Genomic DNA, 57,671 nt, shown 5'->3' with positions numbered 1-57,671 from the left:
CGGCCCGGCCGTGGCGGCGGCGACGCTGACGCTGGAACTGGGCATCGACCTGGGCAGCCTGGAGCGGGTCATGCAGCTCGGCGCGCCTTACTCCTGCGCCAGCTTCGTGCAGCGGCTGGGCCGTTCCGGTCGCCGCGAAGGCTCGGTGGCGGAGATGATGTTCGTCTGCGCGGAAGAGGACGACGAGGAAGCGCAGCTTCCGGCGCGCATGCCGTGGACGCTGCTGCGGGCGATCGCCGTCTGCGAGCTGTACGTCAAGGAGAAGTGGATCGAGCCGCAGGTCGTCCGGCAGCTGCCGCTCGGCCTGCTGTACCATCAGACGATGAGCGTGCTGCGCAGCTTCGGCGAAGCCGAAGCGGGCGAACTGGCGCGCGCGGTGCTGACGCTGCCTCCTTTTGCCAACTTCACGACCGATCAGTACCGCGAACTGCTGGAGTATCTGCTTGCGACCGACCATATCGAGCAGACGGAGGACGGCAGCCTGATCGTCGGCCTGATGGGCGAACGGGTATCCGGCCATTACCGCTTCTACGCCGTGTTCAAGGACGAAGAGGAGCATTCCGTCTACGACGGCTCGGAGGAGATCGGCTCCATCACGACCGTGCCGCCGGCGGGCTACTGCTTCTCGCTTGCGGGCCGTCTGTGGAAAGTCGACGAGGTGGACAACCGGCATAAAGCCGTCTACGTCAAGCACGCCAAAGGCAAAGTGGATACGCTCTGGCTCGGCGCGGGCGGCGACATGCACACGCGGATTCTGCGCAAGATGCGCGACATTCTGCGGGAAAACACGCTGTATCCGTATCTCGCGCCGAACGCCGCCGCTCGGCTGGAACGCGCCCGCCGCCTGTCCCGCGAGACGGGCTTGACCGAACGGCTCGTGCTGCCGGCGGGCGGCGATTCGATGTTCATCATGCCGTGGGTCGGCAGCCGGGAATTCCGGACGCTGGAGCGGCTGCTGAAGAACCATCTGTCGCAGCAGCTGTCGCTGCGTTCGATCGTGCCGATGGAGCCGCATTACATGGTCGTCGCCGGCCGCACGGACGCGGACGAGCTGCAGCATCTGATTCTGTCGGAGACGGAGCGGATGGAAGATCCGCTGTCGCTGCTCGACGAATTCGAAGCGCCTTATCTCGGCAAGTACGACGAGTTCACGCCGCCGAGCCTGATCCGCGCCGCCTTCGCGGCGGACGGGCTGGATCTGGACGGGCTGCGGCGGGGACTGCGGATGCAGGATTTGTAGGTTCGGGAGTTTTTGGGAAAAAGGAAGAGCCCCGCCGGCTAGCCGACCTACGACAGCAAGAGCCCGGACAGAAGTCCGGGCTCTTTTCGCTTATGTATGCTTCCTGCCGGCCGTTTCTTATTCGCCGCTTCGTCCGGACTCCGACTGCCACGCCAACGCCCTTTTTTCCAACTCGCTGACAAAAGCTTTTTTCGCCGGGCTGTAGCCGCTCGTCTCCGCGTGCTCCGACGCCAGCCGCTCCTTGAGCGCGCTGTAAGCTTCGGCCTCGTCCGGGTGGATACGCAGATAATCCCGAAGTACCAGATGGCGGGCGATCTGCGGATGGTTGTCTTCGTACACATGAATGTGATGAGTCCGATCTGCTCCGCCTTTGCGGAAAAGCCGCCGACCCGGGATGCCCCAATCGCCGGCCGCCTCGTATCCGAGCGCGGTCATTTTTTCGTTGTAGGCGTCGATGCTGCCGATGTCCCGGACGAGCATCATCATGTCGATGACGGGCTTGGCTTTCATGCCGGGAACGGACGTGCTGCCGAAATGCTCGAACCGAACGATCTCGCCGCCGAACACGGTTCGCAAAAAATCGGCTTCTTCCTCGAAACGCCGGACCCAGTCCGGATCGTACGTCGATAAACGAACCTGCATGCCGAAGGCCTCCTTTTCTTGCTGCGGTTACAGCTATTCGATGGGCGATGCATGGGCTCCTGCCGGATGAGGCAAAATAAAAATGACATACTTTCCGGGCAGGGAGCGTCTAATACAAAAAGAGAACGGAGGGGGAGGCATGTTGGCAGACGGAATAACGGCGGCAAAACGGGAAAAGGACGCGGCGGAAGCGGCAGGCGAGAGGGAGCGGACGGACCGCTCGGGAGCGGCCCGTGACCCCGGGTCCGACGGAGAGCGGCGAATCGCCGAATGGTTCGAATTGTATTACGACGAGGTTTATCAATATTTGTTTTTCATGCTGGGCGAAAGGCGGGGGGAAGCGGAGGACGTGCTGCAGGAAGTGTTCATCAAGGCGTACCGTAATCTGCATGCGTTCGGGGATCGGTCTTCGCCGAAGACGTGGTTGATCTCCATCGCGCGCAACGCGGCGGCCGACGTCATGAGGCGCAGGCGTCCGGCTTTTGCGGAGCGATTTGTACGCAAGGAACGGGCCGCGCCTCCGGCGGACGAACCGGAGCATGCGCTGCTGGAGGAAGAGCGGCGGACGAAGGTGCTGGAGCTGATGAACGCGCTGAAGCCGGCTCAGCGGGAAGTGATCTTTTTTCTGTACCAAAAAGAGCTGAGCGTCAAAGAAACGGCGGAGCTGCTGGACTGCAAAGAAGCGAAAATCAGAACGATCCGGCATCGCGCACTGCGCCTTCTGCGCAAACGGAGCGAATACGAGCGGCTGATCGGAAAGGGGATCGACGATGAATAAGGAGACAAGAACAGCAGCGAAAAAGCCGGGCGGCGGCTTAATCGATATGCCGAAGTTGGATGAAAGCCGCAAAGAAGAGATTCGCGCAGGTATTTTGACGGAGATCCGTTCCTGGAAAAGGATGCCTGACGCTCGGCCGGAACCTATCGCGCGCAAACAGCGCGGATTCGCTGCCGGAGCGGCGCTGGGGGCGGGCGGCGTGCTGCTGATCGTACTGGTTCTTGTTCTGGCGCGTCCGTTGTGGCTCGGGAATGCGCTTGATCCGGCAGGTTCTTCCGTGCCGGTGCAAGGCGGGCCGGAGCAAACGGCCGTACCGCCTGTGCCGCCCGAAATACCGTCCGAAATACCGCCCGAAATACCGTCCGAATCACTGCCCGGCGCTTCCGACGATCCCGATCTGCCGGCTGCCGGGCATCGCCTGCCGACGACCGATCCGGCTTATGAACCGCCGCAGGGAGTTGCCGATACGGTAATGGGGCTGACGTATGACGAGTTTTTGGAACGTTGGGAAGCGGGCGCCGCCGGAGAAGCGGAACCGAGATTGTCTTTGTACGAAAGCTCGGCGGAGCTGAAAAACAGTCTCCCGGGATTAAATGAAACGCGTCAGGGATTCGGGAAACTCGGCAACAGCTACACGGCTTGGACCAATTACGACGACAATCAGCTGCGCGAACTGTCTTTCAGTCTGGGGACGTTCATCGAAGGGCAACCTCAAGCAAAGCCGGAAGTCGAAGTCGTTCGCTATCTGACGACGGTGCTGCAGCCGGATCTCACCGATGCGCAGCGCGACGCTCTGCTGGCGGATCTCGGTCTGCCGGAATTGCAGGGAGAACAATACTCGATGGAGCATATCGGCGGCGGACTGCGCTACACGGCGATGCACGGAGACGACCGGTTGTTTCTCGTCGTGGAGTTTTTGCGCAAAGGACAAAATGAGGATGAACTCGGAAAATGGCAGGATTCTCTGCTGGATACGGTTCGATAAAAGCAAGGTTCAAAAATCGATATTCAGCGTTTTTTGTTCTTTAATGTTCGTGAATAGGCGGTAAATAACAAAGAAAAAAGAGCGTATTTGTTTTATTTGCGAAAATAAGCGAATATTATTGCTGCGTTCAGGTTGACGATTCTCTCGCGATCGGTTATGATGGTTTTTGTTGAAAGGCGAACAATACAACAATTAACCATATAATCATTCGTATATTCCCGAAGATAAGGTTCGGGAGTCTCTACCAGGGAACCGTAAAGTCCCGGCTACGGATAGGATGCTTTTCGCATACCTGCCGGCAGCCGGGCTTTTTTGCGCGCCTGAGGCTTTGTCCGCCGCCGCGCCGATCCGATCGGATGTCGAAAATTCGAAGCACGGTATGCGCCCATCAGAGGAGGAGACTACAGATCATGACCGATTCCATCATGCTTGAACCCAACGAACTGAACGCCGAAAGTTCCAATAAATACGACTGCATCATCGTGGGCGCGGGCCCCGCGGGCATTTTCGCCAGCTACGAACTGACGCGCCAGGCGCCGGACTGGAAAGTGCTGCTGGTCGACAAAGGCCACGACATCTACAAGCGCCGCTGCCCGATTCTGGAGAACAAGATCCAGTTCTGTCCGCCTGCCGCGGGACGCAAAGAGTTCGCGGGCTGCCTGCCGGCCTGCTCGATCACGGCGGGCTTCGGCGGCGCGGGCGCGTACAGCGACGGCAAGTTCAACATCACGACGGAGTTCGGCGGGTGGATGACGGATTATCTGGCTCCTTCGCAGGTGCTGGAGCTGATCGAGTACGTGGACAGCATTAACCTGGAGCACGGCGCGACGGAATCGATCACCGACCCGACGACCGACACGATCCGCGACATCGAGCAGAACGCGTACGCGGCCGGCCTCAAGCTGCTGCGCGCCCAGGTCCGCCATCTCGGCACGGAGCAGAACCTGGAGATTCTGAAGTCGATCTTCGAGTATCTGAAGCCGCGCGTCGAGATGAAATACAAAGCGGAAGTGGACGATCTGATCACGGCAAAAGAAGGCGGAGAGCATACGGTTACGGGCATTCGTCTGAAAAACGGGGAAGAGTACCATGCGCCGCGCGTCATGATCGCTCCGGGCCGCGACGGTTCGGCCTGGCTGGCGGACGTATTCAAAAAGCGCCGCCTGAAGCTGACCAACAACCAGGTCGACGTGGGCGTGCGCGTGGAAACGTCGGATGTCGTCATGCGTCAGATCAACGAGCATCTGTACGAAGGCAAATTCGTGTTCAATACGTCGGTCGGCACGAGAGTCCGCACGTTCTGCAGCAACCCGTCGGGCCACGTCGTCGTGGAGAACCACAGCGGAGTCATGGCGGCGAACGGCCACTCGTACAAAGACCCGGCGCTCGGTTCGCGGAACACGAACTTCGCGCTGCTCGTCTCGCATAAATTCACGGAGCCGTTCGACAAGCCGAACGAATACGCCCGCGAGATCTGCCAGCGCGCGAACGACCTGTCCAGCGGCGGCGTTATCGTGCAGAAGTACGGCGACATTCTGCGCGGCCGCCGTTCCACGGCGGAACGCATCCGCGAAGGCTTCCTGGAGCCGACGCTCAAGGAAGCGGTGCCGGGCGATCTGGGCCTCGTGCTGCCGTACAACACGATGAAGAGCCTGATCGAGATGGTCGAAGCGCTGGAGAAGGTCACGCCGGGCATCGCGTCCGAGCATACGCTGTTCTACGGCGTGGAAGCGAAATTCTACTCCGCCCGTCCGAAGCTGGACGAGACGCTGGAGACGGAGATCCGCGGCCTCTACTGCGGCGGAGACGGCGCGGGCATCACGCGCGGCCTGGCGCAGGCCGGAGCGGCGGGCGTGCATATCGCGCGCGGCATGGTGAAGAAAGCGGCGGCCGGAAAGACGGCGGCGGAGCGGACGCTGGTGTAGACCGTCCGCAGCCCATATTCGAAAAAACTCCTTCGTCATATCCGGTCAACCGACCGGATCGCGAAGGAGTTTTTTTGAAGTGATCGCTATGGCGGCGATTGAGCGAGCGTTTTAAGCGTCTTAAGTGCGGCTTGGAAGTGTGAACGGCTAGGGAATCCTTATCACGCTATCGAAACGATTGCGTCCGTTATCCGCGATTAAGGAATCGTACTCACGTTATTCGGGTGAGGCGGCGGCTTTTTTTGTCGAATTCGGCCGAATAGCGTGCTTACGGTTCATTAGATTTCCAAAAGGGGCTAAAATGCCTTAATAGCGCTTGGACGATTCGTTAGAATTTGGTTCGGCTTATACCGAGCCTTTATTCCTGCTTCGGCAGAAAGCGATCTCGCCTTGTTCGTCGTCTCCGCCGCGCTCTCTTCGTGCCGATTTTCGTTCAGGCTTCGATTCAGTCCCCCTCCAGCTCTTTCCCCCGCACCGCCACCCAATGCCCCGGCGATACTTCGACCAGTTCTGAGTCTTCCAGCCCGTACTTGTCTTCGCCGCGGTCTTCTTCCAGCAGCGTGCGCTTTTTTTTCGATTCGATCGCCGGGTCCGGGACCGGAATCGCCGCCAGCAGCGACTTGGTGTAAGGATGCTGCGGGCTGCGGTACAATTCCTCGCTTTCGGCCAGTTCGACGATTTTGCCGGAATACATGACCGCGACCCGGTCGCTGATATGCTTGACCATCGACAGGTCGTGCGCGATGAACAGATAGGTCAGGCCGAGCTTTTGCTGGAGATCTTCCAGCAGCGTCACGATCTGCGATTGGATCGAGACGTCGAGCGCGGACAGCGGCTCGTCGCAGACGATGAACTTCGGTTCGACCGCGAGCGCCCGAGCGATGCCGATCCGCTGGCGCTGGCCGCCGGAGAACTCGTGCGGATAACGCAGCGCGAACGCCGGATCGAGCCCCACCATTTCAAGCAGCTCTTCGACGCGCGCCCGCCGCTGGACGGGATTCCGCGACAGGCCGTGCACGTCCATCGCTTCGCCGATAATATCGAGGATCTTCAGCCGCGGATTGAGCGAGGCATACGGGTCCTGGAAGATCATCTGCATTTCGCGGCGCATGAGTTTCATCTCTTTCGGCGACAGCCGGTTAACGGCCATGCCGCGGTACAGCACGTCGCCGCCCGTCGGTTCATGCAGGCGAAGAATGGCGCGGCCCGTCGTGGACTTTCCGCTGCCCGATTCGCCGACCATGCCCAGCGTTTCGCCTTCGCGGATAAAGAAGCTGATGTCGTTGACGGCTTTCAGCGTGCGGCCTTTGCCGAGATTGAAGTGCTGGCGCAGCGACCGGACTTCGAGCAGCGGACGGGCTTCCGGGTCCGCACGGAACCCGCCGTCCGGCGCCGCGCCGCTTCGCGCCGCGTCCGCCTCGCCGCCGCGTCCGACGTTCGCTTGTCCGGCTCCCGTCTCCGTGTCCGCGCCGCTTCGCCCGCGCTTCGGCTTCTTCGGCTGGTCGAGCCGCGGCAGCGCGTTCAGCAGCTTCTTCGTATACGGATGCCGCGGCCGGGCGAAAATGTCTTCCGTGCGGCCTTCTTCCACGATCTCGCCGCTTTTCATGACGACGACCCGGTCGCACATGCCGGCCACGACGCCGAGATCGTGGGTGATCAGGACGATGGCGGTACCGAGCTTCTCCTGCATCTGCTTCATGACGTTCAGAATCTGCGCCTGAATGGTCACGTCGAGCGCGGTTGTCGGTTCGTCGGCGATCAAGAGCGACGGACGGCAGGCCAGCGCGATGGCGATCATCGCCCGCTGGCGCATGCCGCCGGAAAACTCGTGCGGATACTGGTCGAAGCGCGTTTCCGGATCGCGGATGCCGACCAGCTTCAGCATTTCGACGGCCTCGCCGCGGGCTTCGCGCTTGGACATTTTGCGGTGTTTGCGCAGCGTTTCGGCGATCTGCTCGCCGATGCGCAGCGTCGGGTTGAGCGAAGTCATCGGATCCTGAAAAATCATGCCGATATCGCGTCCGCGGATCTGCTCCATTTCTTTTCTCGTTTTCTTTGCCAGGTTCTGTCCCAAGAAGACGACCTCTCCGCTTCTCACGCGCGCGGAAGCTTCGGGCAGCAGGCGCATGATCGCCCGCGCGGTCACGCTTTTGCCGCTGCCCGATTCCCCCACGATGCCCAGCGTTTCCCCTTTGTTCAATTCGAAGCTGACGCCGCGAACGGCTTCCGTTTCCGTTTCGCGAGCCGAAAACGACACGCGCAGATTAGTGACTTGCAGCAGTTTTTCCATTATCGCAGGCCCCCGTTATGTAAGTTGGCTAAAATCATGTTCCAAAAATGTTTTCGCGATGTCTTGACTTTCCAGAAGCATGAACCCTAAAATACGATTTATAAAGTCGAGTATATCAATCGGAATTAACGATTATTAACGAATTATACATTCGCTACGTTTTGGGAGGCAAGGTATTTATGGAAACGGCTGAAAAAAGGGTTCGTTCGTCCTGGCATGAACCGATCGGACGGCTGTACCGCAAAATGCTGGGCATTCCCGGCTATCGTTTCTGGCTGCTGCTGCTCGGAGCCCCCGTCAATCTGATCGTGCTTGTCGTGTGGCTCGCCCGTAGGGGCGGAGGAGGATACGCGGAGCTGCAGGCTTCGGCGCTGCGGGAACTGCGCGAATCCGGCCTGGAACGCGAACTGAAGCGGGAATTCGCCAGTCAGTTGGAAGAGAAACGACGCTTCTTCGGTCAGGAACCGGATGCCCGGGAGACGGAGCGAGAGGTGGACCGGAGAGCGGAGGAGAGGCTGTGGGTCCGCGCCGGCGAGATCGCGGCCGAGCGCGCGCGCGGCGGCGGCGTTGCGAGAAACGATTACGCCGCGGCGTTCGAATCCCTGATTTCGAATCCGCTGTTCGCGGCCGCTGCGGCCGTGATCGGATTCCCGATGGCGATCCTGATGCTGCTGTACGCGAATCCGTATTCCAAATACATATTCGAGCGTCTGCTGATGACGCTCTTCGTGGTGGTAGGGGTCGCCGCGCTCGTATTCACCATCCTGCATCTCTCGCCGATGGACCCGGCGGCCAATATCCTCGGGCAGACGGCTACGCCCGACCAGATCGAATCGTTTAACCGGATTTACGGGCTCGATCGTCCGTATCTTGCACAGCTCTGGGACAATGTTCGCGGCATCCTGACGCTCGACCTCGGCAAATCGTTCGCGGGCAACGAAGACGTGGCCTCGACCATCCTGCGCAAGTTTCCGGTCACGCTTCTGCTGGCGTCGTTTGCGCTTCTGCTGGCGCTGCTGATTGCGCTGCCGATCGGCATCCTGTCGGCCGCGCGCCGCAATTCGTGGCTCGACTACAGCTTTATGTTCATTGCTCTGATCGGCCTGTCGATTCCGAATTTCTGGCAGGGTCTGGTGTTCATTCTCGGGTTCTCGATCAAGTTGGGCTGGCTGCCGGCGACCTACACGCCGGGCAGCCTGCCTTCATTCATCATGCCGGTGATCGTGCTCGGTACCGGATTGACGGCGGCGGTGGCCCGGATGACCCGCTCCTCGACGCTGGAAGTCATGAACGAAGATTATATCCTGACCGCCAAAGCCAAAGGGCTGGGCCGGAGCACGGTGCTGATGAAGCATACGGTGCGCAACGCGCTTATTCCGATCGTGACCGTGGTGGGTCTGCAGTTCGGCGGCATGCTGGGCGGAGCGGCGATCACGGAAAAAGTGTTCAACATCAGCGGACTCGGCAGCTACATCGTCGACAAGCAGTTCGTGCCGGACATTCCGGCGGTCATGGGCGGGGTCGTGTACACGGCGATCGTCATCTCGATCGTCAATGTCGTCATAGACGTACTGTACGCGTTCATCGATCCGAGAATCCGGACCAAGATGAAGCGGTATTAGAGAAAAGGAGGGGCATGCGACATGTCCGAATTATCGGTTACCGAACCTTCGGCCGCGGGTTCTTCTTCCGCGTCGGGACTCGATGCGGGGATAGGAGGCGGGGCGCGTACATCGTCCGAGTACGCGCAGGCCGGCTTTGCCTGGATCGCGTCCCTGCTGCTGACGCTGATTCTGCTGGCGAACGCGTTCGATTACGGAACGGGAGCGGTCAAGCCGGCCGTGCTGGGGGCCGCCGGCGCCTACGCGTTTTTCACGCTCGTGCAGATCGTCATCGCGCTGCTGATCCGAAGAGACCTGCGCGCGGTCGGTCATATCCGCGGCGGAACGCGCGCGCTCGGCTGGGTGCAGCTGCTCAGCCTGGCGAGCGGCAACGTATTTGCCGCGGCGGCGGCGTTCCAATTGATCAAGAAGGTCAAAACGCCCGAATACATATTTGCCGGATATATGCTGATGACTCAGATCGGCGTTATCGCGATTTCGGCGCTTAATCTGTTCAAGCCTTACGTGGCGGACACGTTCCCGCTCGGCATGCTGGTGCTGCTGATCGTGGCGGGCTTCCAGTTCGCCTCGCTGCTCCTGATCGCCGCCTTCGTCAAGTGCGGAGCCGTACCCGGCTGGATGGTCTGGATCGCGCTGGCGCTGATCCTGACGGCGGCCGCGGGCAATTTGTTCGCGCTGCTGCTCGGCATCGTGCTGCTGGCGAAGATCCGCAGCCAGAAGTCGCCGGCTTCCCCGCGCTGGGAAGACGCGATCGACCGGCTCTCGCGCGGCACCACGTCGATGCTGGGAATGTTCTTCGTCTTCTTCCTGTTTTCGCTGTCGGTATGCAGCCTGTTCACGTTCGATTACGGCATGGCCGTCGAGAACAATTACGGGGCGATTCTGCAGACGCCGAGTCTGGCCTATCCGCTGGGTACCGACAACTTCGGCCGCGACCTGTTCTCCCGCATCGTATTCGGCGCGCGGATTTCGCTGATCGTCGGCGCGGTATCCACGCTGATCCCGTTCGTCGTCGGAGGAATCCTGGGCGCGGTATCGGGCTACTACGGGCGGCGCACGGATAATATCATCATGCGGGCGCTGGATATCCTGTATTCGATTCCCGGCATTCTGCTGGCGATCGCGATTATCGCGGCGTTCGGCGCGAATACGGTCAACCTGATTCTGGCGCTCAGCGTGGGAGCCATTCCCACCTATGCCCGAACGATGCGGGCCAACGTGATGATGGTGTCCACGTACGAGTTCGTCGACGCGGCGAGAGCGTTCGGTTCCGGCAATCTGTCGATCATTTTCAAGCATATCGTGCCGAATTCGATGGCTCCGATGATCGTCAAAGCGACGCTGACCATCGGCACGGCCGTCATTTCCACCAGCAGTCTCAGCTATTTGGGCCTGGGCGTGGAACCGCATATTCCCGAATGGGGCAACATTCTGAAACTCGGCAGTGCCTACCTGGAAACGAATTCCTATCTGGCGATCTATCCGGGGCTGGCGATCATCGCGCTCGTCTTGTCGTTCAATTTCCTGGGCGACGGACTGCGGGATGCGCTCGATCCGAAGCTGGATTAGCGGTCCTTCCGGGTCCGGCTGACGGCTTTCGGACTCAAATATACAGTTTCCAACTATGGAGGGGGAGAAAAACATGCGTCAATCTTATCGATTCACCAAAACGCTGACCGTACTGCTGCTGGCTTTGCTTCTGGTGCTGACAGGATGCACGTCGGTCAAGACCAAATCCGACACGGCCGCTCCGGCCGCCGAAACCAAGGACGGCGGCGAACAGAAAGCCGCGGACACGACTGCGGCTTCTCTGGTAGACATCGAGCTGCTGGCCATGACGTCCAGCGAGTCGGACGTCAACATCATCCGCGATCAGCTCACCAAAAACGGCTTTAACGTCAAGATGAACCTGCAGCCGGATTACGGCAGCTTCAAAGCGCAGCAGGAAGCCGGCAACTACGACGTGGCCCTGTCCAGCTGGACGACCGTAACCGGCAACCCGGATTATGCCGTACGCTCCTTGTTCAAGACGGGCGGCGACTACAGCATCATGTCCGATCCGGAGATCGACAAGCTGATCGACAAGGCCGCGACGCAGTCGCCGGAAGATTATACCGCCACCTACAAAGAACTCGAGCAGAAGCTCGTGTTCGATAAGGCCTACATCGCGCCGCTCTACATCTCGCTGAAGAGCCAGGCGATCAACAAAGACATTCTGAACCCGGAATCCGTACGTCTGTCCAAATCCCGCGCCCTGGCCTGGGAAGACATCGAGTTCAAGGATGCCGCCAAAAACAAAACCGAGCCGCTCGTGCTGACGCAGAGCGCGTCCACGCTGACGTCGCTCGACCCGATCAAAGGCAACGACGGTTCGATCAATACGATCAACACCAATATGTACGTGCGCCTGATCAACCTCACGGATGACGACAAGATCACTTCCGACGGCTCGCTGTCGCGCAATTTCGGCATCGCCGACGACAACTCGGAATACTACTTCATCCTGCGCGACGATATCGACTTCGCGAAGGTCGAGAACGGCAAAGCCGTCGACACCGGCGAGCGCGTAGGCGCCGACGACGTTATCTTCTCGCTTGACCGCGCGAAGAACAAAGACTCCGTGCCGGATCACCGCACGTACTCGCTGCACGAGCACATCAAGACGGTCGAAGCGGTCTCCGACCTGTCGCAGCTCGACTCGGTCAAAGCGTCCGGCGGCGGCACGATCCGCGAAGCGTTGGAAAAAGGCCTCGACGCGCCGATCTCCGAGCTGGTGGCGGACAAGAAGCAGGCCGACAATGCAGCCGGCAAATATCAGGTCGTGAAGCTGACGACGACCGAGCCTTTCCCGCAGGTACTGAACTATTTGGGGCACCAATCCGCGGGCATCGTGTCGAAAAAGCAGGTCGAGAGCATCAATACGTACGACGTGGCGAAATTCGACGTCACGAAAGACATCCCTTACGGCGACCAAAACACCGTCACGGAAGGCGCTTCGTACAACAACACGCTGTATGCCAGCGGTCCGTATATTCTGACCACCAAGAACGACTATGAAGCCAAATTCGTGAAGAACCCGGCCTATATGCCGGGCACGGACAACGAACCGAATATCTCGAACATCAACGTCCGCTTCATCGCGGACGCGGACAGCGCCCTCGCGGCTCTGCGCAGCGGCGAAATCTACTCGTACTACGGCGTGCCGGAAACGAAGTTCTCGGTCGTCAAAGGCGATGCCAAGCTGCAGCTGCAAACGATCGAAAGCAACGGCGTCTCCTATCTGCTGTTCAACACGTCGGAGAACCGTCCGGTCGGCAAGAGCGCCGACCTGCGCAAAGCGGTGCTGTACTCCATCAACCAGGACGAGATCCTGCAGTTCTACGAAGGCAACAAGATCAAGGCGGCTTCCACGGTCAGCCCGCTCGTCGATACGGGCAACGAGCTGACGGCCGATCCGGCCAAGGTCAAGGAATTCCTGGCGGCTTACGCGGCTTCGAAGTAAGCCTTGACCTGACGATAACCGTCTAAAAGGCGGCCGATCGGCGTAACCGAAAAGAGCTCTTCCCGTTCGGAAGAGCGTCAACATGTCGAGAAACCCGGCGATCCTTGCGGAATGCCGGGTTTCTTTTGCGCAGAGAGCCCGCTTCCGGGCTAATGCGGCCGAGGGAACGAGAATTCCGCGGGAGTTAGAATGCTGCGGAAGGAATTTCGCTCGCCTCCGGATTCTAACGAATCCTAGGCACGCTATGGGCTTGTTTTTCACGGTTTGAACGGTTTAAAGAATCCTCGTCACGCTATTCGATTCTGATTACGCTTGAACGGACGATATGCCGCCGCTTAGCGATATTCCGATTCGTTAGTCTTTTAAAAAGCTTCAAAATCGCGCTATAACGCTATCGCGGTTCGTTAGAATTCGGATAAAAGCGGGCTGCGGCCTTAAAGTTTATCGGATGGCGTTTGCGCGAGAAAAGGCACGCTCCCCTTGAAAGCCGCGCCGACGAGGTTCATAATCGTAAGCAAAAAAAGGGGGCGGGAATATGTCGATTTCCATCCAAACCGAACGCCTGATTCTGCGCGACGCCGTGCCCGAAGACTGGGCGGCCATACACGAATACGCGTCCGATCCACAGGTGGTGCGGCATTCCATCTGGGGGCCGAATACGGAGGAGCAGACGAAAGAGTACGTGGCGCAGCTGATCGAAATGCAGCGGGAGATGCCGCGCATGAGCTTCGAACTGGTCGACGCGTTAAAAGAAACCGGAGAGCTGATCGGAGGCTGCGGCATTCACGCGGCAGGATTTAACGCGGAGATCGGCTACACGTTCAATCCCCGTTTTTGGGGGAGCGGATATGCGTCGGAAGCGGCTTTCGCGCTGCTGCGGTTCGGATTCGAAGAGCTGGGCGTCCATCGGATCTATGCCACCTGCCGGCCGGACAACGAAGCCTCTGCCAAAGTAATGCAGCGGATCGGGATGAAGCGGGAAGGCCGGATGCGGGAGCACCTGTACTTCAAAGGCGCGTTCCACGACTCCGAACTGTATTCGATTCTGCGGCATGAACTATAGCGTTTGCAAAAAAGCGTTTCTCGAATGAAGCTTTCGGCAAAATACTCGGCATAAACGTAAGGCGTACGAAACGAAGCCCGGCAGAAATACTGCCGGGCTTCGGGTATGAGTTCAGGTGTTATAGGGAACGGCCGTCCGGGCCCGCTTGCTGCCGCTGCCGACAGAAGAACGGGGTTCCCCGGATTTCGAACTTATGTTACTGTTCCGGATCGATATGCGCCGAGTCGACGTATCGGCCGCTGTCCGGGACGGCCAGCCGGTCGAAGTCGCTGCTGAGGCGCTCCAATCCTTCGGTCAGTTCCGTTCCGGCCATCGGTTCGCCGTGCCCCGTTACGGCCGAAGCCGGACGCAGGGCCGCCAGTCGGGCGACCGAGGTGCGGGCCGCTTCCCAGTTGGGCGTGAAATAAGTCGGCGGCCCGTGAATTTCGCGCCGCTGGGTCAGCACGGCCAATGCGGATTCCTGCTTGACCGTGATAAAAGCGTCGCCCGCTATCAGCGTGCCGTCCATACTGCGGAACAGCGACACATGTCCCTCGGAATGGCCGGGCGTATGCAGCCAGCGCCATTCCGGCAGGAACGGCACGCTTCCGTCGGCCGGCAGCGCGCGGACGCTCGAGCCGATGTCGATGCCTTTGTTCGGATAGAGCGGAGCGGATGCCGCCATCAGGCCGCCGCCGACGGTCGGGTCGCCGGGCGGATAATCGGCTTTGCCCGTCAGGAAGGGCAGCTCCAGTTCATGGGCGTAGACGGGCACGTCGGGAAACAGGGCGATCAGCTCCTGAATGGAGCCGGTGTGATCGAAATGGCCGTGCGTCAGCAGGATCGCCTGAGGCTTCTCGGTGCCGAAACGCTCTCTCGCCGCCTTCAAAATTTTGGACTCGGAGCCGGGCATGCCGGCATCGACGAGGATCCATCGGCCGCTTCCGGGCATGCCGACCATGACAACGTTGGAAATCATCGTGCGCAGATAGGTGACGTCTTCGGGCAGCCGTCCTTCGGGACGGCTCGCATCGGGGGAACCGGAATTCGGATAGCCTTGCATAACTGCTGCACCTCCGTAATGTGGGTTGAATATCCATACAGCGGATAGACGATTTGCCTTGATTTACCCTTAACGGAGAGCGCTGACACAGTGGGAGAAAAGGCATTCCGCACAGTTTTCCGACAAACGGGAGAGAAGTTGAGCCCGATTCCGGGAGCGTGCTATGATGGGCGCAAAAGAACGAGCGCAGGGAGGGAAAAGGATGAAGCGGCATGACAAGGAGCGGCCGAACAAGGCGTCCGCGGGCCGTCGTTTCGCTGTTTGGCTGATCGTTCTGGCCGTCGCGGCGGTCTTGATCCGGCTGGCGCTGGCCTCCCGCTACGGCGGCTTCATGAGCGACCAGGAGCTGTTCGTGGACTGGATGCGGCAGGTACGGCAGCGGGGGCTGGGGACCGTCTACATAGAAGGAAGCAATATCAATTACCCGCCGCTGTTCCTGCTGATCATGGAGGCATACCGCTCCGCCGCCGGACTGTTCGGCATCGTGCCGGCGGCGGGCGAGCTGTCGTTCAAAGGCGTGCTGATCGCGCTGGATCTGGCGGCGTTCGGCGCCGCCGTCCTGCTGACGCGTTCCTCGGGCCGCACGGCAGGGCGGCTGTTCGTGCTGGCGCTGCTGGCGCTGAATCCGGCGCTGATCTTCGGCAGCGCCGTCTGGGGCCAGGTCGACATGCTGCACAGTCTGCTTATGGCCGCGTCGCTCCTGCTGCTGCCCGGTTCGCCGCCGGCCGCCGGCGCGCTGTTCGCGCTGGCGCTGCTGAGCAAATTCCAGGCGGTCACGCTGCTGGCCGTGTTCGGCATCTATTTCCTTCGCCTGCTGCTGCGGCGCGAATTCCGTCCGCCGGCGCTGTTCGCGGCCGGATTCGCCGGAGTCACGGGCGCCTGCGCCGCTTTCTTCGCTTGGTCGGGCGGCCTGCAGGCGATGCTGAAGGGAGCTTACCTCAGCGCCGTCGGCATGTATCCGCAGGTCACGATGAACGCGATGAACGTCTGGTACTATTTCATCGGCACGCCGCCGACGACGCCGGACACGACGAAAGTGCTGGGCTTTCTGTCGCTGCGAACGGCCGGCTTTCTGCTGCTCGCGCTGTGCGTGGTTTACGCGGCCGCCTGCTTGTGGCGCAGCCGCATGGATGCCGCGGCGCTGCTCAAATCGGCGGCGCTGGTCAACTTCGCCTTTTTCATGCTGCCGACCGAAATTCACGAACGCTACAGCGTGCCCGCTCTGGTGCTGGCCGTGTTCGTCTGCCTGTACGACCGCCGTTGGCGCCTGCCCGCCGTTCTTCTCAGCCTGAGCGTGACCGCGAATCTCTGGATGGTCCAGGCGGAACGGATCGGCGTGTACCCGGGGCTGGCCGTCGTGTACGTCAATGTGGCGCTGCTGCTGTGGATGCTGCTGGCGCTGGGCCGGGAAATGCGGGCAGGGCGCTCCTCCGATACGGCGGACAGGAACGCGAAGGGACGCCGCAAAGCCCGAGCCCCGGGGATCGGATGAAGCGAAGCGGGCTTTTTGACGCAAAAAGACCGGCCTCTCCCGGGGGGGAAGGCCGGCTGCTGCGCGGAATGTGATTTATTCGGTTTACAGCGGCGGATTGGCGTGGCATTTGCGGCAGACGGGGAAATAGCGGTCGTTGCCCCCGATCTGGATCTGCTCGCCGGTATACAGCGGTTTGCGGTTTTCGTCGACCCGCAGCGCCATCGTCGCTTTGCGCTCGCAGAACCAGCAGATCGTTTTCATCTCCTCGATTTTGTCCGCGTACAGAAGCATGTACTGGCTGCCTTCGAACAGCTCGTTGCGGAAATCGTTTTTGAGGCCGAAGCCCATGACGGGGATGTTCAGTTCGTCCACGATGCGCGTCATCTGCAGCACCTGCTCCTTCGTCACGAACTGCACTTCGTCGAACAGCACGCAGCTGATCTTTTTTCCCTGGTAGTTCTTGACTTCGTCGTACAGATTCGTGCTCGGATAGACCGGAATCGCTTCGCGCTTCATGCCGATCCGGGAAGACACATGGCCCACCTCGTCGCGGTCGTCGATGCCGGAAGTGAAGATCAGGACGTTCTTGTTCTGTTCTTCGTAGTTATGGGCGACCTTCAGGATCTCGATCGATTTCCCGCTGTTCATCGCCCCGTATTTGAAAAAGAGTTGCGCCATCGTATTCTCTCCTTAGCTCTGAAGTCCGACCTCCATTGTAGCAGGAATGCCGCGGCGGGAAAAAGGAATTTTCAAACGTTTTTTCTTGAAGCGACGAGGAAGAGGGCGATCGTTCGGAGGTACCCCCCGGGTGTATAAGCGTGCAAAACGAAAAGCCCGGACAAGGTCCCGACGCCCGCGAATCCCGCGGCCGCTTCGAATTCGCGCGCCGCGTTCACCGGAGCGTCAACTTTTTCGAAAAAAATATTCCCGGCCTCTTTACATACCCTATGGGGGTATATTAGAATGGAGAAGAATCAAGGACAGCCGAATGTACCGGCAACGAAGGGAGCGAACCTATGGCGATTCGGAAAAACGCGGAGACGGCTCCGGCGCAGGAACACTGCGGACTGCCCGGCGAAGACGGCAAACTGCCGAGAAAAAGCCATCACTCCGAGGAAACGAAAAACAACCTTGTTTCCCGCCTGAACCGCATCGAAGGCCAGATTCGCGGCATCAAAGGCATGATCGAGAAGGATACTTACTGCGACGACGTGCTGAACCAGATCGCTGCCGCCCAGTCCGCATTGAACAGCGTCGGCAAGCTCCTGCTCGAAGGCCATATGCGCAGCTGCGTGATCGAGCGGATCGAAGCGGGCGAGACCGAAGTGATCGATGAACTGTTGATTACGGTTAACAAGTTAATGAAGTGACTTTAAATAATCCGATCGCCGAGGAGGAATCATCCATGCAAACTACTACTCTCAACGTCTTGGGAATGTCCTGCAACCACTGCGTCAAAGCCGTCGAAGGGGCGGTCAAGGAAGCCGGAGCCGAGGGCAAAGTCGATCTGGGCGCCAAAACGGTAGACGTGTCGTACGACGAAGCGGCCGTCAGCTTGGACGCGATCAAAGCGGCCATCGAAGATCAAGGTTACGACGTACTCTAAAAAAAGTTCAAAAGCCCGGAAGGCGCCTAATCCGCTTCGACCGGGTTTTTCTTTATCGCTACATATACCCCGTAGGGGTATTAAAAGGAGGTTATCGACATGCAAACGCAAAGCGAAACGTCTTCCGAAGCTTCGTCGCCGGCGGAACGCGGACGCACGCAGCAGGCGACGCTGCAGATCGGCGGCATGACGTGCGCGGCCTGCGCGAACCGAATCGAAAAAGGGCTGAACCGGATGCCCGGCATCGCCGGAGCGAACGTGAATCTGGCGCTGGAGAAAGCTTCGGTCGACTATAATCCGAAAGAGACCGGCCTGGCGGAGATCGAGCGCAAGATCGAATCGCTCGGCTACACCACGGTGAAGGAGGCGTCGGACTTCGACATTTCCGGCATGACGTGCGCCGCCTGCTCGGCTCGAATCGAGAAGGGATTGAACCGGATGCCCGGCGTGCTTGGCGCCAGCGTGAACCTGGCGCTGGAAACGGCGCATGTCGAATATTCGCCGGGGGCGATCGAGCCGGGCGATATCATGCGCAAAGTGCAGCAGCTCGGCTACGAAGCCAAGCTGAAGCAGGACGGCGGCGAGCGCGATCGGGGCGGCGAGGAACGCAAGCGCGTGATCAAGCTGGCCGCAGCGGCGCTGCTGTCGCTGCCGCTGCTGTGGGCGATGGCGGGACATTTCTCGTTCACTTCGTTCCTGTACGTGCCGCCGCTGTTCGCGAACCCGTGGTTCCAACTGCTGCTCGCGACGCCGGTGCAGCTGATCATCGGCTGGCAGTTCTACGTCGGCGCGTATAAAGCGCTGCGCAATGGCAGCGCCAATATGGACGTGCTGGTCGCGCTCGGCACGTCGGCCGCCTACTTCTACAGCCTGTACCTGACGATCGGCTGGGCGGCGGACGGCGGATCGGGAAGCGCGATGGCCGGCATGGAAGGTATGGCCGGACACGGCATGCCGGAGCTGTACTTCGAGACTAGCGCGGTGCTGATCACGCTGATTCTCGTCGGCAAATGGTTCGAAGCGCGTGCCAAAGGCCGCTCTTCGGAAGCGATCCGCAGTCTGATGGGGCTGCAGGCCAAGACGGCGATCGTCTTAAGGGACGGGGCCGAGACGGAAGTGCCCGTCTCGGACGTCGTGCCCGGCGATATCGTCCGGGTGCGACCGGGCGAGAAGATTCCCGTCGACGGCGTCGTGACCGAAGGACGCTCCTCCGTCGACGAATCGATGCTGACCGGCGAGAGCCTGCCGATCGACAAGGAACCGGGGGCGTCGGTCACCGGCGCGACGATCAACAAAAACGGCTCGCTGCTGATGAAGGCGACGAGAGTCGGCCGCGATACGGCGCTGGCGCAGATCGTGCGCGTCGTCGAAGAGGCGCAGGGTTCCAAGGCGCCGATCCAGCGGATGGCCGACGTGATCTCCGGCATCTTCGTGCCTATCGTGGTCGGCATCGCCGCCGTGACCTTCCTGATCTGGTATTTTGCCGTGCAGCCGGGGGCCTTCTCCGAAGCGCTGGAGAAAGCGATCGCCGTACTCGTCATCGCCTGTCCGTGCGCGCTCGGGCTGGCGACGCCGACTTCGATCATGGCCGGCTCCGGCCGGGCGGCGGAGTTCGGCATCCTGTTCAAAGGCGGAGAGCATCTGGAAGCCGCGCAGCAGGTCGATACGGTACTGCTCGATAAGACCGGCACGGTGACCAAAGGCAAGCCGGAGCTGACGGACGTCATCGTTTACGGCGAAGGGCGAGGCGAGAACGAACTGCTGGCGCTGGTCGCCGCGGCGGAAAACGCCTCGGAGCATCCGCTGGCCGAAGCGCTCGTGCGAGGAGCCGGCGAACGCGGCACCGAGCTGCCGGCTGCGGAGCGGTTCGAGTCGCTGCCGGGCTACGGCATTTCCGCCGTCGTCGGCGGCGAGGAAGTGCTCGTCGGCACGCGCCGGCTGCTCGGGGAACGGGGCATCGACGCGTCCGCGGCGATCCCGGACATGGAGCGTCTGGAAAGCGAAGGCAAGACGGCGATGCTCGTCGCCGTCTCCGGTCGAACGGCCGGCGTGGTCGCGGTCGCGGATACGCTGAAAGAATCGTCGCCGGAAGCGATCCGCCGGCTGCGAGCCATGGGCCTGCGCGTCGTGATGATTACCGGCGACAATGCGGCGACGGCGCGCGCCATCGCGCGGCAGGCCGGCATCGACGCGGCCGACGTGCTGGCCGAGGTGCTGCCCGAGGGCAAGGCGGCCGAAGTCAAGAAGCTGCAGGAAGCCGGCCGCAAAGTCGCCATGGTCGGCGACGGCATCAACGACGCGCCGGCGCTGGCGACGGCCGATACGGGCATGGCGATCGGCACGGGGACCGACGTGGCGATGGAAGCCGCGGATATTACGCTGATGCGCGGCGACCTGAACGGCATCGCCGACGCCGTCGAAATGAGCCGGCGCACGATGCGCAATATTCGCCAGAACCTGTTCTGGGCGCTGGCTTACAACGTGATCGGCATCCCGATCGCCGCGCTGGGCTTCTTGGCTCCGTGGTTGGCGGGCGCCGCCATGGCGTTCAGCTCCGTCTCGGTCGTGCTGAACGCGCTGCGGCTGCAGCGGGTGAAGCTGTAAGCTTGGCGTTTGCGGCATTCGCAAGGGAAGCGCATATCCGAAATTCTCGATCCGCACGGAGGGGCCTCGAGCCTCTGCGTGCGGATTTTTCGCATGCGGGAAACGACCGGCCGAAGCGCAGGAATTTTTCGATGAATTTTCGGAATTGCGAGTCGTTTGCCCAATTCGCGCGTATATAGCCACAAGACAAATGATATCGGTTGCAAAAAGTTAAGCGCGAACGGGCGGCCGATACTCGAGGAGGGCTTGCGATGAGCGGAACAAGAAGATCACGCAAAAAAATTCCGGCGTTGGCCGCCATGGCGCTGATGACGGCGCTGACGGGTTCGGTTCTGCCGGCGGAGCGCGCTTCGGCGGCTCCCTCCGGCAGCGAGACGCCCAAAAGCGGCCGCGAAGCGAAGGCTTCGCCGAACGGATCGAAGCAGCGCCGTTCCGCGGAAAGGTTCGCCGCAGACGGATCCGCGGACCCTGCCGCTCCGATTCCGGCTTCGGCCGCGTACGGAGAACCGCCGTCCCTGCCGACGGCTTCCGCCGCTTCTTCCGATTTCGCCAAGCTTACGGCAAAAGGAAACGTGCAGGGGATGTGGCGGTATATCGACGCCCATGCGGCTTCCGCCTCCCCGGCTTCCGTGACCGTCTGGCTGCACCGCCTCGAAGCGGTTCAATTCAAGCGGCTTGCTCCGCTCGAAGAATCGCTGAGCGGCTCCGAAGTCCAAGCGGCGCTGATGAACGCCGATCTGTTCGCCGAAGACGGAAGCTGGAAGCGCGGCGTCCGCACCGGCCTGCCGCAGGCCGACGCCCTGCTGCGGGAGCTGGAGACGGACGGTTACGTGCTGGATACGACGGAGGGGTATTATTTTCCGAAGATCGATTACGAACGTTATTTGAAATACGCGGATGACGTCGGCCGGCGTTATGCCGATTACTTGACGATTCGCGCCGACGAAACGAGAAGCGAGCTGACCAAGGACGCGGGCCTGATCGTGAGCTGGGAAGAACTGCTGGACCGGGCCGAACGCCAACGCCTCTACTTGGAGCGCTATCCGTCGTCTCCGGAGTCGGACACGGTGGGGCAGATGTACGCGCAGTCGCTGTATATCGTGCTCTACGGAACGGATAACGTGCCGCTGTTCGATTTCCGAACCGGAGAGATCGATCCCGATGCCCGCGCCGCTTACAAGCGGAAGGCGGCCGAAGGCGGACCGTCGTCGTTCGCGAAAATGCTGCGAGGTTACGTGCGTCTTCTGGAACAGGGCGGAGGCAAGCTGACGCGGCAGGCGGAAGCGTTTCGCGAAGCGCGCAATCCCTGGAAGGAATAACACGTTAGCGGCGGAAAGAACGCCGTCCGAATTTGTCCGAAATGTGTCCGACCGCTCGAATTCTTCCATTTTTTTCAAGATAAGCTGAGTCAAAATTTTGAGGCAACGTTAAATATACAAAAAGCTCGACCGATATGTAGGATAAGATGACGCGAAGGGAGAGAAGAGAATGAGCAGAAGCCGCCGAGGAATCCAACAACATTTGCCGTTTACGGCCGCCTTCGCGCTTATTCAGGTGCTGCGCGATCCCGGGACCGCTCCCGCGGGAAAGGAATCCGATTCGGACCGCCGCCGCTGCGCTCCCCGAGGATCGGCCTGGATGCCGCCTTCCGCGGAAGAAATGGCGTATCCGCATCCATCCGAACCTTTTTGCTCGGATTTTATGAATGCGCTTTCCGGCGATTCGCTGCCGGAACAAGGCACGGTGCCTAACCGCAGAAGATGCGGAAAGTGAGAAAGCTTCGGCGTAGAGCCGGAGCTTTTTTTGCGTGCGCCGGCTTTTTGCCGTCCCATGCCATAACCCTTCCGATTCCTCCTCGCTTGCGCGCGCCGAATCGGAGTTTCATAATAGAAAGGAAACGGATCGGCCGCCATGTGCGCAAGATCCGGCAAACCCAACGAAACTCCGTACAGAAAGAAGGATTACCGATGAACGAGACCATTTCCCTGTTGATGAATCACCGCTCCGTGCGCAAATATACCGACCGCCCCGTCACCGCGGAGCAGCTTGAAACGATCGTGGCCGCCGGACAGATGGCTTCCAGCTCCAGCAACGTCCAGGCGTACACCGTCGTGGCCGCGACCGAACCGGACCTGAAAGACAAGCTGGCCGCCTATGCCGGCGATCAGGCGTATATCCGGGAATGCCCGGTGTTCCTCGTCTGGTGCGCGGATCTCTCCCGATTGAAAAAAGCGGCCGAAACGCATGCGCCGGATGCGCGTTCTTACGAAGGCGCGGTCGAGAATTTTATCGTCGCGACCGTGGACGTGGCGCTGGCTTCGCAGAACGCGGCCGTGGCCGCCGAGTCTCTCGGATTGGGTATTGTCTACATCGGCGGCATCCGCAACGATATCGAAGGCGTCTCCGAGACGCTGGGACTGCCCGACCATGTCTATCCGGTATTCGGCATGTGCGTCGGTTATCCCGATCCGCAGCACGGAGCGGGTCTGCGGCCGCGCCTTCCGCAGGAAGCGGTGCTGCATATGAACGGCTACCGCCCGGAGCAAAACGAGCGCGGCGTACAGGCGTACGACGAGACGATGGTCCGGTATATCAGCGAACGCACGGGAGGACAGCGCACTTCGTCATGGTCGGAGCAGATGGCCGCCAAGCTGACGGCGCCTTCGCGCATGCAGCTGCGCGCTTTCCTCGAGGAAAAAGGCTTCAACAAAGAGTAATTCGAAAGAAACGATACGGCCCGGCCGGCGCCCCGCTTCATGGGGGAGAAGCGGCCTGGCAAAGGGGTGCAGGATGCTCGAGTCCATCAAACAATTCATCCGCGCCTGGCGCGATTATCCGCTTCGTCCCGGAGAGACGGTCGGCGGCCGTTACGAAATCGCCGAGTGGCTCGGCATGGGCAGTTACGGCTTGAGCTACCGCTGCATCGATCGCCGGGACGGAAGCGAGGTGGCGCTGAAGCAGGCCAAGCCGAGCCGGCGCCGCCTGGCCGGTCTGCTGCTGTCCCGGGAACGGGACGCGCTGCTGGCGATGGACCATCCGTGCATTCCCCGCTGCCGAGACTTTTTCGCGGATCGGCGCTGCCAATGGCTCGCGGCCGATTATGTGCGGGGACGGACGCTGGAAGACCTGATCTTCGAAGAAGGGCGGGTGTTCGGCGAAGCCGACTGCCTGAGCTGGGCGCTGGAGCTGCTGGACCGCGTCGGGCATGCGCACGCGCGCGGTTACGTCCATCTGGATATCCGCATTCCGAATGTGATGATGGACGGCAGCGCCATTTATCTGATCGACTTCGGCCTGGCCCGCCGGATCGGCGAAGACGAGGTACTGGCGCCGGACGGGACTCCGCTGACCGGACGGATGCCCGCCCGGATCGTGTCGGATCTGGAAGATACCGGCCATCTGCTGCTGTACATGCTGTATTCCGGCTATACGCCGCCGGGCGATTCGCGCGGCGCGGACGAAGCGGAAGCGGAGAGGGTCCGCGCCGGGCGCGCGGCCGATTCGGGGGAAGCGGAAAAGAGCATGCCGGAGGAGTCCGTTCCTGCCGGCGCCTCCTGGGAGGAAGAGCTGGAGCTGTCCGCGCCCACCTCGGCGCTGCTGCGCCGGCTGCTGAGGCTGGACGCGCCTTTCGCGGATGCGGAAGAAGCGGCCGACGCGATTCGCGGAAGCCTGCGGGAACTGGGAGCGGCAGGAAGCCGGAACGGAACGTGAACCGGCTCGCCCGTGCCGCCGCAGTGCTGCCGCCGCAGTGCGACAATTCTGCTTTTCGCGACGGGCGGAGTTCGGACCCGGCCGTGCTCGGGCTTCTCGGCCGGGTCCCGGCGAAGCGGGATGCCCCGAGCAAAACAGGCCGTTCCCTTCGTCTCGTGACGAGGAGAACGGCCTGTTCGGGCTGCCGGCGTATGAGCTGCCGCAGCTGCGGATCAACTGGAGCTTCCCGATCTTCTTTTATAATAAGAATGACCGTGGCGTCCGTGTCCGCCGTGCCGGCGATCGGAAGACGAAGAACGCGAATATCTCGGACGGTCGCTGCTGGAGCCGTAGCGGCGGCGGCTTCGATGATCGCTGCTGGACCCGTGCTTGTGACTGGATTGGGAGGCGGAGTGAACGATCTTATCGACAATTTTTTTGAACATGAACGATTCCTCCTTGAATGAGATAGCCGATTCGCGCGGGCTTGCCCGGCGATGAAAGACATACGGCCGATTCGCTCCGGAGTTTCAATTCGAATCGGAAGCGAATCGTCGGAGTGTCTTCGTTAAGAGTTACCCGCGCGAGCGTCCGAAGAACATTAGAATCCTCTGAGAAAGCGCTCCGAAAAAAATAACCGCCGGATGATCGCTTCCGTCGTGCGGTTTACAGATGCGGCTTTCCCCCGTTACACTGGTCTAAGCAAGCTGACGCCATATCGAAAACGGCTTTGCCGAAGCTGCCGCAGCTGCGGCAGGCCGCTCGGGAAGCAGAGACTCTGGGAGGGTTCATCATGCAAAAAACGCAGGAAATTAACGAAGCCCGCGATTACATCGCCGGCAGAACGGAGCACAAGCCGACGATCGGCCTCATTCTGGGATCGGGCCTGGGCACGCTCGCCGACGAGATCGAGAACGCCGTGGTGATTCCGTACTCCGAAATTCCGTACTTCGCGAAGTCGGAAGCGATCGGGCATGCCAACGAATTGGTGATCGGAGAGCTGAAAGGCAAGACGGTCGTGGCCATGAAAGGACGTTTCCATTATTACGAAGGCTATTCGCTGAAGGAAGTCACCTTCCCCGTGCGTGTGATGAAGGCGCTGGGCGTGGAGACGGTCATCGTGACGAACGCCTGCGGCGCCGTCAATACGGGCTTCGAGCCGGGCGATCTGATGCTGATTACCGATCACCTCAACCTGGTGGGCGACAACCCGCTGATCGGGCCGAACAACAGCGAGCTGGGCGTCCGCTTCCCGGACGTGTCGCAGGTCTATGACCGCGAACTGCGCGGCCTGGCCGAGCAGGTGGCGAAGGAGCAGGGCACGACGCTGCGGCAGGGCGTATACGCCTGGTGGAGCGGCCCGGCTTACGAGACGCCTGCCGAGATCCGCATGATCCGCACGCTCGGCGGCGACGCCGTCGGGATGTCGACCGTGCCGGAGACGATCGTGGCCGTGCACGGCGGCATGAAGGTGCTCGGCATCTCCTGCCTGACCAACATGGCCTGCGGCATCCTCGATCAACCGCTCAGCCACGACGAAGTGATCGAAGTGGCGGCGCGGGTGAGAGAGAAGTTCGTCGGACTGGTGAAAGGCGTATTGGAAAAAGCCTGAGCCGGAGCGGACCGGGACGAACCGGATCGGAGCGGACCGAACCGAACCGGGAGAACTCGCGTACGGCGAAAGCCTAAGCCGGAACGGCCCGGGAAATCGTGTGTACGGCGAAAGCCGCGTTAAAGGTAAGGCCGTTGACGCTGCAAGCGGCGATGGCGCGCGAGAGCGGGCAGGGCGTAAGGAGGCTGCGGGGTGCGGCGAGAATGTACTCTTTTTCGAATAAGGCCATAAACGGACTTATTTATCCGCTGTCGCTGCTTCTAATAAAATAAGTCCATAAATCCGCTTATTTCAGCCGAAAATCCGATCCGATCGTCAAATGACGCGTTTTAAGGGGAGATTTGGACTTATTTTGCCGAAAACTTCGAGAATCCGGAAGATAGAGGGATATTTGCTCTTATTCGTTTTCAGTCATACGTAAGAGGCGGGATGATCCGGCGAAACGTCGTCGCCCGACGAAGCGTGCCCGCAGGTTGCCCGCCTGATCCGCGGAATGTCTCGCCATCGCTTCATGCCGCAATCCGGTCCGCCGGTTTAACCTTCGATCCTCTGAGGATCGAAGGTTTTTTTATGCGCAAAAAGTCAATTGCCTATCCGGCCGCAGTTACGCGAATGAAATATCCTTCTGCCGTAGGATGAACCTTCCATCCCAAATTTGATCAGGCGGTTCGGGATTCGAGCCGACAAACGTTCTGATCTTCGACGAGCCGACATCGGGGTGGAATGCGGAGAATGCGCAGCGGTTCTGGGATGTCGTATCGCGGGGAGGCGGCAGCGCGACCGTAATTGTCACGACGCACCAACCGGAGTAGACGCGGCATGCCGATCTGGTGCTTGTCTCCCATGAAGGCAAGTTGAAAGAAGCCGGCTCGCCTAGCGAGCTGTCGGAGCAGAAAGGGCGCTATTTCGGTTTGGTGAAAGAGTCGCAGAGAGACCGCGACCGACCATGACGGGCTTTGGCGTAGAAGCGAACAAGCCGAAGCAGCAAAAAAGCACCGGATACAGGCGAACGGCCTGCGCCGGTGCAGTTCGGGTCAAAAGAAGACGGGGCGAATCGACGGCGTTCAGAGCTTAGTTCGGCATGAAGTCAACCGTAGAAACGTTCGGCGTTCGCCAGCATTTTCTTCCGGGCTTCGTCTTCGTCCAGGCCGCGCAGCGACGCCCATTCGCGGCAGACGTCGGCGGTCATGGACGGGTGGGTGGCCCGGCCCGCGAACGGGCCTTCGAACGGCCAGGGACCGTCGGTCTCGCTCATGACGAGCGAGTCGGGATAACGCAGGGCCAACTGCCGGATCTCTTCTTCGTACAGGATGTCCGGAGTAAACGAGATGAAATAGCCGTTTGCGATCATGCGCCGGACGGTGTCCGCGGAGCCTTTGAACCAATGGAAATGCGCGCGCCGCACGCCGAAGCGCTCCAGCAGGTCGCATGCCGTGTCGGCGTCCTCGTACACCGCGTGCAGCACGATCGGCAGATCGTGCCGCGCGGCGAAAGCGGCGAAGCGCTCCAGCAGGCGGACATAGCCCGCCTCGTCCAGCGCCTCGCCGCGCTCGGCCGCCTCCTGCCGACTGTAGTACGGCAGCCCCACCTCGCCGACCGCCGCCATGCGGGGCGGAGCGGCAAGGCCGCGCGGCGAATCGCCGCCCGCCGCTCCGGCAGAGGCCGAAGCGGCTTCAAGGCCGCCTCCGCCGCCTGCCGCCCCGCACGCAGCGGGGGCCGGACCGCGCCGCGCGCCGCCGGCCTTGCCGCGGCCGGCGTCCGAACCTTCGCCGTGGGCGCTTCCGGCGTGCAGAGCGCCGGAAGCCCCCGCGGCTTCGCCCGGGAGCGTTCGCCTCTCCATCCAGGCGAACAGCGCCTCCTCTTCCTCGGGAGTCGGAAGAGGCTGCTCGGGGTGGAACCCGTAAGCCGGGCGCACCAGGCCCGGATACAGCTCCGCCAGCCGCTCGGTCCGGCGGGCGGATTCGAGGTTCATGGAGACGGCGACGACGTACGCCCCGCCGGCGTCCCGGAACTGGCGGAGCATGCGCTCCGCTTCTTCCGGCGCGTACTGCTCCAGATGGATATGCGTATCGGCGAATGTGCCGGACATGACGATCACCTGACCTTTCTGTTTTTTTGGATGGGATGAATGACGGACAGATTCGGCTGAATCTTGCGTATGGACGGTGCGGATCTGCTTGATGCGCGCCGCGAGAACAGGGAGGGGACCGTAACGGATATCAGCGACCCTTAGAAGCCGAAATCCGCCTGTTTCGATCTGTAACGGAACGAGGGGACGCTTAGCCGCGGAAAATCGTTTTTTTGTGGCGAAAATCCCACTTATTTTTCGCTAAGCGTCATCTGATTCCGTTAAAAATCGGACATGCGTAAAAAGCGTGCTCTAAAGGAATGACGATCCGTTAGAGGCCGCGGCGGGCGGCGAGGAAGCGGACGGCGGGCGACAGGTGCGCCCCTGCCGTCCGCATCGCGCAGCCGCAAGTTTCGCCCGACAGTCCATTCCGCGGTTCTTCCGTCCGCTGCGCCGCACTATCCCCGTGATGTCCTTCCGCGGTTCTCCGACCGCCGCGCCGCGCTGTCCCCGCGCTGCCCTTCCGCGGTTCTCCGACCGCCGCGCTATCCCCGCGCTGCCCTTCCGCCGTTCTCCGCCCGACTCTTCCGCTGTTCTTCCTTCATCAGACCGGTCAGCTCGCGGCGAAGCGCCAAGAATTCCGGAGTTTCGGCGATTTCTTCGCGGCGGGGACGGGGGAAAGGAACCTCGATCCGCCGCAGCACGGAGGAAGGACGGCCGGACAGGACGTAGACCGTATCGGACAGCAGCAGCGCTTCTTCGATATGGTGGGTCACGAACAAGACGGAACGCCGCGTCTCTTCCCAGATGTCGAGCAGCCAGGTCTGCATCTCACTGCGGGTGAAGGCGTCGAGCGCGCTGAACGGCTCGTCCAGGCACATCAGCTCGTGCGGGCTGAGCAGGGCGCGCACGAACGCGGCTCTCTGCTGCATGCCGCCCGAGAGCGTATGCGGATAAGCCCGCTCGAAGCCCGAGAGCCCGGCGCGTTCCATCCAGCGCCGCGCTTCGTCCAGCGTGTCGCGGCGCGGTATGCCGTTCACTTCGCGGTCGAGGACGACATTCTCCTCGATCGTGCGCCAGGGGAACAGCGCCGGCTGCTGCGGCATGTAGCCGATATGGCCGCGTTCGCCGTTGATGACCCGGCCGTCGAGCCGGATTTCGCCGCTATCCGGCTGGAGCAGTCCGCCGATGAGATGGAACAGGGTGCTCTTGCCCGATCCCGACGGGCCGATCAGACTGACGAATTCGCCTTCGCGCACCTGCAGCGACACGCCGCCGATAACCGGCAGCGGCCGGCGCCGGCTGCCGAAAGATTTCTGCACGCCGGACAGCTCCAGCTTGATCGGCGCAGGGCTGGCCGCCGAGGCCGTGCCCGCAGCCGTTTCCGCATTTTTCCGCTGGCTCGTCTGTACGGGCCCGTCCGCGCGGGCTGCCGTTTTTTGAATGCGCAGGTCTTCCGAATTGCGTTCGTTCATCGCGGATCTCCCCCTTCTTTATGGCCGCCCCGCCGTCCGCCGCGCACGACCAGCCGTTCGACCAGCGTGACCAGCAGGAACAGCAGCAGGCTGAGCGCGACGATGATGGCGATGGCGGCGAAGATCCGGTCCGTGCGGAACGCCGATTTTTGCAAAATCATGTAATAGCCGATGCCTTTCTGCGCGCCGATCCATTCCGCGATAACGGCGCCCATGACGCTGTACGTGGCGGCGATGCGCAGTCCCGAGAAGAGGGAAGGCAGAGCGTGCGGGAACTCCAGCTTGCGGAAAATCTGAATCCTTTTCGCTCCGATCATCCGCATGTAGTTCAGCATCGTCCGGTCGGTCTGCGCGAAGCCGTCCATCGCCGAGACGGCGACGGGGAAGAAGCAGACGAGCGTGATCACGATGATTTTCGGCAGCAGGCCGAAGCCGAACCAGATCATGAGCAGCGGCGCCAGCGCGATCGTCGGCACGTTCTGGCTCAGAATCAGCAGCGGGTACAGCGCCGACTTGAGCAGCGGGAGCAGATGCAGCAGGCAGGCGACGAGCAGCCCGACCGCCGAGCCGACGACAAAGCCGATCAGCGTCAGCCGCAGCGTGGACAGCGTATGCATCCAGAGCGAGTCCGCGCTGCGCGACGCCTCCTGCGCGATGACGCCCGGCGACGGCAGGATCCAGGACTCGACGCCGAAGAAGCGCACCGCCGCCTCCCACAGCGCCAAAAAGAAGAGGACCGCCACAAAGGGCGGCCACGCGGAGCGGAACCATCGGGTTAAGGTCGTTCGGAAGCTCATGGACGATACTTGGCGGTCAGACGCTCCATGCTGATGCCGTCCGGACTCGGATAATGGGCGATTTTGATCTGCGAGATGACGCTCGGCGCGCCAGCTTCGGTCAGCGCTTCATGCATCTGCCGCACGATCTCCAGCAGTTCCGGCAGCTCGCCTTCGAGCGTCGTTTCCAGCGCGTGCACCTCGTGCTTGACGCCGGAGCGCTGGATCACTTCGATCGCTTTGTCCACGTAAGGAATGGAATCTTCGCCGTTCGGCGTTTTCGGAATGACTTGAATGCTGAGCAGGGTCGTTGCCATGATCGATCTTCCTCTCTTTTATAAAAAGTTTACTTGGCGTCCGCCGCGGGCAGGTAATCGTTCGTGAACGCCTTCGTATAATCGAAGTCGCCCTCGAGCAGTTTCTGCGAACCCATCCAGTCGCCGTAGTTCTTCCACACTTCCGGCTTCTGCCAGCCCCACTGCGCCGCGTCGTCTTGATATTTCGGGCTGAGCCATTCCTGGCTGGCCTTGACGAGCTTCGGATCGAGATCCGGCACCGCTTTGATCAGGATATCGGCCGCTTCGGCCGGATGGTCGATCGCGTATCGATACCCTTCGGCCGTCGCTTTCATGAACGATTTGACCAGCTCGGGATCGTCCGCGATCTGCTTCTCGTTCGTCACGAGCACCGGCGTGTAGTAGTCGAGGCTGTCGGAGTAATCTTTGACGTACAGCATGTCGATCGGTTCGTTCCGCAGCTGCGCTTCGATGCCCGTCCACGCGTAGTAGATCCAGGCGAAGTCGATATCGCGTTTGACGGCGGTGAAGAAGTCCGCTTCGCCCATGTTGATCTTTTCCACCTTGGACACGTCCGCGCCTTCCTGGTCCATGATCGACTTCATGACCGCTTCCTCGACCGGGGAACCCCAGCCGCCGTAGCGCTTGCCTTCGAAGTCTTTCGGCGATTTGATGTTCCGGTCGGCCGGAGCCGCAAAGCCGGACGTGTTATGCTGAATGACCGCCGCGATCGACACGAGCGGAACGCCCTGGACCCGCGCCTGGGTGACGCTCTCCTGGTAGCTGACGCCGAACGGCACTTCGCCGGAAGCGACCATCTGGTCCGCGCCGCCCGCGCCGGGCTGCAGAATCTTCACGTTGAGGCCTTCTTTTTCGTAAAAGCCTTGATCGACCGCCGCGTACAGCCCCGTATGATTCGTGTTCGGCGTCCAGTCCAGCACCACGCTCACGTCGCGCATCTGCTTCGCTTCGCTGCCGTTCCCGGCGGCCTGGTCGGTTCCGGCGTCCGCGGCGCTGTTGTTTCCGCCGCCGCCCGAGCAAGCCGTCAGCGCCAGCAGCATCGCCGCGAGCGGAGCCAGCCAACGCATTCTTTTTTGGATCCCCTTTTGTGTGTTCTTCATTTGTTCATTTCTCCTTTTGCCGTATTGCCCGTTCCTCCATGCCCGCCGGAACAACAAAAAAGCGTCCCGGATTCCGGGACGCGTCACGTCGATTCAATCTGCGGGACGCTCTTCGATAAGATCGAGCGGCGTCTTCGCTTAAACGTTCCTACGCTGGCATTACCCAGATCAGGTATAAGGGTCAGTATCTGCTTGGGATACACTCTCAGCCGGCCATTCTTCCGGCTCCCCCCGGGGGATATGAAATTTTCGGGTTGCTTCCGTGTCATTATAGTCCTTAACAAGAAGACTGTCCAGCCGGACGCTCCCTTGGGCGGGCAGGTTCACTTTCGTCTATTCGGGTACTTACTATTATGCACGGCTTCGCCGAACCGACAGGCAGGCGTATGCCGCACTCAAATTCTCAACATACAGGAGGCTTATTCGCATATGGACCAACAACAGCTGGAACAGAAAATTACGGAAACGCTGGAACGCAACCGTTTCGGATCTTTCGCCACGGTCGAAAGCGGCCATCCGAAAGTCCGCTATATGACGGTATTTAATGAAGGAATGACGATCTATCTCGTGACGAGCTCGCAAACGCACAAGGTGGAAGAGCTCGAGCAGAACCCGAACGTGGCGCTGCTGCTCGGCTTCGAGCAGGGCGGCACGCAGGACGAAGTCCAGATTCAAGGGACTGCCGAGATTACCCGCGACGAAGAGCTGCGCAAAAAGCTGTGGAACGATACGTTCGAGCAGTGGCTGGAAGGACCGGACGATCCGAATTACGTCGTGCTGAAGATTACGCCTACGCGCGCCGAGTATGCCAAGAGCAAACATGAAGTGGAAGTATGGGAAGGCTGACCCCCGTTTAAGTCCGACTTCCGAATGTTTCGAATTTTAACAGCAAGCCCCGCCGGGACGAACGTGCCGGACGGGGCTTTTTTTGTCGAATAAAATAATTGTGTAAAATTTAATAAAATAATGAATAATGCCTCATAAATAAGTCGGAATTACCCGATTCAATAAAGGAGAAACTGGGTAATAGGGGGAGATCATCAAGCTTGGTTGCTAGGTTAAAAGGACTATGACTTATTTATCGATATTATCATTTACTCTGAGCTTGAGGAGGTTCCTCCGGATGAATCATATATGCAGCAGCTGTCAGTCGGTAAGGCCGATCGAAGATTGGGGAACCGTGTACCTGCGGCCGGTCGGCAGAATGCTCGGTCGGCTGGTCGAAGAACGGGGCTGGGTGGTCGGCAGGGAAGGCTGCGAGAGCGAATCGCTCTATATTTCCTACGCAAGCAGGGAACAATTTTTGGAGATGGCGGAATGGTTGAACAGTTTGCCTGTCGAATGGACCGAGCCCCTTCAGGTCAAGGTCTGCGGAGAAAAAGACTCGCCGGCCCTGCTGCCCTGGCTTCCGTTTGCGCAGCTTGCCGTACGTTTTCAAAATATGCACATGGTCGATATTATTACGCAGGAGCGCTTCACAAGCTTCATGCAGCCGATCGTCGACGGACGCGAACAGATCGTCGCCTATGAATTTCTGCTTCGTGCCGCGCCCGGCGAAGAGCCGTTCAACCCGTTCGAACTGTTCGACGTGGCACGGAGAACCGGCATGCACTCGTTCCTGGACCGGGCCGCGCGCATTTCCGCCATTCGCCGGAGCGCGGAAGTGCTGCCGAAAGGCATCAAGCGGTTTATCAATTTTCTGCCGTCTTCCATTTATAATCCCGATTACTGCCTGAATCATACGTTCGCCGCCATCCAGCGCTACGAACTCGATCCCCAAGACTTCGTATTCGAAGTGGTGGAGACCGAGCGGATCGGCGATATGCCGCATTTGCAGCGCATTTTTAACGTTTACCGTTCGCGCGGCGTATCGGTCGCTCTGGACGATGTCGGTTCCGGTTACGCGACGACCGAAGTGCTCAGCCAGCTGAAGCCGGATTTCGTCAAGATCGACCGCGGCCTGATCGACCGGTGCGACGAATCGTCCGAGAAGCAGCGGCGTATCGCCGAAATCGTTGCGCTGTCGCAGGAATTCGGCGGCGCCGTACTGGCGGAAGGCATCGAACGCCGCGAAGAATACGAGTTCTGCCGAAATCTCGGCATTTCGCTTGCGCAGGGGTATCTGTTCGGCCGGCCGGCCGCCGAGCTGAGCGCTTCGGAAGACCGTCTGACCGGGCAGGCGTAATGTTCGAAGCCGCCGACAGGGAGCGGCGGGGAGCTGTTCTGCGCATGCCTGCCCCGCTGCCGGGACGGATCGAACGGGAATAGACCGAAGAATGGAACGGGTTCCGCGCCCGGCCCGTTCTTTTTTGCGTAAATTTCACATCCGAAAGCCTTCATGGTAAATTAAATAAGATGTGTGCGGACTTTTTGGTTCGGGCAGATCTTATAAATACATAGAAGAAAGCGGGAGAGAGATGGAAGAAACCTGGCTGTGGCTAAAGTATTTGATTCTGGGCATCGTGCAGGGCGTTACCGAACCGATTCCCGTCTCGTCGAGCGGGCACGTCATTATCGCCCAGCGTCTGCTCGGTACCGAACAGACGGGACTGACTTTCGAAATTCTGACCAACACGGCTTCGCTCATCGCGATTATGTTCATTTTCCGGCATGACATCTGGAGATTGATCTCCAACACATGGAACTATCTGCGCACCCGGCGGGCGGAATACAAGTCCGACTTCATGTTCGCGGTCTACGTCGTGGTCGGCACGATTCCGACGGTCATTATCGGGCTGCTGCTCAAAGACTGGATCGAAGCGGTATTCTCGTCGATCAAGACGGTCGGCGTCGCGCTGTTCGTGACCGGCATCGCGCTCTGGCTGATCCGCAACCTGCGCGGACGCAAGCAGGACGGAGACCTGACGATGAAGGATGCGCTGTTCGTCGGCTTCGCTCAAGCGGTCGCGCTGATTCCCGGCATCAGCCGTTCGGGCGCGACGATCGTCGCTTCGATGGGCACGGGCATGAAGCAGGATACGGCTCTTCGTTATTCGTTCATGCTGTATATCCCCGCCAGTCTCGGCGCGATCGTGCTGAGCCTTTCCGATATTAAGGAAGCTTCGGGAGGATCGGGAATGACGCTGGCTTACACGCTGGCCTTTATCGCCACGCTGATCACGACCTACTTCTCGATGAAGTGGCTGATGGGCATCATGGCGAAAGGGAACTTGAAGTATTTCGCGTATTACTGCTTCGTGGCGGGCGTGTTGTTGGTGATTTTCTTGTAAACATAAAAAGGCGGGTCTCTCTAATGGAGAGGCTCGCTTTTTTATGTTCGCTTACGACGAAGTCGGCAGCGTATCGTATCAATACGATGCCAACGGCAATATTCGGTCTGTAACGGGCAGCGACGGCAAAGTGCTGAAGCGTACGTTCGATGCGCTGGATCGCGTCGAAGCGTATACGGACGGCGACGGCAACACCATCGGCTACACGTATGACGCAGCCGGACAACTGACGACGCTGACGTATCCGGACGGCAAAAAGGTCCAGTACACGTACAACGCGATCGGCAGTCTGTCTACGGTGACGGATTGGAAAGGCCGCGTCACCAGCTACGATTACGACGCCAACGGCCGTCTGATCTCCACCAATCGTCCAAACGGAACGCGAGAAACCCGCTTGTACGACGCGGCCGGACAGTTGACGAGCGTAACGGACATGAATCCGGACGGCAGCGTACGGACTGAAACGACGTATGCGTACGATGCCGCAGGCAACCTGATCCAAGAAAACAGCGGCGAGTTCGAAAGTGTGCTGGATGATGTAACGTACACCGAGAACGGACCGGGTCTGTCGCCGAATCCGGGAGACTTGACGATCTCGGGCAATATGAGCGGAGCGGCAGCGGAGAATAACACGGTGCAAAACGAAGTGTACGGTGCTCCTGCCGAGGCTGATATGCCTTCGCTGACGGCTGCCAATGATCCAACCGTCACCCAAGATGTCTACGGACTGTACGGCGATCTGCAGATGACCTACACAGCAGATAACCGCCTGGCGACCGTCAACGGCGAAGCCGTGACGTATGATGCGGAAGGCAACATGATCAGCGGACCGCTGGACGGCAGCACGCAGGCTTATCAGTACGACGCCCGCAACCGCCTGATCCAAGCCGGCGGCGTGAGCTATTGGTACGACAACGAAAACAACCGCAACTCCATCACCGTGAACGGCGTGACGACGAAACAAATCATCAACCCACACGCCGTACTGTCCCAAGTGCTGATGGAAACCGACGCTGCAGGAACACCGCAAGCATGGTACGTCTATGGCTTGGGCCTGATCGGACGCGAAGACGCGGCAGGACAGTACCAAACGTATCACTATGATCTACGCGGAAGCACGACTGCCCTGACCGACGAGCAGGGGCAAGTGACCGATACGTACAGCTATGACACGTACGGCGAGCAGCTGAGCCACGAAGGTGCAACGAACCAGCCGTTCCAGTACAATGGACGCGACGGCGTACAGACGGATGCGAACGGTCTGTACCAGATGAGAGCCCGCTACTACAACCCGGAGATCAAGCGGTTTGTAAATCGGGACGTACTGAGCGGAAGTATTGGCAGCGGATTGACGATGAACCGGTACGCATATGTCAACGGCAATCCGGTGTCGTATATCGATCCATTCGGCCTGAGTGCGGTGGCGCAACATGGTGGCAGACGGGATTGAGCTTCGCAGCGGATTCCCTGCCGTTTGTCGGGACGTTCAAATGGATCCAAGAAGTGTTCACCGGTGTGGACATGATTACCGGACAGCAAATGTCGGTGACGGATCGCGTGGCGACCGGAGTGGGAACGGTTGCGAGCGTGATTCCGTTCGGGAAGCATGTCGGGAAGTACGTGGCGAAGGAAGGCATTGAAGGCGGGGCTTGGCTGGCGAGGAAGCTGGGTAAAGAAAGCGATTCGCTCACTTCGCGATTGGCGAAAGGCTGCAACTGCTTTACCGCCGGAACCCAAGTGAAGACGGATCAGGGCGACAAGAATATCGAGGATATTCAGGTCGGCGACAAGGTCCTTTCCCAAGACGACGTTACGGGAGAAGAAGGCTACAAGACCGTCACTGCGACGTTCAACCATATGGCCGACGAGATCTATACGATCCATGTTGGCGATCAGGAGATCGAGTCGACGTATAACCATCCGTTCTGGGTCGAAGGAAAAGGATGGACGTATGTCAAAGATCTCAAGGTCGGCGATTGGCTGGAGCAAGCGGACGGAACGAAGCTGAAGATCGAGCAGATTGAACGAGAGCAGCGTCAGGCCCGTGTGTATAACATGACGGTAGACGAGTTCCATACGCATTTCGTAAGTGATTTGAGTATTTGGGTGCATAATACGAATGATAAAGCTTGCGCCCTAGGGGCAATTAAAAATAATAAAAAAGTTGATTTTAGGACCGGTGTGGGCTATGATGCAGGCGATAATCCTGTGCGTATAGAGGGCCCATGGTCAATCAATGATTTGAAACAAGCGCTTTTGGGGCACCCACCGCGAGGCATTGGTAGTCCAAACATACACCATGGTGGACAAATGCCAGGGGCTGCAAAACACGAAATCGTACCGTCCGAACATTTGAATAATCCTGCAATTCATCCAAACAAGTACAACCAAGGGGTTACTCCCGAAATGAGAGCTTTAGATCGCGAATTGCATTGGTGGTATCGGGCAAGAGAACAAGGAGCGGATATTATATTGCCAGGTTGGATTTATAATAAATGAGTATAGAAAGGAGTAGAGTGGTGAGGTACGATGAATTTTTAGAAATTGTTGCACAATTAAAGCAATCCAATCCTATATGGTTTGAACTTGATTCTGATCCACCTGCAACGAAAAACGATATTAAAACAGCAGAACGTCAATTGAACATTATTTTTCCTGAAGAATATAAAATGTTTATTCAAACTTTTGGTGGGGGTTATTTTGCTTTTACAGTGATTTATTCTGTTTCAGTTAAAGAAGAGTGGAGCTTAGTCAATCAAAATAAATTACTTGATTTGTTGGACAAGCAGCAATTTCTTGCTATATCAGATAATCAAGCAGGCGATTACTATGGTTACAAAATAGAAAAAGGAGTTTCTAAGAATACTATATATGTATACGATCATGAAGATCAAAAAATCAGAAAAACAAAGTATCAAAATCTTTATGAATACCTGGTAGAAGTCGGATTAAAACAATGATCTAAAGTCTTATGCGCCTTGATTGACTTCATGTCATTCAAGGCTTTTTTGCTCCGGGAATTTCCGACTTAGTCTGAATCGAATAAAAGATCCTGTGATCAATGGACAACTAATAAACGCACGTGATAAGGAGTTGATCGTTGTGAATGAAAGCTCGGAAGAATATATGTTAGGGTTCTTTCCGTCACTGCAACAAGCCTATAAAAAAATCAATTTCGGATTACGGCCAGGTACTAGAAACTGTAGTGCTTGAAGCCCTTTTTATTCCTCAATTGATTGAGTTGCTAAACGAAAATGCAAACGTCAATCTATTAGAACGTATCTTTGAATATGTTGAGGAAGTATTCGATAACGACGATATTCATTTAAGAAATCTTTTATCAATTACTCTTTTAGAAAGATTGGGTAATCACAAAGCTGTTTTAGAGACTGCAAAAAATACATGGGAACCCAAACAGCTCGACTTCACATTGAAGCGGATCGATCATTGGGGAGAATATAAGGGAAATAGCTTGTTAAGCATCATATACAATAAGTACGTGAATTATATCAAAAAGAAATGTTGGCAGATATTTTATGATCACTTAGTATAATTCGAAGTTTTGCAAGTGCAGAAGCATCTAAAGAAAAAATAAGACCACAAGATCCCGAATAAAGGAGGTTAGTTGCAATAATGAAAATTTTAAAGGAGAACAGATAAAACAATTCATTTCTGATGAAGAGGTAAGCCGGTCATACAGTAAAAATACGAATGACGCTGAGTTGAACAAGCTTTTTTTGTTTTATTGTTCCCTTAGAAAAAAATTATAGGATAGGGAGATGCAGCATGGATATTTTCATTTATATCGGTAATGGATTAACAGCGCCAAAAGATGAAATCGAAGATGCGCTGGATGACATGCTGCAGGATCGGGGAGAAGTGACGGGCGGAGGGGGAGGAAATACCGGGTTCAATATCGATATCGAAACTTTTGACGACGATTCTAGCCTGATCGAAGAGGTCAAAGCCGTTTTGAAAGGCTTCCGCGTGCCTATAGATGCAAGTATTGTTATCGACGGTCAAAGATTCGCGGTTTATGACCAAGAGCAGTGAATTGAATAGAAAATCAATCAAAGTCAGAAGCAGATCGGAGGAATAAGGGAATCCAGATGCATGAAAACTTAAATCAGATCATTGACCAAGTCAGAACAGAATTGCTAAAATCGCCGGAGCATATCGTAATCGGAAAAATAAAGGATGCCGCTGAATTAGACGAAAGCGCGAAAATAATAGCAAGCGACTACCGAAAAGTGCTGAACTTATTCGATGGGGCACGCTGTGGCGCGATCGACCTATGGTCGTATGCCGATCTCCGGCAGTATCAGTTTCGCGTTTCCGACGTGGAGGGCGGGCCGAACGCTTGGATCGAAATCGGACAAGTACTCTACGAGCCGCTGCTGCTTGACCGCGCCAAAGGTTCGGTTTATCTGCTGAATACCGATCGAGAGCAGTTACGTCTTTTGGCGGACAACCTGCAATCCTTTTTAAAAAACGACGTTTTCGGTCCGGGTTATGCGAAGCTTTTTCCTGATTGTGAGCATGACGATTGGTATCTTTTTTTGCGTAAAATGGGTCTTGTATATCTTGAAGGCTAACGTTCTAACTATTGTTCAATGGGGCTGTTGGAATTGTGATCATCAATCAAGGTAGCATCGACCATGTAATAAACGTAATTAATAGAAAGGGACAGGTATACTATATCGATACACAAATGGGTAGAATCGTTGAACTTAATCCAAGTTTGAAACTAGAATTGGGGATAAAATAATCATGAGTGGTTATATTCAAACAATTTCTTTTGAACAAGCAGAAAAGATTGCGGAAAGAGCAGCTTTTGAACAATTACAACCGTTTATGAATAACTCAAGGGTTAATGTACTTGATGAGAATTTTTTTGAAGCAGAGTGTTGTTGGTTCTTCTTCAGAAATAGACAAATTGAAGGTCCACCTGAACAGAATCTCAGGTGGGGGAAGAGCTTATGCAATAAGTAAAAGAGGAGAATTGCGACTAATAGTTGACTTTTTGAATGAACCAGATAAGTTGCAAGAATATCTTTTAACCATGTCTAATTATTTTAAAGAGAGAGAGCTATAATTTTAAAGGCATTGATAAGCATTATGCTTTTCAATGCCTTTTTATTTGACGGATTGTAAAATGAAGTGCAACACCTCGAACTGAATACAAAAAGGGCTCATGGCCGGATTCGTGTAGAATAAAGTCACCACAACCTCTCTACAAGGAGAATCCACCATGAGCTACACTCACTTTAGCATAATCGAACGCAGCGAACTAGAACTCTTGCTCAGCCAAGGAGTCGGGATTCGGGCGATTGGTCGAGCACTTGGAAGATCGGCAGGAGCCGTCAGTCCGAGAGCTTAAACGCAATGGGACGACTCAAACCTACAAAGCTCAGGAAGCTCAAGATGCCTATGCTTCCCGAAGAGAAAGGTCGAAACCACGTGGAAAGTGGAACCCGAAGCTGGCCAGCGAGATCGAGGCCGACTTTGAAAAGACCTACTCGCCCGAGCAAATCCAGCACAGTCGAAAGCGCAAAGGACTTCTAGCCGTGGCCTTTAAAACGCTGTACAACTGGCTTTACGCGGGCCGTCTGAGCCGAGGGAATCTGCAGGTCCTTCGGCACAAAGGCAAGCGCCAGAAACCGCCGGAGAAGCGTGGTACCATAGGGAAGTCGATCCGACAGCGCCTCAAAGCCATTCGTGACCGGGACACGTTCGGTCACTGGGAGCTCGGCACTGTCGTTTCTAGCCGGGGAAAAAGCAAAGCGTGCGTGACCACATTTGTGGAGCGAAAAACGCGCTTCTACCAAGCGATTAAAATGCCGAACCGAACTGCCTTGTCGATGGAAATCGCGTTTGGTGTGCTGGCTGCTCAGTATCCCAAGTCGGCTATTCAAACCGCGACCGTCGACCGGGGCAAAGAGCTTGCATGCCATGAAGCGTTGGAGCAGCTGCACGGCGTAGACGTCTATTTCGCCGATCCGTATTCCTCCTGGCAGCGTGGTTCCAACGAGAACGCAAACGGTTTGCTTTGAGCGTTTTTCCCTAAAGGCCACGATTTTGCACAGGTGACCGATGCCGAACTTGAACAAGCGCTCGCCTTGATTAACAACCGGCCTCGTAAATGTTTAGGTTGGAAGTCTACCCATGAAACGTTTCAGGACGAAGTGTTGCACTTGGATTGACAATTCGTCAATTTAAAAGATATTTAAGGAGGTAATATGGGTGTTTAAAATAGCAATGATTCTACTTGGATTATTATCCTATACGTCGGGATTTTTAAGTTATGTTTATTACCTACAATTAGTTTTTGATCAATCTCTGAAGTCAGATCTTGGATTTGTAATATTAATCACTCTTTTTGGTTTTCTCGGTATTGCATGTCCCATATATGTTGGGATAGTTTACTTTGTAGACAAAAAATTTAAAAAATTCAAACTATTACTTTATCCATTAGCTTGCGTAGCGATTTTCTTTATACCCACTCTTTTAGCACTCCTCCTCTGGGGTGGAATTAGCCCATTTTCGCCAGAAGCACAAAATTTTTACTTCTTCTATTTATCATCGGGTATAGTTTTTGGAGTAGGATATAGGATTATTCAAAAAATGAAATTAGGTAGCTTCTATAAATCTTCGAACGTTAAGGACTTTCAAAAATAAGCAAAAAATGTAGTTAGCTGAATGCTTCAATTTCAGCCAGCTACATTTTTTATTTTCCGCGATATTAAGAATTTTAAACTCAAATAACAAAGTTTGAGCTTGCTGATAAAGGCCAGCAGCGTCAGATCCGAGACGACCTACGTTTACGATGCCGCAGGCAACGTGATTCTGGAAAACGTCAACGGACTGTACGTCGACCTGCAAATGACGTACACGGCAGCACGCAGGCTTACCAGTACGACGCCCGCAACCGCCTGATCCAGGCAGGCGGCGTGAGCTGCGGCTACGACAACGAAAAGAACCGCAACTCCATCACGGTAAACGGCGTAACGACCAAGCAGATTATCAACCCGCACGCCGTGCTGTCTCAGGTTCTGATGGAAACCGACACAGCCGGAACGCCGCAAGCGTGGTACGTCTACGGCCTGGGCCTGATTGGGCGCGAAGACGCGGCAGGACAGTACCAAACGTATCACTATGATCTACGCGGAAGCACGACGGCTCTGACGAACGAGCAGGGCCAAGTGACCGATACGTACAGCTACGATACGTACGGCGAGCAGTTGAGCCACGAAGGTGAAAGTAGACAGCCGTTCAAGGTACAATGGACTCACCGGTCAGCAGCTGTGAGTGACGGATCGTGCTGCGACTGGACGGGAACAGCGGCAAGACTTTGCGTTGAACGATTCGGATATGGAAGTGAAATATGGATCGCATTCCTGTTGCCGATAATAAAAGATACTTACGCCTTGCTAACCCTGACATTCGCGAATCGGCCGAATACGGGGCTGAAGAGGTTTTAGAAGCGCAGATGCAGCATGGCACGGGAGAAGTATGGGGCGGAAGAGTGGGAAGTGCCGAAGTTTATCAAGAATATAAGAAGGTAAGCGCAACTAATCTATTTGAATATCTTCAATGCCAGCGATCAATTCACTACACATAAAGAGGGCTGTATAAACTATCTCAATGTCGATAAAAAACAGCCGAATTCCATCAACAGGAACATATACAGATTTGTATGAACGATTGTCAAACTATATATCGATATTTGATAAGAATTGGATAAATGAAATAAAAGCAGCCCCAAAAGAGGATATAGATACATTAAAACAATTAACTCAAATGAATAAGTACCCTTATCGATACCCGAAAGAGTACGAAATTTATCTTAGTTACATGGGAGAAGATGATCAGGGATTGCTAAACACCCAAATTCCCGGATATGCTTCGGTTTCTGAAATTATTGAATCGTATGAGGGAATACATGAGGAACAGCCGGAGACTTTAAGTGATAAGTATGTACATTTCTTTCAAAAGGAATTATTTGAGGATCAATTATCGTTCGACTTTACCCAAACAGATCACCCGCAAATTGTTATGACTGACGAAGACAGTCGGTTTGTAAGTTTTTTTATGGAGAGAATTATCGAAAAGAGCTTGTAGTCGGATACCCTTGTACTCTGAATACCGGAAAAAGGATCATCGCCACCACAAGGTCATTTCAATCCTGTAATCCCTGTATCATTCCGGTTTGCCCAAACAAGGACGGTGGAAAATGAGCATCGGTTTTATTGCATGGATGATCGTCATCAACACGATATTTTGGTTAGTCTGCTGCCTGGGGACGGCCCATTTGGTTCGATTCCTGCCCAAGTCCTGGTACGAGAAAAACGATTGGTTTTTCGCGGAGCGGCCGTTCGAACGGGAATTGTATAAAAGAATCCGGCTTGAGCGGTGGAAAGATAAGCTGCCCGAAGGCGGAGGGTTATGGAAATTCCAAAAGAAAAATCTCAATCGGGAACTTACGTTGGAGTATGCGGATAAATTCATTTCGGAAACGAAATACGGGGAAGTCGGGCATCTGGGTATGGCGATTCTGGGCTTTGCCTGCATCTGGATCAATCCTGGCGAGTATGCGCTTGTGTTCTTGATCTGCGCGATCGTGAACGTGATGGTGCAGATCCCGTTTTGTTTGATTCAGAGATATAACAGACCGCGGCTGCTTCGTTTGAGATCGCGCTTGGCACGCAAGGGCGAGAGCAGGGCTTAATCCAAAAAATGTTCCGGCAAATAAAAAAGCCCGACATCCCCAAAAAGGAGTCAGGCTTTTTTCGTACAAAGCTTAAGACAACCGCGAACTGTAATCCTCGAACTTGAACTCGCGGATCACTTTGATACCTTCCTCGTCGCTGTACGAAGCGATCGAAGGGAGGTTCACGCCGTTGAACATATGGTTCTTGACCATCGTGTAATGGGCCATGTCGCCGAAGACGAGCTTGTCGCCGACTTCGAGCGGACGGTCGAACGAGTAGTCGCCGATCACGTCGCCGGCTAAGCAGGTCATGCCGCCCAGACGGTACGTGATCGCTTTTTCGCCCGGCATGCCGGCGCCCGCGATGTTCGGACGGTAAGGCATCGCCAGCACGTCCGGCATATGGCATTCCGCCGACGTGTCGAGGATCGCGATGTCCATACCGTTTTTCATCGTATCGAGTACGGTTGCGACCAGGTAGCCCGTGTTCAGCGCGATCGCTTCGCCCGGCTCCAGGTAGACCTGTACGTCGTATTTGTCGCGCGCGAACTCGATGCAGCGGATCAGGCGCTCGACGTCGTAGTCCGGACGGGTGATGTGATGGCCGCCGCCGAAGTTCAGCCATTTCATGTTCTTGATCACATGGCCGAATTTCTCGTCGACGACTTTGAGCGTGTTCTCCAGCGTATCGGAGTTCTGCTCGCACATGGTATGGAAATGCAGACCGTCGATGCCTTCCAGATCGCTTTCGTCGAAGTTCTCCAGCGTGATGCCCATGCGGGAGTACGGCGAGCACGGATCGTACAGAGGCACTTCAAGCTCCGAATATTCCGGGTTGATGCGCAGGCCCACTTCGATCTTGCGGCCCGGGTAGTTCAGCACTTTGTCCTTGAACTTGCGCCACTGGGCGAACGAGTTGAACACGATGTGGTCGGTGTAGCTCAGCAGCTCGTCGAACTCGCGATCGACGTAAGCCGGCGCGTACACATGCACTTCTTTGCCCATTTTCTCGTAACCGAGACGCGCTTCGAACAGGGAGCTCGACGTCACGCCCGCCAGATACTTGCCGACCAGGGGATACTCCGCGAACATGGAGAATCCTTTCTGGGCGAGCAGGATCTTGGCGCCGGTACGCTCCTGCACGGAGCCCAGCAGTTCGAGGTTCTTGGTCAGCAGACGCTCGTCCACGACGTAGCAGGGAGACGGGACGGCGCTGAAATCGATGTCTGTCATGATGTTCTCCTACGCCCCTTTTAGTCCAGCAGCGTCGGCGAGAAATCCTCTACCCACGGCAGGCCTTGTTTGTTCAGTTCTTCCATGAACGGGTCCGGATCGAACTCTTCCACGTTGTAGACGCCCGGCTTTTTCCAGAGGCCTTTGAGGACCATCATGGCGCCGATCATCGCCGGCACGCCGGTTGTGTAAGAGATCGCCTGGGAACCCACTTCGCGGTAGCATTCTTCGTGATCGCATACGTTGTAGACGTAGTACGTTTTCGGCTCTCCGTTTTTGGTGCCTTGGAAAATGCAGCCGATGTTCGTTTTGCCTTTCGTGCGCGGTCCGAGCGATGCCGGGTCCGGCAGAACGGCTTTCAGGAACTGAAGCGGCGCGATTTTCTGACCTTCGAATTCGATCGGCTCGATGGAAGTCATGCCGACGTTTTCGAGTACCTTCAGGTGGTTCAGGTAGTTTTGCGAGAAGGTCATCCAGAAGCGGATTTTCTTCAGGCCGGGCATGTTCTGGGCCAAGGACTCCAGCTCTTCATGATAGAGGAGGTAGATGTCTTTCGGTCCGATCTGCGGCAGATCGTAGACTTTCTTCTCGGACAGAGGTTCGGTCTCGACCCACTCGCCGTTCTCCCAGTAGCGGCCTTTCGCCGTGATCTCGCGGATATTGATCTCCGGGTTGAAGTTGGTCGCGAACGGATAACCGTGATCGCCTGCGTTGGCATCCACGATATCGATCTGGTGGATCTCGTCGAAGTAGTGCTTCAGCGCGTAGGCGCTGAATACGCCGGTTACGCCCGGATCGAAGCCGCTGCCGAGAACCGCCGTAAGGCCGGCTTTCTCAAACTTCTCGCGGTAAGCCCACTGCCATTTATATTCGAATTTCGGATTGTCGAGCGGCTCGTAGTTGGCCGTGTCGAGGTAATGAACGCCCGTTTCGAGGCACGCGTCCATGATCGTCAGGTCCTGATAAGGGAGCGCCACGTTGATTACGATATCCGGCCCGAAACTTTTGATCAGCTCCACGACTTCTTCCGTACGGTCGGCGTCGACCTGCGCGACCGAAATCTTCGTGCGTCCTCCGTCCAACTTGGTCTTCAAAGCTTCACACTTCGACAGCGTGCGACTCGCGATACAAATTTCCTCAAATACGTCAGGATTCTGGACACACTTATGCACGACAACGCTAGCTACGCCGCCGGCACCGATAATCAATGCTTTTCCCAAAATCAAGTCCCCCCTTAGTCCGTTTGAAAAGATAGGTTTTACATAGCGAAAATGAACTGCGGTTAAAAAATCAACAAGAAGGATTATACAAACTATTCCGCAAAAACACAAGAAAAACGCGAAAAAAACGGCGGTTTTCGGAATCGGGCCGGGATTTTGACATAGTTTTAACAGAAATCCTCCGTAATTCGTCGTATTCCTCCGTTTTGTCCGCTCAGCAGGCCATTTGGGACCCCAATCGGGTCGCAGCGGGTCCGCATGGGCCGTGGGGCGTTTCTCTCTGTTTATTAACCGGACGGGCGCGCGGGAAATCCGGGGAAACGGAGCACAAAAAAGCGCCCTATTCGTCTTCAGGACGGCGGGCGCTGCTGGCGGTACTGTCTGGGCGGCAGACCCGTATGCTTTTTGAACGCTTTGGAAAACGAAAACAGGTCCGGATAGCCGACCGAATGCGCGATTTCCGACAGCGAGTAATTCGTCTGCTCGAGCAGCATCCGGGCTTCGTCGAGTTTGAGGCGCTGCATGTGGCGGACCGGCGTATGCCCGTAGCGTTCATGGAACTTTTTGCTGAAATAGGTGCGTCCCACGCCCGCGTGCCGCGCCACGTCCTCGACCGTGATCCCTTCCGCGTAATGGATCTCCATGTACTCGAGTCCGCGCTGCAGCCAGGAGATGCCGTCCGGCTCGCCGCTTTCCGGCAGCGCAGCCCGCTCCAAAGAGGCGAAGATTCGGTAGAACTCGGCCAATCGGTCCAAGTCGGAGAGGTCCGGGCCTTCGGCTGCCGCTCGGTTCAAAAAAGAACGCATGCCCGCCGCCGCTTCTTCGGCGCGTGCCGAAGCCACATGCGGGCGAGCGGGCGTAAGACCGATGCGGCGAAGCAGCTCCAGCGACATTCGGCCGTCGAACGCGAGGAAGATTTTGCGCAGCGGCTCGTCCGGGTCGGTCCAATACTCGTGCATGACCTGCGGGAACAGACAGTACATGCCACCGGCCGCCAGCGGATAGGTCCGCCCGTTCTGCGCGAACGTGCCGCGCCCTTCCAATACCAGCAGCAGATAGTAGTAAGCGGTCGTGCGCGGACCTATTCTGTAGCCGGGCTTGGCCAGGTTCGATCCGATCCGGATCGGCCAGGCGGGCCCGGACTTCTCGTATTCGGACGGCGTAAAAAAGTGAACCCGCAAATATTCATGGTGGTCTTCCTTCATATCATCCGTGTCGATCGGCATGACGGAAACTCCTCTCCTGAATGGCTATGTACGCAAAATGACAAAAAACCTCGGCGGCGAAATGACATTTACTATTCCGTAAGCCCTTGGTATCATTCTAACAAAAGTAATCCAACTTGTTTAGTCGGTATATAATATTTCAAAATTTAAATGCCAAATTCCAAATAAAAAGTTGAGCATAAACGGAGAGGACGGGATCGGGGATGGCGAACGAAGAACGGGAAGCGCGCGAAATCGAGTTCGGTTGGTTTCTGCCCACGGCGGGCGATGGCAAATACGTAGGCGTGGAGCCGGAGCGTCCGGCGACGCTGGATTATTTGACGGAAGTGGCGCAGGCGGCGGAAAATGCGGGCTTCGAGTTCGTGCTGATTCCGACCGGCGGTCCGTGTCTGGACGCCTGGGTCGTCGGCTCGGCGGTCATGAGCTGGACGAAGACGCTGCGGCCGCTCGTGGCGGTGCGTCCCGGACTGACCGCTCCGGTGCTGTCGGCGCGCATGGGCGCGGCACTGGACCAATTGTCCGGCGGACGGGCGATGATCAACGTCGTGACCGGCAGCTCCGTGCAGGATCTCGAGGAACTGGGCGACCCGCTGGCCCGCTCGCACGACGAGCGCTACGAACGGGCGGACGAATATCTGGAAGTGATGAAGCGGACCTGGGCGAACGGCGACAAGCCGCAGGCTTCGGAGTTTGCCGCGGCGGCTGATAACGGCCGGAACCCGCATAACGGAGGCGAAAGTGCCACGGCTTTGTCCGAGCCTTTCCGAGGCAAGCATTATTCGTTCGAACGGACTTCGAGTTCGCCGCGGACGGTGCAGAAGCCGCATCCTCCGTTTTACCTGGGCGGCAGCTCGGAAGCGGCGAAGAAAGTCGCCGTCCGTCACGCGGACACGTTCCTGATGTGGGGCGAACCGCATGCCTGGATCGAGGAGCAGATCGCGGAGATTGAGAGCCTGCGCCGGGCATACGAGGAAGAAACGGGCCGGCCGCGGGAGCTGCGCTACGGCATGCGCGCGCAGGTGCTGGTCCGCGATACGGAAGAAGAAGCATGGGCGGCGGCGCGCGAGATTATCAGCCAAGTCTCGCCGGAAGCGATCGAGCGCGCGGAGAAGGAATTCGCCGCGACCGACGCGACCAATCAGCGGCGCCAGAACGAGCTGCGCGAGCAGTCGAAGGCGGAGCAGTTCGTGGTCGGCCCGAACCTGTGGACGGGGCTGTCGGTCGTGCGCTCCGGCGGCGCGATCCTGATCGTCGGCACCGCAGACCAGGTGTCGCAGCGCTTGATCGAATACGCCGAACTCGGCGTGTCGACGTTCATTCTGTCCGGCTATCCTCATCTTGAGGAGGCCGAAATCTTCGGCCGCGAAGCGCTGCCGCTGTTCCGGGAGAAATGGGCGCACATGCAGAAGGATGCCGGGCGATGACGGGAACGGGAAAGCCCGTGAAAAAGCTTCGCTATAGCGCGGCATCGGCCGCGTCGGAAGCGGCAGGCCAGACAATCCCGCGCGTTGAAAAAGCGGCCTTTAACTGAAGGCTGCTTTTGGCGTATGCGGGCGCGCTCGACTTCGTGCTCGTCGGCTTCGTATAATAGAAGAAAACGCGCGGGGCGGGCAACGAGGCCCGTTTCTCGTTCGATTCCGGAGAGGGGCCTGAGGTTTGCTTATTCGCATTATCGTTTCTTTGCTCGTGTATCACGGGTTTCTTTTCTATATCGGTTGGAATTTGTGGAAGGGGATCAAAGCGTTCCGTCCGGCTATCCGGCGCCGCTGGCTGATCGTGCTGTCGGCGGGACTGCTGATTGCGGCTTGGTCGATGTTCTTCCGGTTCGCGTTCAGCGAATATGCTTGGTCGCATTGGGCGGCGGCGGTTTGGCTCATTTTCGCGTATGCGATGGTGTCCGTGCTGCCGATCACGAATCTGGCCGTAATTCTGCTCAGATTGTTCACGCGTATCGACCGCCGCAGACTGACTCGCTCGGTGACGGTATGCGCGTCCGTGTGCGTGCTGCTGCTGAGCGCTTTCGGCGTGTATAACGCGTACAGCCCGGTCGTTCGCGCTTACGACGTGAAGATCGGCAAACCGGCGCTGGACGGCCGTCCGTCGCTGAAGATCGTCATGGCGGCGGATATGCATTTCGGCGCCCTGTCCGGACCGGAACATGCGAAGCGGCTGGTGCGGATGATCAACGAACAGCAGCCGGATCTGGTGCTGTTCCCCGGCGACCTGGTGGACGACGATATCGTGCAGTACGTGAAGCAGGGCATTCCGGAGATCCTGCGCGGCATCGAGGCTCCGGTCTATGCGACGCTCGGCAACCATGACCGGATCGAGGCGGGAGATACGGAGCTGATCCGCACGCTGGAAGACAGCGGGATGGATCTGCTGTACGACGACGTCGTCAGCGAAGGGCTTCCGGTCACGCTGGTCGGGCGCAAAGACCGGACCGACCCGAATCGGATGTCCGTCGCCGATCTGGCCTCGGAAGCGGACGCGGCGTCGCCGCTGATCCTGCTGGATCACCAGCCGTACGATCTGGACCTGGCGGCGCGGGCGGGGATCGACCTCGAAGTATCGGGACACACGCATCGCGGCCAGATTTTCCCGGCGAACTTTATCACGAACCGGATCTATGAAAACGATTGGGGCTATCTGAAAAAGGACGGCATGCACTCGGTCGTGACGTCGGGTTACGGATTCTGGGGACTGCCGATGCGGACGAATTCGCGGTCGGAGATTACGGTGATCAACGTGACGTTCGATTAAGCAGCGTCTGAACGGCTGGAAGAGGCAAGCCGGTTTTAAAAGGCTCCGTTCCGATGTTTTCCGATTCCAAGGAATCGTCCTATCGTTAACGGACCGTTTCGGCTCAATCTGACGGCCTAAAGAACTTTTGTATCGTTATTATTCCGTTTTTGCTGTGGAAAACGGTCGTTTGTCCAAAATAGAAGGAGGACGATTCGTTAGAATTCGAAAGTGCCGAAAAAGGCAGAAATAGCGTATTTAAGGTTCGTTACCGCATGTGTGAGCGGATACCGCGTGCACGATGCCGAGCGGCGGAGACGTCAGCCGCCGCTCGGCAAAAGCGGGCTGCCGCAGGACGCACGCGAAAGAAGCCCGGTCTCCCAAGGAGACCGGGCTTCTTTTTAGGTGAATCCGTATAATTTTCGGCTCGGCTTGTCCGCGGGCTGCCGCTTCGAGTCCAAGCGGCTGGTTCGTTGGATTACTTCTTCAGCGACTCGTAAGCGTCCGCGATCTTCGCGTTCTCGCCGCTGTCTTCGGTGAAGCCGGTCGCTTCGGCGATCGCAGCTTCCAGACCTTTTTCCTGAATGGAGGCCTGCAGCTCGACGGACTGCTTGTCTTCCGGGTTGTTATAATGCAGGGCGGCGGCAATACCGGTCAGCAGGTTGTCGATCGGCAGGCCGAGGTCCAGCGCCATGCGCGCCGGGCCGCTCAGGCGGTCTTTCGGTCCGAGCTTGCGCAGCGGCTCGCGGCCGACGCGGCTGACGTCGTCGTTGAGATACGGGTTGCGGAAGCGCTTCTCGATCTTGTCGATGTACTTGGCATGCTCGTCCGCGTCGAAGCCGTGTTCCTTGACCAGGGCCGCGCCGCTTTCTTCCATGGCGTCGCGCACGATCTTGCGGACGGACTCGTCTTCGATCGCTTTGTCGACGGTCGGCAGATCTTTGAGATAGCCCAGATAAGCGGTGATCGCATGGCCCGTGTTCAGGGTGAACAGCTTGCGCTGCACGTAAGCGACCAACGTATCGGTCAGCTTCATGCCTTCGATCTGCGGGACCTCGCCTTTGAAAGCCGGCTCTTCGACGATCCATTCGAAGAACGATTCCACGCCCACGTCGAGCATGCCTTCGCCTTTGAACGGAGGCACGATGCGGTCGACGGAGCAGTTCGGGAAGCCGACGTGCTCGTCCGCGTAGGCTTTCGCTTCGTCGGACAGATGCGTGTAGACCTGTTCTTTCAGATGGGAGCTGGCGCCGACCATGTTCTCGCAGGCGATGATGTTCAGGAAGCCGGCACCGGATTTGGCGCGTTCTTCGAGACCCGCGGCGATGTTGACGGCGATAAACTTAAGTACGTTAGGGCCGACGGCCGTCGTGATGATTTCGGCTTCGGCGATGTGCTTCGACATTTCGGGGCTGTTCGAGAGGCAGCCGGACACGCCGGCGACCGGGATCTCGCGTTTGTCCAGGTCAAGGATATGGATGGTATAGCCGTGCTTTTCGTTCAGTTCGTTGATCATGGCTTCGTTGACGTCGGCAAATACGAGCTCGTAGCCCGCTTCGACGAGCAGCGCTCCGATGAAACCGCGGCCGATGTTGCCGGCTCCGAATTGAATGGCTTTTTTAGACATGTTGTGTTACCTCCATCGCTTGGAATAGGGGCTCGATATTTCCATTGTCGCTCCAAGTGAAATATTCGAGCTTAGCAGCCGAAAGTGTTGCTTTCTTAAAAGATCAAACCGTTTCCGGGAATGGGAAACGGCAGAATCGCAAAGATCGTGAAACCAAGGATAAACATAAGCTCGTAAGTACAAGCCTTGCAAAGCCGAGGACAGCAAAGGAAAAAGTCAAAGCCCAAGCCGGCAGAGGGGGATCCCTGCCGGCTTAAGCTTTTTCGAACGCCTTAACGGTTACTCGGGCTGCACGCTCAAGGTGTTATAGATATCGTTGACGTCTTTCGTGTTGGCCAGGCGCTGAACCGTCGATTCGTCCTCGATCGCTTCGGCGATTTTCGTCAGAATCTTCAGATGCTCGCCGCGGGCGCCGGCGATGCCGATAACCAGGTAAGCCGTGCCGGCTTCGAATTCGACGCCGTTCGGATACTGCAGCACGACGATGCCGGAGTTATCGATTTCGTTCTTGGCCGTGCCTACGCCGTGAGGAATCGCGACGCCGTTGCCGATATAAGTCGAAGCCACGCCTTCGCGTTCGATCATGGCGTCCACGTAACCCGGTTTTACATAGCCGGAGGCGGAGAGCAGGCGTCCCGCTTCGCGGATCGCTTCTTCCTTGCTGACGCTCGGCAGGCCGAGACGGATGTTTTCTTTGCGCAGGATGTCGGAGTGAACGACGCCCGCACCCGCTCCCGGAGCGGCTTTGTCCAGGGCGTTGTCGATATCCCACTGCGCGTCGGCCGTCGCGGTCGTGTTGCGTTCCGCAGGGGAATCGCCGGATTGGGAAGCTTTCAATTCTTCGATCAGGTCTTCGTAGACCGGATTGTTGATGAAGTTGTCGATCGAAACGTGATGCGCGTTGGGAGCTTTCGCTCTGGCGCGATCGGTAAGGTTCTGCTGCGTGACGACGATGTCGGCATCCGAAGGGATGTTTTCGATCGCGGTGTTCGTGACGTTGATCGGCAGACCCGCCGCTTTGACCTTTTTACGGAAGGACGAAGCGCCCATCGCGCTCGAGCCCATGCCCGCGTCGCAGGCGAAGACGATTTTTTCCACTTTGCCGTTAACGCGTACGGTTGTGCCGGCTGCCGAAGAAGCGGCTGCGCCCGGCTTGCTGCCTTTCATCGCCTGCGAAGCTTCGCGTGCTCTGGCCAGCTCTTCGTCATCCGCTTTGTAGTTGCGGAGGAAGAATGCGGATACGAGGAACGATACGACAGCGGCTACGACTACGCCCGCGAGAACCGCCAGGTGTCCGCCTTTAGGCGAAACGAGCATCAAAGCGATGATACTGCCCGGAGATGCCGCACCCGACAAGCCGGCTCCGGTAGCAACGAAAGTGAACACGCCGGCCATACCGCCCAGGATGACGGACAGGATCAGAACCGGTCTCATCAGCACGTATGGGAAGTAAATTTCGTGAATACCGCCCAGGAAGTGAATGACGATCGCGCCTGGAGCCGAACTCTTGATGGAGCCTTTGGCAAATACCCAGTATGCGAGCAGGACGCCCAGACCCGGACCAGGGTTCGATTCGATCAGGTAGAAGATCGATTTTCCGATATCGGCCACCTGATCGCTGCCCAGCGGAGTGAAGATCCCGTGGTTGATGGCATTGTTCAGGAACAGAATTTTGGCCGGCTCAACAAATATCGAGACCAGCGGGAGAAGTCCCCAGTTGACGATGGTTTGAACGCCCGATTCCAGAATGCTGGTAAAGGCATCGAACAGCGGGCCTACGCCGTAATAACCGCCGATGGCAAGCGCGCCGCCGATAATGCCGGCGGAGAAGTTGTTGACAAGCATTTCGAAACCGGCCGGAATTTTGCCTTCGATGGCACGGTCGAACTGCTTGATGACCCAACCGGCCAGAGGGCCCATTGCCATGGCGCCCAAGAACATCGGAGTATCGGGAGCTCCGACAATTACGCCCATGACTGCAATGGCGCCGAGCACGCCGCCGCGATGATCCGCGACCATTTTACCGCCGCTGTAAGCGATTAACAGAGGCAGGAGATAGGTAATCATCGGACCGACGAGCGATCCCAAGTCTTCGTTAGGCCACCAGCCCGTCGGAATAAAGAGGGCCGTGATCAGACCCCACGCGATAAACGCGCCGATGTTCGGCATGACCATCGCGCTCAGGAAACGTCCGAATTTCTGAACGCCCTGTCTTGCGCCGCCCGATTTTGCAGGCGTCGATACGCTGCTCATAATTGTTCAACCTCCAATGTGTATTGTTCTATTTTTCTTGCATAAAGCTCTCTCATCATGTCCGCGATTTCGCCGCGCAGCTTATCGGGCTCGGAAGCGGACAGCCGCGAGGCGAATCCGGGGCGGTCGATCAGCGATTTGCTGATCTCGCCGGCCGCCTGGAGGTAGGACTTGCCGCTGGCCTTGGGAGCCAGCAGCAGCAGCGCCGCCTTGAGGCAGAGCGGCTTGTCTTCCGACTCGGCGGCGATGCCGTCCGGGAAGCGGAAGATGCCGAGCGTGAGCCGCTCCACGACTTCGGACCGGCAGTGCAGCAGGATCAATCCGTCCTGGGACAGCACCGTCTCGCCCAGCCGTTCGCGTTCATGCAGCTCCCTTTCGAGCACGGCGGCATCTTCCGGATTTCGCGTAAACCGTTTCGAGATGGCGGCGATCAGTTCGCCGACGTCCCGGGCCTCGATATCGTCCGCGATATCGACATGCTTGACGAGATCCAGAATCCCCTCGAGCGTCTGACGGTGATCTTCGAGCGTGCCGACAAGGTCGGTATGCAGATTTTGCCGCTGCTTTTTCCTTACGAAATGCCGCTGTTCTTCGCTTACGAAACGCCGGATTTGTTCGACGTCCTGGAAGGAGAGCAGTACCGACACCCGCACGACGGGAATCTCGGTCTCGACGTCGACCGTGGAGACGATGAAGTCCGCCTCGCGGTTCTCGGCCGCCTCCGAGGCGGAAGCGATGCCGATCAGATTGAAGGAAGGGAACTCTTTGCGTACGCGGGCCATCAGGAGTCCCGAGGTGCCCATGCCGCTCGCGCAGGCGATCAGCACTTTCGGGGAAGGCCGTTCCGCCCGCGCATATTCGCTCATCGCGCCGATGTGCATCGCGATGTACCCGATCTCGGAGTCCGGGACGTCGCGGTCGACGTACTCGGCGAGAATCTTCGAGCATTTGGCGGCAATATCGAATACGTCCGCGTACTGTTCGCGGATTTGCCGAAGCAGCGGATTGCGAATGTCGAGCCCCAGCCGCAGCCGTTCGACGGCGGGGCCGAGATGATGCACGAATCCCGCGAACAGCTTGCTGCTTCCTTTGAGTTCGTAACCGAACTCCGCTTCCGCGGCTTTCAGCATATTGCGCGCCAGCCGCACAAGTTCGAAGCTGACGTGGTCGTAATAATTGTCGTGCTCGCCGTCCAGCCGCGTCTCCGCGCCTTTCAGGTGCATCGTGATGTAGCCGACCTCGTCTTCGGGAATTTCGATTCCCAGCATTTCTTCCAGCCTGCCGGCAAGCCGCTCGGCTTTGCCGAATTCATCGAGCTTCTTCAGATCGCTCAGCACGCGTCCGTCGATCGAGATGCGCTGTCCGGAGCGGATACGCTGGATCGCGAGCGCGAGATGCACTCCGAGCCCGACGTAAGCGCTGTCCGTCAGCTTCAGGTCAAGGCTGTGTTCCAGCTCTTCGACCATCTGCTGAAGCTGCTGCGAGGCACCTTCGTCGATCAGATTAAGCAGACGGCTGCGGATGTGCGAACGCACCCTTGCCGGATCGGAAGCGGAGTCGCCGGGAGAACCGTTCAGCAGCCCCGCCATCTGGTCTTCGGCGACGCTTTCGTAGACCAGATGGATCAGGGCGGAGCGGATCGCGTTCTCGCCGCCTTCGACGTAGACGCCGTATCCCGGCTTGCGGACCAGGCGCAGACCGAACGGTTCCAACCATTGTTCCGCCCGGTCGAGGTCGGCGCTCAGCGTGCTTTCGGTAACTTTGAACTGTGAAGCGAAACTGTACGACTTGACGGGTTCGGCCGCGAGCAGCAGCTCGCTGATCAGGAAGTAATGTCTCTCGTCCTTGCTGTAATCTTTGGCCGAACCCGCCGCGCGCAGTTCTTCTATGAGAGCGTCCAGCTGCGCCTTGGCGGCTTCCAGTTTGACTCCGGCACCCGGTTTGCGGATCAGCCGGGCTCCTCTTGCCGAGAGCCAGTGTTCCACGCCGGGAAGTTCGCGCTTGACCGTTCTTTCGCTGACGTCCAATTCATCCGACAGATCCCGTACCGTAACGAACTCTCCCCTTGAAGCGAGAAGATGCTTCAGGATCGGCAGCAGTCGCCCGGTCGGTTTGTCCACACGGATTCCTCCTTCTCAAACCCCTCTTTTTGAAAACGGTATCATTTCCCCCGGAAAGGGGATGAGACGAACTGCCGCGGTACGATTCGCAGCATGCAAGACCTCGTCTTCTTCTCAAATTTTAAGCACCCCGTCTCGGAATAGCAAAGGAAAGATGCCGGATTTTGTCCCGAATCAACCAGTGACAAAGCCGAAGAACGGCGGACCTTTCCTTTAATATGCAAAAGTTTTTCAATCACTTATTACTCTAAACAGTCAAACATCAATCATTTTTCATGCAAGATCAAGTATGAATTTTCAATGTTTTTCACCCTACTCAATAAATTAAAATTTGTATTCCGTGGATAAGGATGGAATTCGGTGAAGAGGCCAAGAGTGGGGACGGAATACTTTTGTTTTTCAGGCTTCTCGAATCGGTGGAATGCAAGGATTGAACGGCATGAGAGTGCATGATTCCGCTTGCTCTGCCGCTTGTGCGCGGGGTAAACTGGACGTATACGGACGCGAAGCACGCGCCGCCCTCGATACGGAAGTATCGGAGGCGGCTTTTTGCGTTCTTTTTCAACTTGGAAAAAGGAGAGAAGGACATGCGGACGAATTTTGAGGAAACGTATGCGCAGTGGCTGGCCGCGCAAATCGAGGCGGAGGACGGCGTCCGCCGTCTGGAACTGCTGAAGCGGGGGCTCGGACACGGAACGATCGAATTTTTGCGGCGGGTCTGGTATCCGGCGGTAGGCAATTTGGACGATCTGCATGCGGAATGGGAAGTGCGCGATTACCACGGAGGTTATCGGTATATCGATCTGGCCTACCGTCCCGGCGGAGCGAAAGGCGCGATCGAGATTCAAGGTTACGGCTCGCACGCGCGCGACCTGGATACTCGGCGTTTCAAAGATCTGTGCTGGCGGCACGGCCTGCTCGGACTCGACGGTTGGACGCTGCTGCCTGTCGCTTACTTGTCAATCTGCGAGGAACGCGAGCGCTGTCAGCAGTTGGTGCTTGCTTTTGTCGGCCGATTCCTGTCGTTTGATCTGATGGCGGACGGACTCGGCTGGTTGGAGGAGGAGACTTTGAGGTATGCGCGTCGTCGGCTTGTGCCGTTCGGCGCCGGAGAGCTGGCCTCGCATCTGCGGGTAACGGATCGGCATGCGCGCGCGATTTTGCAAAAGCTCGCTGCGCGCAAGCTGATTACGGCCGTGAACGACAAGCAGCGGTACCGGACGTACCGGTTGGCGGCGGCGAGTCAGGTATTCGGCGGCACGGACGGGGGGCAAGGCTCGAAAAAGGACTAACCCGCATTCGAAAAGCGGCAAAGCCGAGACGGCGAAGGAGAAAAGAAAGGCGTAGAGCGCTCGAAATCGGGAGTCGGGCCGGCCGGGCGAATTCTAACGGAACGAGGCGACGCTTAGCGGGCATTTTGAGCGATGGGGAGATTCTAACGGAATCAGGAGACGCTTAGAGCGGAAATCAGCTGATTTTTGGCGGAAAAAGAGGCTCGG

50 protein-coding genes, 1 pseudogene and 2 riboswitches (1 of these 53 running past the window's edge) are annotated in these 57,671 nt (G+C 57.8%); of the genes and pseudogenes, 35 read left to right on the top strand and 16 right to left on the bottom strand.

Annotation, left to right across the window (positions count from 1 at the left end):
• Window positions 1–1,240, top strand: partial view of a DEAD/DEAH box helicase gene (locus tag GYN08_RS21940; protein ID WP_166279344.1) — the 3' portion only. The gene continues 956 nt to the left of window position 1, outside the view; only the last 1,240 of its 2,196 coding nucleotides appear in the window; the start codon falls outside the window, past its left edge; it ends in the stop codon at window positions 1,238–1,240.
• A 117-nt stretch (window positions 1,241–1,357) separates the two neighbouring features.
• On the opposite strand, the gene GYN08_RS21935 is transcribed toward GYN08_RS21940, so the two are convergent.
• Window positions 1,358–1,882 carry a GrpB family protein gene (locus tag GYN08_RS21935; protein ID WP_166279341.1) on the bottom strand — a complete coding sequence of 175 codons (525 nt, stop codon included), beginning with the start codon at window positions 1,880–1,882 and terminating at the stop codon, window positions 1,358–1,360.
• A 139-nt stretch (window positions 1,883–2,021) separates the two neighbouring features.
• On the opposite strand from GYN08_RS21935, the gene GYN08_RS21930 reads away from it, so the two are divergent.
• The 3 genes from GYN08_RS21930 (at window position 2,022) to GYN08_RS21920 (ending at window position 5,570) form a co-directional block, all read left to right on the top strand.
• On the top strand, window positions 2,022–2,660 hold the full coding sequence (locus GYN08_RS21930; RefSeq protein WP_166279338.1) for an RNA polymerase sigma factor: 639 nt from the start codon (window positions 2,022–2,024) through the stop codon (window positions 2,658–2,660).
• Window positions 2,653–3,645, top strand: a complete 993-nt coding sequence (locus tag GYN08_RS21925) for a hypothetical protein (protein WP_166279335.1) — start codon at window positions 2,653–2,655, stop codon at window positions 3,643–3,645. Before GYN08_RS21930 ends, GYN08_RS21925 begins: the two co-directional genes overlap by 8 nt.
• Before the next feature lie 188 nt (window positions 3,646–3,833).
• Window positions 3,834–3,934, top strand: a riboswitch (purine riboswitch).
• Between the two features lie 121 nt (window positions 3,935–4,055).
• Window positions 4,056–5,570, top strand: coding sequence for an NAD(P)/FAD-dependent oxidoreductase (locus GYN08_RS21920; RefSeq protein WP_206023875.1), 1,515 nt, complete (start codon window positions 4,056–4,058; stop codon window positions 5,568–5,570).
• 445 nt (window positions 5,571–6,015) lie between these two features.
• On the opposite strand, the gene GYN08_RS21915 is transcribed toward GYN08_RS21920, so the two are convergent.
• The gene (locus GYN08_RS21915; protein ID WP_166279332.1) at window positions 6,016–7,860 is read right to left on the bottom strand and encodes an ABC transporter ATP-binding protein; all 1,845 of its coding nucleotides are present in this window, start codon (window positions 7,858–7,860) and stop codon (window positions 6,016–6,018) included.
• 179 nt (window positions 7,861–8,039) lie between these two features.
• Between GYN08_RS21915 and GYN08_RS21910 the strand changes: the two genes are divergently transcribed.
• The 4 genes from GYN08_RS21910 to GYN08_RS21895 all read left to right on the top strand — a co-directional run bounded on the left by GYN08_RS21910 (window position 8,040) and on the right by GYN08_RS21895 (window position 14,047).
• Window positions 8,040–9,482 carry an ABC transporter permease gene (locus GYN08_RS21910; protein WP_166279329.1) on the top strand — a complete coding sequence of 481 codons (1,443 nt, stop codon included), beginning with the start codon at window positions 8,040–8,042 and terminating at the stop codon, window positions 9,480–9,482.
• A 21-nt stretch (window positions 9,483–9,503) separates the two neighbouring features.
• Window positions 9,504–11,051 (top strand): ABC transporter permease, encoded by a 1,548-nt coding sequence (locus tag GYN08_RS21905; protein ID WP_166279324.1) that lies wholly within the window; start codon window positions 9,504–9,506, stop codon window positions 11,049–11,051.
• A 73-nt stretch (window positions 11,052–11,124) separates the two neighbouring features.
• A complete protein-coding gene (locus tag GYN08_RS21900; RefSeq protein WP_166279321.1) occupies window positions 11,125–12,984 on the top strand; it encodes an ABC transporter substrate-binding protein in 1,860 nt (619 codons plus the stop codon).
• 541 nt (window positions 12,985–13,525) lie between these two features.
• Window positions 13,526–14,047: a GNAT family N-acetyltransferase gene (locus GYN08_RS21895; protein WP_166279425.1), complete on the top strand. Its 522-nt coding sequence runs from the start codon at window positions 13,526–13,528 to the stop codon at window positions 14,045–14,047.
• Between the two features lie 196 nt (window positions 14,048–14,243).
• Here GYN08_RS21895 and GYN08_RS21890 read toward each other — a convergent pair whose 3' ends face one another.
• Entirely contained in the window at window positions 14,244–15,089 is an 846-nt protein-coding gene (locus GYN08_RS21890) for an MBL fold metallo-hydrolase (protein ID WP_166279318.1), read from the bottom strand.
• Between the two features lie 202 nt (window positions 15,090–15,291).
• On the opposite strand from GYN08_RS21890, the gene GYN08_RS21885 reads away from it, so the two are divergent.
• Entirely contained in the window at window positions 15,292–16,581 is a 1,290-nt protein-coding gene (locus tag GYN08_RS21885; RefSeq protein ID WP_166279315.1) for a hypothetical protein, read from the top strand.
• A gap of 84 nt (window positions 16,582–16,665) precedes the next feature.
• Here the strand turns inward: GYN08_RS21885 and GYN08_RS21880 are convergent, their stop codons facing one another.
• Entirely contained in the window at window positions 16,666–17,241 is a 576-nt protein-coding gene (locus GYN08_RS21880; protein ID WP_166279312.1) for a thymidine kinase, read from the bottom strand.
• Between the two features lie 338 nt (window positions 17,242–17,579).
• Between GYN08_RS21880 and GYN08_RS21875 the strand changes: the two genes are divergently transcribed.
• From GYN08_RS21875 to GYN08_RS21850, 6 genes are all read left to right on the top strand, one after another.
• A complete protein-coding gene (locus GYN08_RS21875) occupies window positions 17,580–17,933 on the top strand; it encodes a metal-sensitive transcriptional regulator (protein WP_166279309.1) in 354 nt (117 codons plus the stop codon).
• A gap of 35 nt (window positions 17,934–17,968) precedes the next feature.
• A complete protein-coding gene (locus GYN08_RS21870; RefSeq protein ID WP_166279306.1) occupies window positions 17,969–18,169 on the top strand; it encodes a copper ion binding protein in 201 nt (66 codons plus the stop codon).
• A 99-nt stretch (window positions 18,170–18,268) separates the two neighbouring features.
• Window positions 18,269–20,773, top strand: a complete 2,505-nt coding sequence (locus GYN08_RS21865; protein WP_166279303.1) for a heavy metal translocating P-type ATPase — start codon at window positions 18,269–18,271, stop codon at window positions 20,771–20,773.
• 251 nt (window positions 20,774–21,024) lie between these two features.
• Window positions 21,025–22,092: a hypothetical protein gene (locus tag GYN08_RS21860; RefSeq protein WP_166279300.1), complete on the top strand. Its 1,068-nt coding sequence runs from the start codon at window positions 21,025–21,027 to the stop codon at window positions 22,090–22,092.
• Between the two features lie 648 nt (window positions 22,093–22,740).
• A complete protein-coding gene (gene nfsA, locus GYN08_RS21855) occupies window positions 22,741–23,490 on the top strand; it encodes an oxygen-insensitive NADPH nitroreductase (RefSeq protein ID WP_166279297.1) in 750 nt (249 codons plus the stop codon).
• 73 nt (window positions 23,491–23,563) lie between these two features.
• Window positions 23,564–24,484 (top strand): serine/threonine-protein kinase, encoded by a 921-nt coding sequence (locus GYN08_RS21850; protein WP_166279294.1) that lies wholly within the window; start codon window positions 23,564–23,566, stop codon window positions 24,482–24,484.
• A gap of 212 nt (window positions 24,485–24,696) precedes the next feature.
• Here the strand turns inward: GYN08_RS21850 and GYN08_RS21845 are convergent, their stop codons facing one another.
• Window positions 24,697–24,909, bottom strand: a complete 213-nt coding sequence (locus GYN08_RS21845; RefSeq protein ID WP_166279291.1) for a hypothetical protein — start codon at window positions 24,907–24,909, stop codon at window positions 24,697–24,699.
• 347 nt (window positions 24,910–25,256) lie between these two features.
• Here GYN08_RS21845 and GYN08_RS21840 point away from each other — a divergent pair, with 347 nt between their 5' ends.
• The gene (locus tag GYN08_RS21840; protein WP_166279288.1) at window positions 25,257–26,075 is read left to right on the top strand and encodes a purine-nucleoside phosphorylase; all 819 of its coding nucleotides are present in this window, start codon (window positions 25,257–25,259) and stop codon (window positions 26,073–26,075) included.
• A 1,087-nt stretch (window positions 26,076–27,162) separates the two neighbouring features.
• Here the strand turns inward: GYN08_RS21840 and GYN08_RS21835 are convergent.
• The 5 genes from GYN08_RS21835 to GYN08_RS21815 all read right to left on the bottom strand — a co-directional run bounded on the left by GYN08_RS21835 (window position 27,163) and on the right by GYN08_RS21815 (window position 31,811).
• A complete protein-coding gene (locus GYN08_RS21835) occupies window positions 27,163–28,164 on the bottom strand; it encodes a TatD family hydrolase (RefSeq protein ID WP_166279285.1) in 1,002 nt (333 codons plus the stop codon).
• A gap of 524 nt (window positions 28,165–28,688) precedes the next feature.
• On the bottom strand, window positions 28,689–29,618 hold the full coding sequence (locus GYN08_RS21830) for an ABC transporter ATP-binding protein (protein WP_235946439.1): 930 nt from the start codon (window positions 29,616–29,618) through the stop codon (window positions 28,689–28,691).
• Complete coding sequence (locus GYN08_RS21825; protein ID WP_166279282.1) at window positions 29,615–30,415, bottom strand: ABC transporter permease; 801 nt, start codon at window positions 30,413–30,415, stop codon at window positions 29,615–29,617. The genes GYN08_RS21830 and GYN08_RS21825 overlap by 4 nt, the downstream gene beginning before the upstream one ends.
• The gene (locus GYN08_RS21820; RefSeq protein WP_087799058.1) at window positions 30,412–30,711 is read right to left on the bottom strand and encodes a thiamine-binding protein; all 300 of its coding nucleotides are present in this window, start codon (window positions 30,709–30,711) and stop codon (window positions 30,412–30,414) included. The genes GYN08_RS21825 and GYN08_RS21820 overlap by 4 nt, the downstream gene beginning before the upstream one ends.
• Window positions 30,712–30,740: 29 nt before the next feature.
• A complete protein-coding gene (locus GYN08_RS21815) occupies window positions 30,741–31,811 on the bottom strand; it encodes an ABC transporter substrate-binding protein (protein WP_206023873.1) in 1,071 nt (356 codons plus the stop codon).
• Window positions 31,812–31,939: 128 nt separating this feature from the next.
• Window positions 31,940–32,053: riboswitch (TPP riboswitch) on the bottom strand.
• A 187-nt stretch (window positions 32,054–32,240) separates the two neighbouring features.
• On the opposite strand from GYN08_RS21815, the gene GYN08_RS21810 reads away from it, so the two are divergent.
• From GYN08_RS21810 to GYN08_RS21730, 16 genes and pseudogenes are all read left to right on the top strand, one after another.
• Window positions 32,241–32,657, top strand: coding sequence for a pyridoxamine 5'-phosphate oxidase family protein (locus GYN08_RS21810; protein WP_166279279.1), 417 nt, complete (start codon window positions 32,241–32,243; stop codon window positions 32,655–32,657).
• A gap of 277 nt (window positions 32,658–32,934) precedes the next feature.
• A complete protein-coding gene (locus GYN08_RS21805) occupies window positions 32,935–33,996 on the top strand; it encodes an EAL domain-containing protein (RefSeq protein ID WP_166279276.1) in 1,062 nt (353 codons plus the stop codon).
• 232 nt (window positions 33,997–34,228) lie between these two features.
• Complete coding sequence (locus GYN08_RS21800) at window positions 34,229–35,041, top strand: undecaprenyl-diphosphate phosphatase (RefSeq protein ID WP_166279273.1); 813 nt, start codon at window positions 34,229–34,231, stop codon at window positions 35,039–35,041.
• A 43-nt stretch (window positions 35,042–35,084) separates the two neighbouring features.
• A complete protein-coding gene (locus GYN08_RS21795) occupies window positions 35,085–36,491 on the top strand; it encodes an RHS repeat-associated core domain-containing protein (protein ID WP_166279270.1) in 1,407 nt (468 codons plus the stop codon).
• Window positions 36,488–37,540, top strand: coding sequence for a polymorphic toxin-type HINT domain-containing protein (locus GYN08_RS23520; protein ID WP_235946438.1), 1,053 nt, complete (start codon window positions 36,488–36,490; stop codon window positions 37,538–37,540). Before GYN08_RS21795 ends, GYN08_RS23520 begins: the two co-directional genes overlap by 4 nt.
• A gap of 20 nt (window positions 37,541–37,560) precedes the next feature.
• On the top strand, window positions 37,561–38,001 hold the full coding sequence (locus tag GYN08_RS21780) for an SMI1/KNR4 family protein (RefSeq protein ID WP_166279267.1): 441 nt from the start codon (window positions 37,561–37,563) through the stop codon (window positions 37,999–38,001).
• A 245-nt stretch (window positions 38,002–38,246) separates the two neighbouring features.
• Window positions 38,247–38,594: a DUF7674 family protein gene (locus GYN08_RS24170; RefSeq protein WP_456238896.1), complete on the top strand. Its 348-nt coding sequence runs from the start codon at window positions 38,247–38,249 to the stop codon at window positions 38,592–38,594.
• 233 nt (window positions 38,595–38,827) lie between these two features.
• Window positions 38,828–39,094 (top strand): hypothetical protein, encoded by a 267-nt coding sequence (locus GYN08_RS21770; RefSeq protein ID WP_166279264.1) that lies wholly within the window; start codon window positions 38,828–38,830, stop codon window positions 39,092–39,094.
• A 56-nt stretch (window positions 39,095–39,150) separates the two neighbouring features.
• Window positions 39,151–39,636: a hypothetical protein gene (locus GYN08_RS21765; RefSeq protein ID WP_166279261.1), complete on the top strand. Its 486-nt coding sequence runs from the start codon at window positions 39,151–39,153 to the stop codon at window positions 39,634–39,636.
• A gap of 175 nt (window positions 39,637–39,811) precedes the next feature.
• Complete coding sequence (locus tag GYN08_RS21760; RefSeq protein WP_166279258.1) at window positions 39,812–40,033, top strand: hypothetical protein; 222 nt, start codon at window positions 39,812–39,814, stop codon at window positions 40,031–40,033.
• A gap of 259 nt (window positions 40,034–40,292) precedes the next feature.
• Window positions 40,293–41,244 (top strand): annotated as a pseudogene (locus GYN08_RS21755) (IS30 family transposase).
• A gap of 40 nt (window positions 41,245–41,284) precedes the next feature.
• On the top strand, window positions 41,285–41,719 hold the full coding sequence (locus GYN08_RS21750) for a hypothetical protein (protein WP_166279255.1): 435 nt from the start codon (window positions 41,285–41,287) through the stop codon (window positions 41,717–41,719).
• A 93-nt stretch (window positions 41,720–41,812) separates the two neighbouring features.
• Entirely contained in the window at window positions 41,813–41,977 is a 165-nt protein-coding gene (locus GYN08_RS21745; protein ID WP_166279252.1) for a hypothetical protein, read from the top strand.
• 448 nt (window positions 41,978–42,425) lie between these two features.
• The gene (locus GYN08_RS21740) at window positions 42,426–42,662 is read left to right on the top strand and encodes a hypothetical protein (protein WP_166279249.1); all 237 of its coding nucleotides are present in this window, start codon (window positions 42,426–42,428) and stop codon (window positions 42,660–42,662) included.
• Between the two features lie 71 nt (window positions 42,663–42,733).
• The gene (locus GYN08_RS21735; protein WP_235946436.1) at window positions 42,734–43,162 is read left to right on the top strand and encodes a hypothetical protein; all 429 of its coding nucleotides are present in this window, start codon (window positions 42,734–42,736) and stop codon (window positions 43,160–43,162) included.
• A gap of 112 nt (window positions 43,163–43,274) precedes the next feature.
• Window positions 43,275–43,769, top strand: coding sequence for a glycosyl-4,4'-diaponeurosporenoate acyltransferase CrtO family protein (locus tag GYN08_RS21730; protein WP_166279246.1), 495 nt, complete (start codon window positions 43,275–43,277; stop codon window positions 43,767–43,769).
• Window positions 43,770–43,841: 72 nt separating this feature from the next.
• Here the strand turns inward: GYN08_RS21730 and nspC are convergent, their stop codons facing one another.
• From nspC to GYN08_RS21715, 3 genes are all read right to left on the bottom strand, one after another.
• Window positions 43,842–44,984: a carboxynorspermidine decarboxylase gene (gene nspC / locus GYN08_RS21725; RefSeq protein WP_166279243.1), complete on the bottom strand. Its 1,143-nt coding sequence runs from the start codon at window positions 44,982–44,984 to the stop codon at window positions 43,842–43,844.
• A 20-nt stretch (window positions 44,985–45,004) separates the two neighbouring features.
• A complete protein-coding gene (locus GYN08_RS21720; protein WP_166279240.1) occupies window positions 45,005–46,204 on the bottom strand; it encodes a saccharopine dehydrogenase family protein in 1,200 nt (399 codons plus the stop codon).
• 350 nt (window positions 46,205–46,554) lie between these two features.
• Window positions 46,555–47,430, bottom strand: coding sequence for an AraC family transcriptional regulator (locus tag GYN08_RS21715; RefSeq protein WP_166279237.1), 876 nt, complete (start codon window positions 47,428–47,430; stop codon window positions 46,555–46,557).
• A 203-nt stretch (window positions 47,431–47,633) separates the two neighbouring features.
• Between GYN08_RS21715 and GYN08_RS21710 the strand changes: the two genes are divergently transcribed.
• Together GYN08_RS21710 and GYN08_RS21705 are read left to right on the top strand one after the other, a co-directional pair.
• A complete protein-coding gene (locus GYN08_RS21710) occupies window positions 47,634–48,854 on the top strand; it encodes an LLM class flavin-dependent oxidoreductase (protein WP_166279234.1) in 1,221 nt (406 codons plus the stop codon).
• 232 nt (window positions 48,855–49,086) lie between these two features.
• Entirely contained in the window at window positions 49,087–50,193 is a 1,107-nt protein-coding gene (locus tag GYN08_RS21705; RefSeq protein WP_166279231.1) for a metallophosphoesterase, read from the top strand.
• A 457-nt stretch (window positions 50,194–50,650) separates the two neighbouring features.
• Here GYN08_RS21705 and GYN08_RS21700 read toward each other — a convergent pair whose 3' ends face one another.
• The 3 genes from GYN08_RS21700 to GYN08_RS21690 form a co-directional block, all read right to left on the bottom strand.
• Complete coding sequence (locus GYN08_RS21700) at window positions 50,651–51,799, bottom strand: mannitol-1-phosphate 5-dehydrogenase (RefSeq protein ID WP_166279228.1); 1,149 nt, start codon at window positions 51,797–51,799, stop codon at window positions 50,651–50,653.
• A gap of 279 nt (window positions 51,800–52,078) precedes the next feature.
• The gene (locus tag GYN08_RS21695; protein WP_166279225.1) at window positions 52,079–54,052 is read right to left on the bottom strand and encodes a PTS mannitol transporter subunit IICBA; all 1,974 of its coding nucleotides are present in this window, start codon (window positions 54,050–54,052) and stop codon (window positions 52,079–52,081) included.
• Window positions 54,049–56,172, bottom strand: coding sequence for a PRD domain-containing protein (locus GYN08_RS21690; RefSeq protein ID WP_166279222.1), 2,124 nt, complete (start codon window positions 56,170–56,172; stop codon window positions 54,049–54,051). Before GYN08_RS21690 ends, GYN08_RS21695 begins: the two co-directional genes overlap by 4 nt.
• 587 nt (window positions 56,173–56,759) lie before the next feature.
• On the opposite strand from GYN08_RS21690, the gene GYN08_RS21685 reads away from it, so the two are divergent.
• Complete coding sequence (locus GYN08_RS21685) at window positions 56,760–57,464, top strand: transcriptional regulator (protein ID WP_166279219.1); 705 nt, start codon at window positions 56,760–56,762, stop codon at window positions 57,462–57,464.
• Window positions 57,465–57,671 lie beyond the last annotated feature (207 nt).

The organism is Saccharibacillus alkalitolerans, from assembly GCF_011090185.1.
Taxonomy (GTDB): domain Bacteria; phylum Bacillota; class Bacilli; order Paenibacillales; family Paenibacillaceae; genus Saccharibacillus; species Saccharibacillus alkalitolerans.
This window is presented reverse-complemented; position numbering and strand designations above follow the sequence as displayed.

Coding starts and splice junctions, on each gene's coding strand:
- GYN08_RS21935 (WP_166279341.1), bottom strand. CDS start 1,882: ATGCAGGTTCGTTTATCGACGTACGATCCGGACTGGGTCCGGCGTTTC.
- GYN08_RS21930 (WP_166279338.1), top strand. CDS start 2,022: ATGTTGGCAGACGGAATAACGGCGGCAAAACGGGAAAAGGACGCGGCG.
- GYN08_RS21925 (WP_166279335.1), top strand. CDS start 2,653: ATGAATAAGGAGACAAGAACAGCAGCGAAAAAGCCGGGCGGCGGCTTA.
- GYN08_RS21920 (WP_206023875.1), top strand. CDS start 4,056: ATGACCGATTCCATCATGCTTGAACCCAACGAACTGAACGCCGAAAGT.
- GYN08_RS21915 (WP_166279332.1), bottom strand. CDS start 7,860: ATGGAAAAACTGCTGCAAGTCACTAATCTGCGCGTGTCGTTTTCGGCT.
- GYN08_RS21910 (WP_166279329.1), top strand. CDS start 8,040: ATGGAAACGGCTGAAAAAAGGGTTCGTTCGTCCTGGCATGAACCGATC.
- GYN08_RS21905 (WP_166279324.1), top strand. CDS start 9,504: ATGTCCGAATTATCGGTTACCGAACCTTCGGCCGCGGGTTCTTCTTCC.
- GYN08_RS21900 (WP_166279321.1), top strand. CDS start 11,125: ATGCGTCAATCTTATCGATTCACCAAAACGCTGACCGTACTGCTGCTG.
- GYN08_RS21890 (WP_166279318.1), bottom strand. CDS start 15,089: ATGCAAGGCTATCCGAATTCCGGTTCCCCCGATGCGAGCCGTCCCGAA.
- GYN08_RS21885 (WP_166279315.1), top strand. CDS start 15,292: ATGAAGCGGCATGACAAGGAGCGGCCGAACAAGGCGTCCGCGGGCCGT.
- GYN08_RS21880 (WP_166279312.1), bottom strand. CDS start 17,241: ATGGCGCAACTCTTTTTCAAATACGGGGCGATGAACAGCGGGAAATCG.
- GYN08_RS21875 (WP_166279309.1), top strand. CDS start 17,580: ATGGCGATTCGGAAAAACGCGGAGACGGCTCCGGCGCAGGAACACTGC.
- GYN08_RS21870 (WP_166279306.1), top strand. CDS start 17,969: ATGCAAACTACTACTCTCAACGTCTTGGGAATGTCCTGCAACCACTGC.
- GYN08_RS21865 (WP_166279303.1), top strand. CDS start 18,269: ATGCAAACGCAAAGCGAAACGTCTTCCGAAGCTTCGTCGCCGGCGGAA.
- GYN08_RS21860 (WP_166279300.1), top strand. CDS start 21,025: ATGAGCGGAACAAGAAGATCACGCAAAAAAATTCCGGCGTTGGCCGCC.
- nfsA (WP_166279297.1), top strand. CDS start 22,741: ATGAACGAGACCATTTCCCTGTTGATGAATCACCGCTCCGTGCGCAAA.
- GYN08_RS21850 (WP_166279294.1), top strand. CDS start 23,564: ATGCTCGAGTCCATCAAACAATTCATCCGCGCCTGGCGCGATTATCCG.
- GYN08_RS21845 (WP_166279291.1), bottom strand. CDS start 24,909: ATGTTCAAAAAAATTGTCGATAAGATCGTTCACTCCGCCTCCCAATCC.
- GYN08_RS21840 (WP_166279288.1), top strand. CDS start 25,257: ATGCAAAAAACGCAGGAAATTAACGAAGCCCGCGATTACATCGCCGGC.
- GYN08_RS21835 (WP_166279285.1), bottom strand. CDS start 28,164: ATGTCCGGCACATTCGCCGATACGCATATCCATCTGGAGCAGTACGCG.
- GYN08_RS21830 (WP_235946439.1), bottom strand. CDS start 29,618: ATGAACGAACGCAATTCGGAAGACCTGCGCATTCAAAAAACGGCAGCC.
- GYN08_RS21825 (WP_166279282.1), bottom strand. CDS start 30,415: ATGAGCTTCCGAACGACCTTAACCCGATGGTTCCGCTCCGCGTGGCCG.
- GYN08_RS21820 (WP_087799058.1), bottom strand. CDS start 30,711: ATGGCAACGACCCTGCTCAGCATTCAAGTCATTCCGAAAACGCCGAAC.
- GYN08_RS21815 (WP_206023873.1), bottom strand. CDS start 31,811: ATGAAGAACACACAAAAGGGGATCCAAAAAAGAATGCGTTGGCTGGCT.
- GYN08_RS21810 (WP_166279279.1), top strand. CDS start 32,241: ATGGACCAACAACAGCTGGAACAGAAAATTACGGAAACGCTGGAACGC.
- GYN08_RS21805 (WP_166279276.1), top strand. CDS start 32,935: ATGAATCATATATGCAGCAGCTGTCAGTCGGTAAGGCCGATCGAAGAT.
- GYN08_RS21800 (WP_166279273.1), top strand. CDS start 34,229: ATGGAAGAAACCTGGCTGTGGCTAAAGTATTTGATTCTGGGCATCGTG.
- GYN08_RS21795 (WP_166279270.1), top strand. CDS start 35,085: ATGTTCGCTTACGACGAAGTCGGCAGCGTATCGTATCAATACGATGCC.
- GYN08_RS21770 (WP_166279264.1), top strand. CDS start 38,828: ATGGATATTTTCATTTATATCGGTAATGGATTAACAGCGCCAAAAGAT.
- GYN08_RS21765 (WP_166279261.1), top strand. CDS start 39,151: ATGCATGAAAACTTAAATCAGATCATTGACCAAGTCAGAACAGAATTG.
- GYN08_RS21760 (WP_166279258.1), top strand. CDS start 39,812: ATGAGTGGTTATATTCAAACAATTTCTTTTGAACAAGCAGAAAAGATT.
- GYN08_RS21740 (WP_166279249.1), top strand. CDS start 42,426: ATGGATCGCATTCCTGTTGCCGATAATAAAAGATACTTACGCCTTGCT.
- GYN08_RS21730 (WP_166279246.1), top strand. CDS start 43,275: ATGAGCATCGGTTTTATTGCATGGATGATCGTCATCAACACGATATTT.
- nspC (WP_166279243.1), bottom strand. CDS start 44,984: ATGACAGACATCGATTTCAGCGCCGTCCCGTCTCCCTGCTACGTCGTG.
- GYN08_RS21715 (WP_166279237.1), bottom strand. CDS start 47,430: ATGCCGATCGACACGGATGATATGAAGGAAGACCACCATGAATATTTG.
- GYN08_RS21710 (WP_166279234.1), top strand. CDS start 47,634: ATGGCGAACGAAGAACGGGAAGCGCGCGAAATCGAGTTCGGTTGGTTT.
- GYN08_RS21700 (WP_166279228.1), bottom strand. CDS start 51,799: ATGTCTAAAAAAGCCATTCAATTCGGAGCCGGCAACATCGGCCGCGGT.
- GYN08_RS21695 (WP_166279225.1), bottom strand. CDS start 54,052: ATGAGCAGCGTATCGACGCCTGCAAAATCGGGCGGCGCAAGACAGGGC.
- GYN08_RS21685 (WP_166279219.1), top strand. CDS start 56,760: ATGCGGACGAATTTTGAGGAAACGTATGCGCAGTGGCTGGCCGCGCAA.